This is a genomic window from Arcobacter sp. F155, assembly GCF_004116455.1.
In the GTDB taxonomy this organism is placed as follows: domain Bacteria; phylum Campylobacterota; class Campylobacteria; order Campylobacterales; family Arcobacteraceae; genus Halarcobacter.
In genome coordinates this window covers 1-57,671 of record NZ_PDJU01000002.1, presented here as the reverse complement: position 1 = coordinate 57,671, position 57,671 = coordinate 1, and the positions used below count along the sequence as shown (strand labels likewise).

The following is a 57,671-nucleotide window of genomic DNA, read 5'->3' as shown; positions in this document are numbered from 1 at the left end:
CAGTAAAAGAGCAAGTAGTAAACGCAAGAAAAGCTGCAAGTTTAAACAAAGCAAAAGCAAAGAAAAAAGCTAAAATGGCAAAGGCTTCTAGAAAAAAAGCTAGATAGCAAACTTTGCTAAAGCTTTTTAGCCTAAATCAAGAGGCATAAAATTTTTTTGAAGCTCTATACTTGTATAAAGTTCATTTTCTTCTTCTAAAACTTTTTTTACCTTCTCTTCAATAGCATCTAAAAACTCTTCTTTTGTATTGCAGTTTGAAGTATTGGCTTCTATAGAACTTGCTTTATCTTTTATGGTTTTCAAGTTTTCATTTTCCAAATCAGTTCTAACTTTTAGGGCTAAAACATCTTTTATACAATCTTTATCATAGCCACAATCTTCAATATTAGCTCCAATTTTCTTAGCTTTTTCTTGTAATATTTCAAAATAAGCATCCATAATAGTCCTTTAGAAAGAAGTAATTATAAAACAATAGTATAAAGAGTTTGTAAATAGCAATATAAGTGAATTTTTTAATAAAATTAATAAAGCTTTTATTAAATTAGAAAACTCGCTATAATGCTAAAATACAAGGACATATATGCCAAAAGGTAAAAAAACAGTTATTAAAGAAATTAAATTATTAGGGGACAATGAAATCCTAATAAATGGAAGAGAATACATTATTCTTGAGACTACAGAAAACATTGAAACTGCAAAGACTATGAAAGTATCTTCAAATGGAAATAGAATTCTAAGATTTGAAGATGAAACTAAAAAAGCTAGAATTGATTTAAAAAGGTCAATTGATATTATCAAAATAATTTTCAAAGATGAACAAAGAGCGAAAAAGTTCTTTAAAACAAAAGATAAAAAACTAATCTTACCTGTAGATACAAAAAAAATTATCGCAACAGCAAATTCATTTATTCAAGCACGTTCTATTGTTTCTGATTATCAAGATAAAAAGAGTAAAAATTATGATAGTCAAATAGGTGTTAGTACTTTCTATTTATTTGAAGAATAGGTTTAATCTAAATTCAAATTGCAGTTTGTAATATTTTTAAGTATTCACTTTTTTTTCTTATATACTTCATAAAATAAAATAGAGGTTTTACCTTATGAAGGAAAAAATAGTGAATGGAAATATAGAAGTTACATACAAAATAGTAAATGACAAAGATTTAAATCTAACTCTTAGTTTGCAAGAGCTTTTAAAAAATGAGAAGATAGTAAAAACTATCAAATCAGAGTTTGCAAAAGGCTACAGAAATATTGATATTAAAACTGACCAAGAGTTAAGTGATAAGTTTAAATTAGAGACTATAAAAGAGCACCATAGTTTAGTTGTATCAAAAGATGATTTTGCAGATATTGTAACCTTTGCAGAAGATGATGCTACTACAAAAAAACTTCTAAAAAAAGACTCTTTTGTAGAACTTGTAGATATAAAGACTATAGAGTAATTAGGAGCATATTGATGTCTTATTTTGTATATATCTTAGAGTGTAGTGATAAGAGCTTATACACAGGTATTACAACTGATGTAAAAAAGCGTTTAGATGAACATAACACTTCAGAAAAAGGTGCAAAATATACAAAAGCTAGACGTCCAGTAACACTTATATATTTTGAAAAATCTGAAAATAGAAGTAGTGCTTCAAAAAGAGAATATGAAATAAAAAAACTATCACGAACAAGAAAGCTACAACTAGTAGAGAAATTTAAAGTAAACAATTAGGAAATCATTAGTGAATAATACAGATAATAACTCTACTAAACTATTAGCCTTAAATAAGCCAAAAGGTTATGTCGTAACAAGGTCAGATGAACGTGGAAGAAAAACTGTTTATGATTTACTTCCTTCTTGGGTATTTGAAAATGAGTGGATGCCAATAGGTCGTCTTGATTTAGAGTCTAAAGGTTTACTTCTATTTACCCAAGATGGAAAAGTTGGAAATGCTCTAACTAAACCTGGAAATTGCAATAAAATATACGAAATCTGGGTAAGAGGTCATGTAACAGATGAGCATATTTTAACTGCTAAAAAGGGTGTTGATAATAAATATGGTTTACTAAAAGCCTTAAAAGTAGAGAAAATAGGCTCAGGTGGAGCAAAAACAAAATTAAGAGTTCAGATAGATGAGGGTAAAAATCGTCACATAAGACGTCTTTTTGGAAGTTTAAAAGACCCAAAGTTTGGAACACCTCTTAAAGTACTAAACCTAACTAGAGTATCAATTGGAAGTTTTAATCTAGATTTAGAGAGTGGAAAGTGGCGTTATCTAAGTCTTGAGGAAGAAAAGAACCTATTGGATAAACTCTCGTATTAGCTGTTCTTAACGACTTTTTTTATACAATCACAACAACGAAACACACTAAGGAAATTGACTATGAATTTAATGGTATTTGGTGCACCTGGTGCAGGAAAAGGTACACAAGCTAAATTTTTAATTGAAAAGTATGATATCCCACAAATCTCTACAGGTGATATTTTAAGAGCAGCAATCGCTGATAAAACTGAAATGGGTATGGAAGCTAAGAAGTTTATGGATGAGGGAAAATTAGTTCCTGATTCAACAATTATTGGTATTATCAAAGATAGACTTGCAGAAGAAGACTGTAAAAAAGGTTTCATTCTTGATGGTTTCCCAAGAACTTTAGCTCAAGCAGAAGCTTTAAAAGAGTTAATGGCAAACATGAATATCTCTTTAGATAAAGTTATTTCATTAAACGTTCCAGATGAACTAATTGTAGGAAGAATCACAGGAAGAAGAGTTTGTCCTGATTGTGGTGCTTCATTCCACGTTGACTTTAACCCATCAAAAGAAGAGGGTAAATGTGACTACTGTGGTGGAGAATTAGTTATCAGAAAAGATGACAATGCTGAAACTGTAAAAAGTAGACTTGGTGCATACCATGAGCAAACTGCACCACTAATCAAATTCTATACTGACATGGGTGTTATGGTAGAACTTGATGGTACAAAAGATGTATCAGAAGTAACTGCTGATATGTTTACTGCTATCGAAGGATAATCTTTCATATAAAAGAAGTTGATATTCAACTTCTTTTATAAATCTCACTTAACTCAAAGTTAGTTTTTTTCTCTAACTCTTCTATTTTTTTGATAAGCTCTTCTTGAGTCTCGAATTCACCTTTTTGACAAATAGCTTCTATCAAAGCATATTTTGTTTGTGGTGTCTCATCTAGTTTTAGTTTTGATTTTTCTTGTTCTTTTTGTATCTCATTTCTTTTAGTAATAACTTTTTTAAGATACAAGTCAACTGCTTTTAAATCAAGTATTCCATCAACCATAAACATATCTACACCATTTAATATCAATGCAACTTTTTGTTTTAAAGTATCAAAGTTATAAAGTGTCTTATCTTTTATTAACTCATCTATTTTTTTATCAATTACTACAATATCATCGGTGTACATATATTTCCTTGTATTTATTTTTAGTCGTCATATCCTCTTTTGTACTCTCTTTGTTCTTTCATTCTTTCTTTATTTTGTTTTTTTAACTCTTTATCTCTTTGTTTATTTAGTTTACGCTCTTCTTTTTGCATCTGTTTTTGATACTTTTTTTCTTCTTTCATTCTTTCTTTTTTATATTTTCTTTCTTCCTTATCTTTTTCTCTTTGGAACTTTCTTTCTTCTTTTTCCATCTTCTTATTGTATTTGTACTCTCTCATCTGCTCATCAGATGGTTTTCCTTTTTCAGCCCAAGATGGTTTGCCTGCCCAAGATGGTTTTTCTGCACTTGCTATTTGAGGAAGTGAAACTAATAATGCTGTAATCCCAACTGTTGTAAGTAGTTTTCTTAACATAATTAACTCCTTTTCTTTTATTATATTATAAAAAGAAGAAAATACAGATTTATAAAATAATTAGCTTTTCTTAAGAATGTTCATTTATAATAAGTCAATTTCATTTTAGGGAAAGACAATGAAAAATATTTTGATTATAGGTATGATTGTAGTTGCTATTGCTTATATGTTTGTTATTATGAAAGATAAGTATGACAATATACAAGAGACAAATGCTAAAATAGCTCAACAAAAGAGTTAAAAACTAGGATTAAAAGAGAGTTTCCTCTCTTTTGATTTTATATATTTATTTTGAAGCTTTATAGTTTTGAATTGCATAATAGATATTTGCAATAAGTGTAATAATCCATCCAACAACTGGAATAAAAAATAAAACACTACATACAAAGTGAATTAAAGTTGGTGTTAGTTTTCCAAACTCTTCTTCTTTTTCTTCTTCCATTAATGCAAACCTTGTTACAGCTGTTCCAATAAAACCAAAAAATAATGTTATAAGAAGAGCTATTATTGCTTTAGGAGTATTGTCTTGAGTTTGTTCAAGAACAGGTTTTGTTATGTTAAATACTTCAATTGCTTTATTGTCTTCAGAGATATTAAAATCTATAGATTGTCCTACATATGGAGTTCCTTCACTTTGCCATTCACTTTTAACAAATGTGTATCTTTCACCATTTTGGGCTCTTATGGTAAACAAATTACCATTTTTATCAACACCAAGAATTTTACCTTCCATTTAAGACCTTTATAATAAAATAGGACATTATATAAAAAATAACATTATTAAGGTATAAAATAAACTTATAAAAGGTATATATGTGTTAAGTAATATTTTCAAAGATATAAAAATTGATAATGAAAATGAACAATTCATTGATTTACTAAAGCATGAAAATGTCAGAATAGAAAGAATAGTTTCAAATGGACAATGTTCACCTATAGATTTTTGGTATGAACAAGAAGAAAATGAGTTTGTTCTTTTATTAAAAGGACAAGCTATTTTGGAGTTTGAAAATAAAGAAGTTATTCTAAAAGAAGGGGATTTTATAAATATTCCCTCAAAACAAAAACATAGAGTAAAGTATACTTCAAAAAAGATTCCTACTATTTGGTTAGCTATTTTTTATAATAATTAAACCATAGAAGAATCTTTAAAACTTATACTGGTATAGGAGTGAAAAATGAATGAAAGAAAAGTGTTATGGAAAGCATTCACTGCAAATAGAGATTTCAATAAAGACCCTAAGATATTTGTAAAGTCAGATGGTATGTATTACACAAAGGAAGATGGAAAAGAGGTTTTAGATGGTCTTGCTGGTCTTTGGTGTTGTAATTTAGGGAATAATCATAGAAAAGTTGTTGATGCAATAGTCAATCAAGCTCAGCAGATGTATTTTTGCCCACCTTTTCAGCTAGGAAATGACTTAGAGTTAGAGTTAGCCAATGAGATTAAATCCCTTGCTCCAAAAGGTTTAAATCATATTTTCTTCACAAATTCAGGCTCTGAATCAGTAGAGAGTGCACTTAAAATGGCTCTTGCATATCAAAAATCAAGGGGCAAAGGAAATAAAAATATTATCATAGGTCGAGAACACTCTTATCATGGTGTAAACTTTGGTGGGATATCAGTTGGTGGACTTGTAAACAATAAAAGAGATTATAACAATCAAATAAAAACTACCCATATTCCTACAATACTTGATATAGAAAAAAATGCTTTTTCAAAAGGTATCCCAAAACATGGAAAAGAAAAAGCAGAGTTTTTACTTCATCAAATAAACTTACATGGTGCAGAAAATATTGCAGCAGTCATTATGGAACCAATAGCAGGAGCTGCAGGGGTACATATTCCTCCAAAGGGATATTTAAAAAGAGTAGAAAAAATATGTAAACAAAATGATATCTTACTTATTTTTGATGAAGTGATTACAGGCTTTGGAAGATTAGGAACTGCTTTTGCTGCTCAAAAGTTTGGTATAAAACCAGATATTATTACAACAGCAAAAGGTCTTACAAGTGGTTCTGTTCCAATGGGTGCAGTAATAGCAAGTAAAAAAATCTATAAGCAAATAGTTAAAAATAGTAAAACACCAATAGAGTTCTTTCATGGATATACCTACTCAGGTCATCCTTTAGCTTGTGCTGCTGCACTTGCAACTATTAAAGCTTATAAGGAAGAGAGTTTATTTGAAAGAGTAGCTTCTTTAGAAGAGTTTTTCCAAGAGCAAATTCATTCACTAAAAAAATGTAAAAATGTAATTGATATTAGAAACCTAGGTTTAGTTGGAGCCATTCAACTAAAATCTGATAAGAAAAGTATTGGAAAAAGAGGAAAAGAAGTATTTGAAAAATGCTATAAAAAGGGAGTCTTAGTTAGACCAATAGCAGATACTATAGCTTTATCTCCTGCATTTATTATCTCTAAAAAACAGATAACTGAGATTATTGAAGTATTAAGAGAGGTTATAAATAAAGTAGAATAAATATTCCCATGAAAGGGAATATTTTATTGATTTGCTTTTACAACACCATAAAAGATTTTTAAAAACTTTTCTGGTGGTAAAAATCCTCCACCTAGTTTTTTATCATAATCAGCAAAAGGTTTTAACGCAACTATCTCTTCTAAAGTTTTACCCTCAGAAATTAACTTTTTCATCCTTTTGTTTAATTCTACAAGTGTATCTTTGTAGTAAGTTAACTCTTTTTTGTTTGAAAGTTTACCATGTCCTGGAATAACTTTTGTATTGTCATCAATTCTACTTAATATATATTCAGCAGCTTTTATAACACCATCAACATCACCTTTACTTGATTCATCAATAAAAGGATAAAAACCATTAAAATATATATCTCCTGTATGAACTACATTTGCATTTTTGAAGAAGATAATACTATCTCCATCTGTATGTGCATTGTTTTGGTAGATTACTTCAATATTTTCATTATTCATTGAAAACTCTATTTTGTCATTAAAAGTAACTGTTGGTAGACCAACTTTAGATAAAGCAGGAACAGTTTTATTAAAGGCTTTTATAAAACTATCTTCACTAAGTCTTTTTTTTACATTTTCATGGGCAACAATAGTTACATTGTCTTTTCCTATGTTTTCATTTCCATTTGTATGGTCATAATGCCAGTGAGTATTAACTAGATATTTTATATCTTTTTGAGATAGTTTAGAAATTGCACCTTTTATTTTTTTTGTTAAAGGAGCAAACTGACTATCTATCATTAGAACACCATCTTCACCTACACTCAATCCTATATTTCCACCTTGACCTTGTAACATATAAACACCATTTGCTACTTTTGTTGTAGTAATTACAACTTCTTTTTTATCATGATTATGGGCAAATGAGATTGTTGTAAAAAAGGCTAGGGCAAAGAATACTTTTAAAAGTTTCATCTTTTATCCTTTGTAAGATTTTATAATACTAAATAATATTAACTAAAATAGAAAAGATAAACTTTAAAATATAAAATTAGTGTGAAAGAAAGAAAACCTCCTTGAAAAGGAGGTTTATAAATTATAGTACTGAGTGAATAGTTACTTTAAAGTCTAAATCACAACCTGCAAGAGGATGGTTATAATCAATTGTAACTTCATCTTTAGTTACTTCTGTAACAGTTGCTTTGATGATTTCACCTTTTTCTCCATCAGCTTCAAGAACTAATCCTATTTCTAAATCAATTCCTTCAAAATCAGCTATCGGTAAAGTCTCTGTTAATTTTGGGTCATGCTCACCATAAGCATCAATTGCTGCAACTTTAATATCTTTTGTTTCTCCTGCTTCCATTCCTACAATACCTTTTTCAAGTCCTGCAATGATTTCACCAGTTCCATGGATAAATTTAATAGGCTCATTATCTTTATTACTATCAATTACTTCGTCATTTAATCTTACTTCATAAGACATAGATACAACACTATTTTTACTTATTCCCATAATAATCCTTGTAAGAGTTTTCTAAAAACTAACTATACCCTAATAGACTAATTATAAGGTAAAATAAAAAGTGACTATAAAACGTTTATTACATTTTAAACTACTTTATATATAATCAGTGTTTATATCTTTTGAAGGACAAAATAATATGAAAGTTGCAGTATATTGTGGCTCAAGTAGTGGTGAATGTTCTATGTACGTAGAAGAGACTAAAGCCCTAGGTGAATTTTTAGCACAAAATAACATTGATGTTGTTTATGGTGGTGGAAAAGTTGGATTAATGGGAATCATAGCAGATACTATTATGTTAAATGGTGGAAATGTATATGGTGTTATTCCTGAGAAACTAAAGGAAAAAGAGTTAGCTCATACAGGAATTACAGAGTTAACAATTGTAAAAGATATGCATGAAAGAAAAGCCAAGATGGCTGAAATGGCAGATGCTTTTATAACACTTCCTGGTGGAGCAGGGACTTTAGAAGAGATTTTTGAAGCATGGACATGGGCACAACTTGGTTATCACAATAAGCCTTGTGCTTTTTATAACATAGGTGGTTTCTATGATGATTTATTTAATATGATAGAAAAGATGACAAAAACAGGGTTTTTAAAAGAAGAGTATTTAGATATGCTTATTAATACTTCAGATTTAAAAAGCTTAATAGAGTCAATTAAAAACTACGAAGCCCCTAATGAAAAATGGGATTAAATAAGAAGGTTCAATTAAAAAGAACCTTCAATATCTTTTACCCAAGCTTCAATTCTCTCATCTGTTAACTCATCTTGGTTAACATCATCAATTGCTAAACCAACAAACTCGCCATCAATTACAGATTCACTCTCATCATAATGATATCCATCTGTTGAAGTTTTCCCTACTACATTACCAGCTTTTACATGAGCATATAGATGTGATAATGAGTTACAAAAAGTGTCTGAATAACTCTCTTGGTCTCCAAGTCCTACTAAAGCAATAGTCTTAGAAGAGAAATCTATCTCTTGTAGATTGTTCTCAAAGTCTTCCCAATCTGCTTGTAAATCACCACTTCCCCAAGTAGGTGAAGCTAGAATTAACTTATCGTATTTTTCAATATCTTCTTTTGATGAATCAGCAATATTATGTACTTCTATCTCTTTTGAAAAAGCATTTTTAATTTTTTCAACAATATCTTCAGTGGTCCCAGTGTCACTACCATAAAATAATCCAATTGTTTCCATGATAATATCCTTGTTAATTTATTTATACTAAAAATATAACATGATTATATTAAAATAGTATAAAATTGTTTTATTATTTCCAATGAATTAGAGACTCTTTATTTGTATTTCTTTCTACTTCAATGCAAAGTTCTGGGAAAAACTCTAAGAAGTCTTTTTCTATTTTATCTATATTCTCACAAACTCTTTCATAGTAGAATGAAGCCTTATCTCTAGTGGCTAACCTTGGTGATAATCTTTTATCTACTCTTAGAAAAGCTTCATTTAGCTGCTCTAAACTTTGGTACTTATTTAGTAAATCAAAATCAATCATTCTTTTTAAAGGTGTTGCTGCATGAGTTGGCAAAGATGGAAGTATTTTATGTGAATTTATATAGAATTCATTTAAAAACTCATCTAATGGGATTTTAGAAAAACTATTCCAATTTTTAGTAAGTAAATAATCATATGTTAGGTCAATAACAACTGCTTTTAAAAGCCCTTTTTTCCCAAGTCTATTTTTACTTGTTTTAAAAAGTATATGAGCATCTGTGTATGAGTCTATAAGTTTGTGGATTTTCATTCCATTTTTAATATGAATACTTGAATTGTCCCAAACTTTACCCTTAAGTGGGTCTGCAAGATAGTTTGCCACTTGAAACTCTATATTGTATTCTGATAAAAAAATATGTGCTAACCAATTCATTGTTTATTTTACCATATTTGATATAATAGTAGTAGCAAAGGAATAGTTATGAAAATAGATATCTATTATGATAAAGAGTGTCCTTTTTGTAATAAATATACTCAGATACTAAATCTTCGTAAAGAGCATGATGTAAGTATAAATAATGCTAGGGATGACTTAGAAAAGCTTAGATATTTTTACTCTTATGGTTATGATATAAATAATGGAATAATCGTACAAATAGATGAAAAAATATATCAAGGTAGTGATGCAATAATAGCTATTGATAACTTAAGTGAAAATAGTTCATTTTTTTATAAAACAAAGATATTTCAGAACTTTTTATATCCAGTTTTAAAGATTATAAGAAAGATTGTTTTATTTATTTTAGGTAGAAATTCAAATATAAAGTTTGAAGAGTAAACCTAAGCTAAAAGCTTAGGTTTTAAATTAGATAATACTATTAATAGTAATTGAGAAGTTTAATTCTTTTCCTGCTAATGGGTGGTTGAAATCTACTTCAACAGAACCATCTTCTTTAATATCAGTTACGATTACTTGGATAGGTTGACCATTTTCACCTTGACCTTGTAAAGGCATACCAACTTGAAGTTCTAAATCTCCAAATTGCTCTTTTGGTAAAACTTGTTTTGCTTCTTCATTGTACTCACCATAAGCTTCTGCTGCTGGTACAGTAATATCTTTTGAGTCACCTTCGTTTAATTCTACGATTCTTGACTCTAAACCTGGAATAATTTGTCCAGTTCCATATGTGAACTCTAAAGGATCTTTGCCAATATTGCTATCAACTACCTCTCCATCTACTTTTAATTCATACATCATTGCTACAACTTGATTGCTTTCTATAGCCATATTGACGCTCCTTTATTTGTTTTTTAAAGTAAAACTCTATCGAAATAAAATAACACAGAGGTAAAATATGACTATATCAGAAATAAATCTTAAAATTTAGATTTGATAGTCTAAATTTGAACCCTTAGAGTCTTTGTCATTCCACTCAAAGATGAAACACATTGGTAATTCATTTCTTTTATTTAAGTAGATTGCAGACACTAGTCCACCTACGAAAATAGAACTAATGGCTACAGCTGAACCAAAGGCTAAAGTAGAAAGTCCAGTTAAACCTTGTCCTACTGTACAACCAATTGATAAAACACCACCTGTTCCCATAAGTGCTCCACCAATCATATTATTTCTAACTCTATTTTCACCCTTTGCAGCAGTACAACCAAAGCTATATCTTCTATTGAACTTAGACATTGTAAATGCTCCAATAAGAACACCAAGAATAAGAGAAATAGAGAATGTTAATTCATTTACTTGATAAAGCATAAATAGTTCTATTGTTTTTCCAGTTGGATATACAAAACTAATACCTTCAAAGCTTATTAGTCTTTCAATACTCTCTTCACCTAAAACTCCTGTTACAGTCCAAGCAGCAGCTACAAGAAGACCAACTAATACCCCATCCCAAAGTGAAAATACTCTTTTTATCTTTTTTGTTAATGCAAATAAAATCACAAGTAAAATACCTACAACAACATAGATATTCATAGTTTTTTCTTCAATAAAAGCTGACCACTCGATTAAAGTAGGGTTATTTGTAATAGGATTTAAATATCCACTTAGAAAACCTCTTGCAGTAGCAAAGGCAAAAATTCCAATAAATACAATACTAATTAAAGAGTTTTTATCCCCTTGTGCAAACTTGATAAGATGTCTATTGCTACATCCATCTGCAAGCATCATTCCTACACCAAACATTAAACCACCAAGAATGATTACAAAATAGTTAATATTTTCTTTATAATATGGTGTATCTGAAAAATCTAGCTCATAGTGTGAAGAGATAAGTGCTGTTGAAACAATAGCAACAATCATTGCCATTACAACAGATGCGCCTCTCATTGTGGATTTTGTTAACATATAATCTTTAATTGACCCACTAAAACAAAATTGTCTTTTTTGAGCAATCATCCCAAAAATAGCACCTATAGCAAAGCCTAGAATATTTACTATTTGAAAGATTTCTAAATCCATTTAAATCCTTAGTTAATTAATATAGTTTAAATTAATCAAATATTATCTATAAATATTTAAATACTATATTAATGAGACTTCTTAAAAAAATAATTAAGGAAAAATAAATCTTTACTAAAAAAGTAAAGATTATACTTCTTGGTTTTCAGCTCTCATATCTTCAAGACCTTCGATAATATCTAAAGCCTCTTCTTGAGAGATTGTATTGTTTGCAATGTCAGCTAATACTTCATCAAAGTATTGTTTAATTTGTTTCATATACTCTAACTCTTCTTTTAAGTCATTTGTACTTTTTTTAGATAATTCAGCTCTAATTTCTCTAATGTTTTCATTTACTTCAACTAAAACATCTTCTTTTACTAACTCTTCTAATTGTTTAATATAATCCATAATTTACCTTTGTTGTCTTGATTAATTCTAATATTATATCTAGTTGATTTAAAGAATTAGATATAATGGCTTTAAAATACAGATATTTAGGTTTATTATGAAAGATATTAAAGAGTTTATAAAAAAGCTTCCTAAAGCAGAATTACACTTACATATAGAAGGTTCGCTTGAACCAGAGCTAATGTTTAAATTAGCAAAAAGAAATGGTATTAAAATTCCATATAAAACAGTTGAAGAAGTAAAAGAAGCATATAATTTTACAAATCTACAAAGTTTTTTAGATATTTATTATGCTGGAGCAAAGGTACTTATAACAAAACAAGATTTCTATGATATGACTTGGGATTATATTTTAAAATGTAAAGAAGACAATATCTTACATACAGAGATATTTTTTGACCCACAAACTCATACTCAAAGAGGAATCTCTTTTGAAACAGTTATCTTTGGAATAAAAGAAGCCTTAGATGATGCACAAAAAAAGTTAGGAATAAGTTCAAAGATAATCATGTGTTTTTTAAGACATTTAAGTGAAGAAAAGGCTTTTGAAACACTAGAGCAATCTTTACCTTATAAAGATTATATTATAGGAGTGGGATTAGACTCTTCAGAGTTAGGAAATCCACCTAAAAAATTTGAAAAGGTATTTAATGAAGCAAAAGAGCATGGATATAAATTAGTTGCTCACGCAGGAGAAGAGGGTGATATTTCTTATATTGAAGATGCTTTAGATTTACTTCATATAGAAAGAATAGACCACGGAGTTCAAGCTATAAATTCAGAAGCTTTGATGCAAAGATTAAAAGAAGAACAAATACCACTTACAGTTTGTCCAAACTCAAATATAGAGTTAAAAGTATTTGAAAACTACAAACAACACAATATAAAACAACTTTTAGATTATGGATTAAATGTTACAGTAAACTCAGATGACCCAGCATACTTCAAAGGATATATGAATCAAAACTTTTTTAATCTAGTTGATAATATACCTCTAACAAAAGAAGATATTGTTAAACTAGTAAAAAACTCTTTTAACTCATCTTTTATTGAGGAAAAGTTAAAACAAGAGTATATAAAAAGAGTTGATGAGGTTGTAGAAAAGTATGAATAGTATTTTAAACTATATAAAAATAAATGAAAATATCTCAACAGCAGGGCAACCTAGTGTTGAGCAATTTCAACAAATCAAAAATGAAAACTTTGATGTAGTTATAAACTTAGCTTTAAGTAGTGCAACAAATGCTTTAGAGAATGAAGACAAAGTAGTAAGTGAACTTGGAATGACTTATATTCATCTTCCTGTTGATTTTGAAGAACCAAAACTAAGTGATTTGAACTTATTTTTGCGAATAATGAGTGGTATTAAAGATAAAAAAATATTTATTCATTGTGCTAAAAACTATAGAGTAACAGCTTTTATGTATATATATCATAAGCATGTATTAAATACTCCTTTTGAAAGTATTGATGTCTCTATATTTGAAGAGTGGTCACCTTCTCAAAACTGGCAAAATATTATGAAAACAGATTTCCAAAAGTTAGAATTGTTTTAAGAAAGTACCCATTAAATCATCTTCTTAGATATTTTTTGTTAGTATAAAGCGATATTATAATAAATGGATTAAGTTTGAAAATAGAAACAAAAGTTGCAAAATTTGATGAACCATTATATTTAGAGAGTGGTAGGATTTTAGAGTCTTATGAACTTATATATGAAACTTATGGTGAACTAAATGAAGATAAATCAAATGTTATAGTAGTTTGCCATGCTCTAGCAGGAAGTCATCATGCTGCTGGAAGATATGCCGATGAAGCAAAGCCTGGTTGGTGGGATAAGCTTATTGGTGATGGAAAAGCAATTGATACTACAAAATACTTTGTGATTTGCTCTAACAATATAGGAAGTACTTTTGGTTCAACAAATGCTTTAAGTATAGACCCAAGTACAAATAAAGAGTATAGATTAAAATTTCCTATCCTTACAATTTCTGATATTGTAAAAGCACAAATGAAACTTTATAAAAGTCTAGGAATCGAAAAAGCTAAAGCTGTAGTTGGTGGAAGTATGGGAGGAATGCAAGCCCTTTGTTACTCTATAGAGTTTCCAGATTTTGCTGAACATGTATTTGCACTAGCAACTACAGCATATACAAGACCATGGGCAATAGCAATAAACAAAATTGCAATAGAATCAATAAGACATGACCCAGTTTTTAAAGATGGATTTTATGATAAAGATGATTTAGAAACACAAGGTTTACCCGGACTTGCTATTGGAAGAATGGCAGGATTAATTGCGTACTTAAGTCCAAATTTGTTTAATAAAAAGTTTGGAAGAGACTATGCTAGAACTGATGGTTTATATGAACTTTTTGGAAGATTTGAGGTTGAGAGATATTTAGAGTATAATGCTTACTCTTTTCCAAAAATATTTGACCCACTTTCTTATCTTTATATTTGTAAAACAATGAATATTTTTGATGCAGGAAGAAATGAAGATACTTTAGAAAACTCTTTCCAAAAGATTAAGTGTAAACTACACCTAATCTCTTTTTCTGATGATATGCTATTTTTTCCTGAAGAGATGGAAGAGATAAGAGATATCATGGAAAAGATTGGAAAAGGTGACCAAGTAACATATAAAATGATTGAGAGTGAATCTGGACATGATTCATTTTTAGTTGAAGTAGAAAAATTTGATGAATATATTATAGATTTATTGGAGAATAAATAATGAGTGAAATAGAAGAAAAAGAAGAATTAGTTTTTGAAAAGAAGATTGAGAAGGCAAAAGAGCTTTTAGAAAAACTTTCAAACCCAGATATAACACTAAGTGATTCACTTGATGTTTATAAAAATGGAATAAAAGAGCTAGAAGAAGCTCAAAAGCTTTTAGATGAAGCAAAGCTTGTATTTACACAAGAAGAAAAAACTAACAAAGAAGAACCTTTTTAAAATATAAATACTGCAAGAAAATATTGCAAACTGACATATAAATAACAAAAAATAAAAATTTATTGATAAACTTCTTCTACTATTTAGGAGAAGTTTATGCAAACTACAATTAAAAAGTTAGAATCTATAGATAAGCCACGAGAAAAGCTAGAAAAACAAGGTTTAAGTGCATTAAAAAACTATGAACTTATGGCTATTATTTTAGGAAGTGGTGTAAAAGGAAAAGATGTTATTTCTTTATCAAGGGAGTTAGTAAAACTCCTTGAAAAAGAGTTTGATAATATCAGTCTAGAAAAGCTACTTAAAATACATGGCTTAGGTAAAGCAAAAGCTTGTCAGATAATAAGTGCCATAGAACTAAGTCGTCGATACTTAATACAAAATCAAAATATAAAAATAACTTCAAGCCAAGATGTCTATCAAGAGTTAAAACCATATAAAAACAAACAACAAGAATATTTTTTGGCACTATATTTAGATGGAGCAAACAATCTACTTGAAACAAAAGTAATCACAATAGGAACTCTAAATCAAAGTCTAGTTCACCCAAGAGAGGTTTTCTCTTATGCCATAGAAAAAAGATGTGCCAGCATAATAGTAGCACACAATCACCCAAGTGCAATTCTAAAACCAAGTAGTGAGGATATAGAAGTAACAAAAAGGCTAAAAGAATCAGGAAAAATCTTAGGTATAGAACTACTTGACCATGTGATATTTACAAAAGATGATTTTGTAAGTTTGAAAGAAGATGGTGTTTTATGATTGAAAATATGAAGAAAAAATTTATGGAACTAATAAAGTAACCTCACCTAAAAAGGTGAGTCGTCCCGAAGGATATTTGTAAAAGTATTATATCTAAGAATATTTATTTTATCAATTTTTGTTTATGCTCCAAATTCCTAATTAAATCAACTATATCTTTAAATTTTTTCTGTTTTAGCCCTTTGACTACAAGCTTTTGATAAAATAATATTTCAAAATATACAAATAAATTTTAGGATAAAAATAATAGATGTTTGAACAAACTTTTAAAAATATAGATGATATTTTATGGAAAGACTCAGGGGCTGACAGTGAGCTTGACTATATAGGTCAAACTTCATGGGTTATGTTCTTAAGATACTTAGATGACTTGGAGAAAGAGAAAAAAGATATAAAAGAGCTTTCAGGTGAAGAGTACACTTACATCCTAGATGAAAAATATAGATGGAACTCATGGGCTATGCCAAGAAATGAAAAAGGTGAGTTAGAGCATCAAGAAGTAAAGACTGGAAAAGATTTAGTTGATTTTGTTGACTTAGAACTTTTTCCTTATCTTGCTAAATTTAAAGAAAAAACTGACAATGCTCAAACAATAGAGTACAAAATAGGTGAGATATTTTCAGAACTTAAAAACAAAATTCAAAGTGGATATAACTTAAGAGAGATAGTTGAACTTGCTGATGAACTTCCTTTTAAGTCAAGTAAAGACAAGCATGAACTAAGTCACTTATACGAAACAAAAATCAAAAATATGGGAAATGCAGGAAGAAATGGAGGTCAATACTATACACCAAGACCTCTTATTCGAGCTATGATAAATATAATCAATCCTCAAATAGGTGAGAAGGTTTATGATGGAGCAGTAGGAAGTGCAGGATTTTTATGTGAAACATATGATTATATGTATGAACGTATGAATAAAAATGTAGACAATCTAAAAATTCTACAAGAAAAGACTTTTTACGGAAAAGAGAAGAAAAATCTAGCTTATGTTATAGGTATTATGAATATGATACTTCATGGTATAGAAGCTCCAAATATCAAACATGTAAATACTTTAGCTGAACCTATTCGAGATATACAAGAAAAAGATAGATACCATGTGATTTTAGCAAACCCACCATTTGGCGGAAAAGAAAGAAAAGAAGTACAACAAAACTTTGATATAAAGACAGGTGAAACAGCCTTTTTATTTATGCAACATTTTATCAAATCACTAAAAGCAGGAGGAAGAGCAGCAGTTGTGATAAAAAACACAATTTTAAGTAACAGTGACAATGCTTCAATAGCTTTACGAAAACATCTTTTAGAATCTTGTAATCTTCATACTATTTTAGACATGCCAAGTGGGACTTTCACAGGTGCTGGTGTAAAAACTGTAGTACTATTTTTCACAAAGGGTGAGCCTACAAAAAAGACTTGGTATTATCAACTAAATCCTGGTCGAAATATGGGGAAAACAAATCCTTTAAATGATAAGGATATGGAAGAGTTTATATCTCTTCAAAAAGATTTCCAAGATAGTGAAAACTCTTGGAGTATAAATATAAATGATATAGATGAAAGTACTTATGATTTAAGTGTTGATAACCCAAATAAAGAAGATGAAGTTAAGTTAAGGACTCCTAAAGAGATATTTGAAGAGATGGAAACTTTGGATGGTGAGACAAATAAACTTATAGCTTCTATTAAAGAGTTGGTATGAGTAAAGACATAACTTTATTAAAAGATTTATGTGAGAATTTTAAAAAGGATATTGTTGATGGTCCTTTTGGTTCTAATTTAAAAAGGGAACATTTTGTAGATGAAGGTATTCCTGTTTTAAAAATACAAAATATTAAACCTTTTCTGATAATACCAAAGAATTTAAATTTTGTTACACCTGAAAAATATGAAGAGTTAAAGAGACATTCATATAAACAAGGTGATATTGTGATGACAAAGCTTGGTAATCCTTTAGGTGCATCTGCAATAGTTGAAAATATTGATGATGGACTTATTGTTGCTGATACAGTTAGGATTAGAGCTGAAAAAATTGATACTAAATATTTATGTTATCATTTAAATTCACCAATTACACAAGATTTAATTAATTCACAACAAAAAGGAGCAACAAGACCAAGGGTAAAGATTGCAAATGTAAGAGAGCTCCCAATTTATGCGCCAAAGAAAGAAAAACAAAAACAAATCGTGAAGATTTTAGATAAAGCTTTTGAAGCTATTGATAAAGCAAAAGAGAATATTGAAAAAAATATTCAAAACTCAAAAGAGCTTTTTCAAAGTAGACTTAATGAAATATTTTCACAAAAAGGTGGAGATTGGGAAGAAAAAACATTAGGTGAATTTTATGATGTTCGTGATGGAACACACGAATCACCTAAATATCAAGAGTCAGGATATCCATTAATTACATCAAAAAACCTTAAATTTGGTAAATTAAATTATGATAAAATAAGATATATTTCAGAGAAAGATTATGTAAATATTAATAAAAGAAGTAAAGTTAATATTGGAGATATACTTTTTGCTATGATAGGAACTATAGGTAATCCAATTGTTATAACTGACGAACCTAATTATGCTATTAAAAATGTTGCATTATTTAGAGTGGATAATACGATTGATAGTAGTTTATTTTTGAAATATTATTTAGATTCAAGTTTTGTAATAAATAAAATGCAAAAAGAAGCAAAAGGTTCAACTCAAAAATTTGTTGGACTTGGCTATTTACGAAGTTTTCCCATAAATAAACCAAAATTAAATATACAAAAAGAAATAGTAAATGAGTTAAGTGTTTTAGAACAAGAAACAAAAAAACTAGAAGAAAAATACCAACAAAAACTAGAAAACCTAGAAGAACTAAAAAAATCAATCTTACAAAAAGCATTTAGTGGAGAACTAGTCTAAAAAGGTGTAAATGATGGCAGATAATTCACAAGGTATTGAAGAGATTGCAAAAAAGCTTAGTAATTTATCAAAATTAGCAATAGAAGAGTATGAACCTTTAGTGAATAAGATTATTATAAGTAAAGTTAAAGATGAAAGGCATATTGAAAAAATACTTGATGGTTTATTGGATTTCTGTTTTGATGAAGAGATATTATATTTGTATAAAAAACTTTGTAGATATTACTATGAACTAAATCCTCATGCAACAGTTGATTATATAAATTACTATAGAAAACAGTATGAAACAGAAATTGAAGATAAGTAGAGTCTAAAATATTGTAAGGGTTAATATGAATGAAGCACAAACAAAACACGATTTAATAGACCCAGCACTTAAAAAAGCAGGCTGGGGAGTAGTTGAGAATAGTAGAATACATTTAGAATATCCTATAAGTAAAGGAAGACTTATAGGAAATGGAAGACGTTCTCGTGCTTTAAGTGCTGATTATGTACTTATTTATAAAAATCGTCGTTTAGCAGTCATAGAAGCCAAAAAAAGAGACCTACACTATAGTGAGGGTGTAGCACAAGCAAAAGAGTATGCCCAAAGACTTCAAATAAGATTTGCATACTCAACAAATGGACTTGGAATATACTCTATTGATATGGATGAAGCAAAAGAAAAAGATATAAAATCTTTTCCAACACCACAAGAACTGTGGAATATGACATACCCAGAATTAAGAAGTATAGAAGATAGATTATTTTCAATTCCTTATGAAACCCAAGGTGGAAAATGGGAGCTTCGATACTACCAAACAAACGCTATTTCAAATGTATTAAAAGCTATATCAAATGATAAAAAAAGAATCCTTCTAACTCTAGCAACAGGTACAGGAAAAACAGCTATTGCTTTTCAGTTAGCATGGATACTTTTTCATTCACGATGGAATATTCAAAAAGATTTTAAAAGAACACCTAGAATACTCTTTTTAGCAGATAGAAATATACTAGCAGACCAAGCATTTAACTCATTTGGTGCTTTTGAAGAAGATGCACTTGTACGAATAGACCCAGAAGAGATTAGAAAGAAAAAAAGAGTTCCTAAAAATGGCTCTATATTTTTCACTATATTTCAAACCTTTATGACAGGAGTAAATGACACTCCAAACTTTGGAGAGTATCCAAGGGATTATTTTGATTTTATTATGATTGATGAGTGTCATAGGGGTGGAGCAAATGATGAAAGTACATGGAGAGCTATCTTAGAGTATTTTAATCCAGCTTATCAGTTAGGACTAACAGCAACACCAAAAAGAGATGTAAATGGCGACACCTATGCTTACTTTGGAAAACCAGTATATGAGTACTCTTTAAAAGAGGGAATAAACGATGGTTTCTTAACACCTTTTAAAGTAAAAGATATTTCAACTACAGGAGATACTTATATCTACACAAGTGAAGATGAAATCATAGAAGGTGAGATAGAAGAGGGGAAAGAGTACACAAAAGAGGAACAAAATAGAGTTATTGAGCTTATGGATATTGAGAAATATAGAGTAAAAACCTTTATGAAAATGATAGACCAAAGTCAAAAAACTTTAGTATTTTGTGAAACACAAGCTCATGCAGCAGCTATAAGAAATCTTATAAATCAAATGGCAGAAAATAGAAGTATTGATTATTGTCATAGAGTTGGAGCTAATGATGGAGCTAGAGGTGAGAAGTTTTTAAGAGATTTTCAAGACAATGAAAAAACATTGCCAACAATACTTACAACATCAAGAAAACTTAGCACTGGAGTTGATGCTCCAGAGGTTAGAAATATTGTACTTTTAAGAACTGTAAACTCTATGGTCGAATTTAAGCAAATTATTGGGCGAGGTACAAGACTTTTTGAAGGGAAAGATTACTTTACTATTTATGATTTTTATGATGCTTATAAACATTTTCATGATAAGGAATGGGATGGTGAACCAGCAGACCCAGAGCCACCAACACCAAAAGAACCTTGTAAAGTATGTGGAGTAAGGCCTTGTATATGCCCACCACCAGAAGTAGAGCCATGTAAACTGTGTAATAATACTCCTTGTGTATGCGAAAAGCCACCTAGAAAGATGGTAAAAGTTAAATTATCAGATGGAAACTATCGTAATCTAGACTCCATGGTTCGTACACTATTTTATTCACCTGAAGGAGCTCCCATGTCAGCAGGTGAATTTGTGAAAAAACTTTTTGATGATATTCCAAACTTCTTTCAAAGTGAAGAAGAGCTTAGAAGAATTTGGAGTATTCCTGATACTAGAAAAAGACTATTAGAAGAGCTTAGTGAAGCAGGGTATACCCTAGAGCAACTGGAAGATTTGAAAAAGGTAATAGATGCACAAGATAGTGATTTGTATGATGTTCTATCTTATATCTCTTATCATAAAGAGTTAGTGCCAAGATTACATAGAGCACAAAAGGCAAAAATAAAAATAAGCCACTATGATGAAGCGAAACAAGAGTTTTTGAATTTTGTTTTAGAACAATATATTCATGGTGGAGTAAAAGAATTAGATGATAAAAGGTTAGCTGATTTACTTGTTACTAAGTATCATGCTATAAATGATGCTAGAGAAGCACTTGGAGAAATATCAGAAATAAGGGACTCATTTATAGGATTTCAAAAATATCTATATGAGGATATTATAAATGAAGAGTTCATCCAAGAAGAGTTATTAGTAGCCCAACCCAAACCAGAGTATAATTTTTAAATACTCCTATTAAACTCTTTTATCTCTTTTAGTTTAATTTTTAGGTTTTCAAGTAGTGGTTTAGGTGCATAAGGTAGTAGTTCTATAATCTCTTTTAATTCACTACTATCTTTGTATCTATCTGATGATTCTTTTTCAAGTGGAGTTTCAGGCTCAATTAGCTCTATTCTATTTTTTATAATTTTAAGTTCATCTTGACTTATATTTCTCATTATATTTTGTAGATATTTTTTTCTACTTTTTTTATCATAGGTAAATAGTTCTTGTTCTGTTACTTGTAGAGCCTCAGCAATATAAGGGAGAAGTTCAACTTTAATCGAACTATTTCCATCAAGATATTTGTATATAGTTTTTTCAGTTGGAGTCTCCCCTGTAGTTTTCAACTTAGGTTCTAGGTCTCTAAGTCTTTTAGCAAACTCTCTTTTTGTTAAGTTTTTTTCTTTTATTAAACTATTGATTCTCTCAACTATATCCAATAAATTCCCTTTTTTCGATAATTGTATTTAAAATAATTATTAATTTAATAGAACTTTAATTCTCTAAAATGTAGAATTAGTTAAGTTTTTAGTTATTTTAAAAGAATTAAAGGTTCTTCCCTTATGGAAAAAAAATACGTGAATTCTATTCTAATTCTTATATTTTGTAGTTTAAATTATTTTCTATATATAGAGATGATACAAGATAGCTTTACTCATTTGTTTAATGATAAAAATAAATTATTTTTTATTTTGATTATTTTTTCAAATTCATTTATTTTACTTACTTATTTACTCTTTTCTCAAATGACAAAAAGAATATATCTTCTTTCAAGAATAAGAAAATATAGAAGTGAAATAAGAAGATATAAAAAAGAGTACAGAAATAGATTATCTGAGTTAGCAAAGAAAAATAGTATGAAAGATGAAATAATATTTGAACAATCAAAACAAAATACAATAAATACTGAGGTTTCATATATCGCTCAGAATTGGAGACAACCACTTTCTGTAATAACTCTATTATCTACTTCAATGCAGTTTTATGCAAAAGAGGATTTAATTTTAAAAAATGTGATAAAAAACTGTGAAATGATTAATGAAAATGCACAATATCTCTCTTGCGTTATTGATAACTTTACAAATGCACAAAGAACAAAAACTATTATGAAGAAAGAAGTTTTTAGATTAGATTTAATGCTAAATGAGTTTGTGGTAAACAATGAGTATTATGATATACAAATAAAGGTAGATATGTTAGATAACTACTTAATCTATACATGTAAACAGGAACTATTTAAATCTATAAATAATATTCTTAATAATTCAAAAGAGAACTTGAATGAAAGATTAAAAAAAGACAAAAAGATATTAATTTCTGTAAGTCAAAAAGCAAAAGAGTTTATTATTGAAATAAAAGACAATGCAGGAGGAATAAAAGAAGATATCTTAAATAGTATATTTGAACCATACTCAACTACAAAGTTTAAAACAAAAGATGTAGGACTTGGATTGTATTTAACTTACATGAGCATTACCCATCAGCTAGAAGGTTCAATAGAGGCTAAAAATATAGTTTATATTGATTCTCAATCAAATAAAGAATTTAAAGGTGCTCAATTTACAATTAAAATACCAAGAGTGAACTCTCATAGTCAATAGAAATAGTCAAGAATAATATTGATAAAAGTCAATCTAATTTAAACTATTTGTGCTATCATTATATTTAATATTAAAAATAAACCATACTTAAATACTTAGGATTAACAATGAGTGAGATTCATGAATATTTTAACAGACAAATAAAACTTTGGGGTGAAGAGGTACAAGATTCACTACAAGATAAAAAAGTAGCTATCATCGGAAGTGGTGGTTTAGGTTGTACTTTAGGTATTGCTCTTGGAGCTTCAGGAATTGGAGAGTTTGCTCTTGTAGATTTCGATGAGGTTGGAGTTCACAATATTCACAGACAAATTGGATTTAAAGTTGGTGATGATGGGAAATACAAAGCTGAGGTTCTAAAAGAGCTTATGGAATCAAGATGTCCATATACTAAAGCAACTGCATATGTAGAGAGTTTTGATGAGTTTGCAAAAAGAGATTTAGAGTTTGACTTAATCATTGATGCAACTGATAACTTACCTAGTCGTGCAGCTATAAATAAATATTGTATAGAAAAAAAACAACCTTGGATTTATGGTACAGTTGAAGAGTTCCATGGACAAGTATGTTTCTTCGAAGAAGCATCATATGAAGCAGTATTTAAAATAAATGATAGAAAGCCAAATGGAATTGCTTGTCCAATTGTTATGCATATTGGTTCACTTCAAGCAAATTTAGCAATTAGATATTTAACAGGATTCCCTGTACAAAAAGATGTATTATACTATTTATCATTTGATGAAAATGGTGTTTTACAAAACCAAAAATTCAATCTTCCTAAAAACTAAAATCTAGTACCTATGAAGGTACTAGGTCGCCTAACAAAATTTTAAGCACTTCTTAGATATACTATCCAAATTTTTAACTACACTACGGGGAACTTTATGCCAAAAAGAGAAGATATTAAATCTATTTTACTTATAGGTTCTGGACCTATTATTATTGGACAAGCGTGTGAGTTTGATTACTCAGGAACTCAAGCTACGAAAACGTTGAAAGAATTAGGATATAGAGTTGTACTGATTAACTCAAACCCAGCCACAATTATGACTGATCCTGAATTCGCTGATAAAACATACATTGAACCTATTACAGAAGAAGTTGTTGCAAAGATAATTGAAAAAGAGAATATTGATGCTATTTTACCAACTATGGGTGGTCAAACTGCATTAAACGTAGCAACTACTATGTATGAGAAAGGTATGTTAGAGGGAGTAAAATTCCTTGGAGCTCATCCAGATGCAATTAAAAAAGGTGAAGATAGACACTTGTTCAACGAAGCAATGATTAAAATTGGTATGGATTTACCAAAATCAGCAAATGCATATTCTGTTGAAGAGGCTATCAAAGTTGCAAAAGAGATTGGATTCCCAGTTATTTCAAGGGCTTCATTTACTCTTGCAGGTGGTGGTTCAGGTGTTGCTTATAACATGGAAGAGTTTAAAGCTCTTGCTGAAGCTGGTATTGAAGCATCTCCAATCAATGAGATTGAGATTATGGAATCAATGCTTGGTTGGAAAGAGTACGAAATGGAAGTTATCAGAGACAAAAAAGATAACTGTATTATCGTATGTTCTATTGAGAACTTAGACCCAATGGGTGTACATACAGGTGACTCAACTACTATTGCTCCTGCGTTAACTCTTACAGATAAAGAGTACCAAGATATGAGAAATGCATCTTTTGCAATTCTTAGAGAAATCGGTGTAGATACAGGTGGTTCAAACGTTCAGTTCTCAATTTGTCCAAAAACTGGAAGAATGATTGTTATTGAGATGAACCCAAGAGTTTCAAGATCTTCTGCACTTGCTTCTAAAGCTACTGGTTATCCTATTGCTAAAGTTGCAACACTACTTGCAGTTGGATTTACTCTTGATGAAATTACAAATGACATTACAGGAACTGCTGCATCATTTGAACCAGTTATTGATTATGTTGTTACAAAGATTCCAAGATTTACTTTTGAAAAATTCCCTAAAGCTAACTCAACACTTACAACTGGTATGAAATCAGTTGGTGAAGTTATGGCTATTGGTAGAACATTTAATGAATCTATTCAAAAAGCACTTTGTTCTATGGAGACTGGAATCCACGGATTCGACCCAATTTGTGATGATTTAGAAAAAATCAAAGCAGAAATTAGAAGACCAAACGCAGATAGATTAAGATACTTAATGGACGGATATAGACAAGGTCTTACAAATGAAGAACTTTTTGAGCTATGTAATATCGACCCATGGTTCTTATCTAAATTTAGAGAAATCTATAATATTGAAACTTCAATGAGCCAAGCTATTTTAACAAATGAAGAGGCTATGAGAGAAGCAAAAACAAATGGATTCTCTGACAAGATGATTGGACTTCTAATTGGAAAATCAGAAGAAGAAGTTTATCTTGCAAGAAAAGCTTTAGATATCGATTTTGAATACAATGAAGTAGATACTTGTGCTGCAGAGTTTAAAGCATTAACTCCGTACCTTTACTCAACTACAAATATCACAAAACTACCAAAAGTAGAAAAAACTTCTGATGAGAAGAAGGTTTTAATTATTGGTGGTGGACCAAACAGAATTGGTCAAGGTATTGAGTTTGATTATTGTTGTGTTCATGCATCATTTGCATTAAATGAAATTGGTGTAAAAACTATCATGTATAACTGTAACCCAGAAACTGTATCAACTGACTATGATACTTCTGATATTTTATACTTTGAACCAATTGACTTTGAACATGTAAGATCTGTAATTGAACAAGAAAAGCCAGATGGTATTATCGTACACTTTGGTGGACAAACTCCATTAAAACTTGCAAATGCTATTACTGAAGCTGGTGGAAAAATCATTGGTACAACTGCTGAAGTTATTGACTTAGCAGAAGATAGAGAAAAGTTCTCAACTTTTGTTGAAAAAGTAGGGTTATTACAACCAGATAATGGAACTGCTGTATTAGTTGAAGAAGCAATTGAGATTGCTGAAAGAATTGGATATCCAGTACTTGTTAGACCATCATTTGTACTTGGTGGTAGAGGTATGAGAATTGTTTACTCTACTGAAGAGTTAAAACAATATATGGATGAAGCAGTTTCAGTATCAAATGATGCCCCAGTACTTATTGACAAATTCTTAGACCGTGCAATTGAGCTAGATGTTGATTGTATTTGTGATGGAAAAGAAGTATATATTGGTGGAATCATGCAACACATCGAAGAAGCAGGTGTTCACTCTGGAGATTCAGCTTGTTCATTACCTCCTGTTTCAATTCCAGAAGAGCTAATCAAAGAATTAGAAGAGAAAACAAAAGCTATGGCACTAGGACTTGGTGTTGTAGGTCTTATGAATACACAATATGCTATTCATAAAGGTAAAATTTTCTTAATCGAAGTTAACCCAAGAGCATCTAGAACAGTTCCATTTGTATCTAAAGCTACTGGTATGCCTTTAGCAAAAGTTGCTACAAGAGTTATGTGGGGTGAATCTTTAAGATCTGCACTTGATACTTATAATTCTGAGATTGTTTATGAAGATAATGGTGTATTAAAACCAATCTTAAAAGGTCATATTGCAGTTAAAGAAGCAGTATTCCCATTCAATAAACTATCTGGTTCTGACCCAATCTTAACACCTGAGATGAAATCAACTGGTGAAGTTATGGGTATTGCTGATAACTTTGGTGAAGCATATGCAAAAGCACAAAGTGCAGCTAAAAATGGACTTCCAACAGAAGGTAAAGTATTTATCTCTTTATGTGATTTGGATAAAGAGTTTGCACCTAAAATTGCACAAGGACTAGTTGACAATGGATTTACAGTAGTTGCAACTGGTGGAACACACAAAGCTATCACAGAAGCTGGAATTGAGTGTGAAAAAGTACTTAAGATTTCAGAAGGAAGACCAAATATTACAGATGCTATTACAAATGGTGAAATTGCACTAGCATTTAATACAAGTGATGGTAAAGAGTCATCAAAATCTGATGGTCAAGATATCAGAAGAGCAGTTCTAAAAGAGAATGTTCCATATGGTACAACAGCAGCAACAGCACTTGCTTGTATTGAAGCCATGAAAGCTTTAAGAAAGAAAGATGGATTAGGTATTAAATCTATCCAAGAATTTTTAAATGACTAATGGATACTAATTTAATATATTTAGTACAAACTGACACTACAGTAGGTTTTTCATCCGGAAATGATGAAAAACTTGCTACTGTAAAAAGAAGACCAAAATCACAAAAAATACTACAAACACTTGACTCTTTTACTACTTTAAAAAAGTTTACAAGAGTTCCTAAAAATCATAGAAAAAGAGTTAGAAACTCTAAAAAATCTACTTTTATTTATCCTAATATGAATTCATATAGAGTTGTTGATAGAAATGATAAGTTTTACTCTTTTATTAAGAAGTTTAAAGCTCATTATTCTACATCTGCAAATCACACAAAAAAGAGTTTTGAAAAGGATTTTGCATTAGCAAATAGTGATGTAATAGTTTCCTCAAAAGAAGGCTTTAGTGAAAAAGTATCTTCTTCTATTTATCTTTTAAAGAAAAGTAAAATAAAGAAAATAAGATAATTAATAGTTGTTTTTAAAGTATAAAGCTAAAGATAATCTATCTTTTTTATGTAATTTCTTTAAAAGAGAACTAACATACTTTTTAATTGTAACCTCTGCTAAATCAAGAGTTTTTGATATTTCACTATTGCTTAAACCTTGAGATACAAGCTCTAAAACTTCAAGTTCTTTTACTGTGATTTGTTTTAATAGTGCATCCTTTTTAGACTCTTTTAACGGTATTGAAGAGATTAAAAATTGCATAAGTTCTGGATATACCCAAATATTGTCATTAAGAACAGTTTTTATTATATCTTCTAAAATCAAGATATTTGATAGTGAATGAGCATAGGCTTTAAATCCTTGCTTTAAAAGACTACATCCTTCAATATTGTTAGTATTGTCTCTAAGTGCAATAAATCTACTAGATATTGAAAGCTCTTTTACTATCTCTAAAATTTCATGATAGTCTTCATATGTATTTAGATGATATATGAATACTAAATTACTAATAGCATCTAAATCATATAACTCACTTTTGTCTTTAATAATTTTGATTTCATTAAAAGTTGAAGATTTATTAATCTCTTTTATTAAGAAATCTTTATCTGAGAATAAAACTAAAGTACTCATATGTCTAAACTTCTTACAATAGGTTTTAATATATATTCTAAGATTGATTTTTTACCTTTAATGATATCAGCATCAACTGTCATTCCTGGTTTTATTTCAAGTCTTTTATTATCATTCACATATTTTGTTTCTGATTTTATATGAATAATATATGACTCTTTTTCTTTATCTTCTGGATCTTTCAATGTATCTGCAGAGATATAAGAAATCTCACCATCAACTGCTCCATATAAAGAGAAGTCATATGCTCTAAGTTTAAGTCTAACCTTTTGTCCTACATATAAAAAGCCAATATCAGCTGGGTCAATTTTTACTTCAGCTAATAGATGTTTTGTATTTGGAATAATCTCAGCAATTACGGCACCAGAAGATATAGCTTCACCTCTTGTTTTTATATTAATTTTATTAATAACACCACTATTTGGTGCTTTAATACTTGTTTCTACTAGTTTCTCTTTTAAGAAATCTAACTCTTGACTTACTTGGCTTAGGTCATTTTTAGCCAAAATTAACTCATCTTTAGCCGAAGAATAATAAGTTTCTGTTGTTTCTTCAATACTTTTTTGAATCTCATTTATAGACGACTTCAAAGTAGGGATAGAACCTCTAATCTTTTTTATTTCTGATTTTATATCATTCTCTTTTCTTTGTAAATCAAGTAGTTCTACTTTTGAGATAACTCTTTCTTTAACTAAAGGTATTTTTATACTCATTTCATTTTGTATTAGTTCGTAGTTTTCTTCAGTTATTTCAAGATTTTTATATGCATCATTTAAGTCATTTCTTCTTTGTTGTAATTGCTCTTTTAAGATATTTATAGAAGCTTCAAGTCTTTTTTTATTTATATTGAAAAGTTCAATCTCATTTCTCATAATATCTTTATCAAATTTTACTACATCCATATTTTCTACGATATTCTTATTTTGAGATTGTGCTTTTAGTCTTTCTATTTTTGCAAGTAGAGACATCTTGTTACTTAAATTTTTATCAAACTCACTTTGATATTTTAAATCAGAGAGTTTAAATAAAACTTTATCTTTATTAACGTTATCACCTTCTTTTACAAATATCTCTTTTAGTGTACCACCTTCTAAAGATGAAATAGTCTGTTTATTTGTCGTAGTTATAACTTTTCCATTTGTTCTTACAATATCATCTATCTCAGAGAAGTATGACCAAGTCAGCAAGAAAAGAACTGTGAATGTAATTAACCAAAGAACTTTATGTAAACCACTTGATGTTCTAAGAAGTACTGCTGAAGATAATGATGGCATGAAGTCTAAAACTGTTTTATCATATTTTTTCTTTAATAGATTGTCTTCATTTAATCTTTTAAGTTTCTTTTCTTTTGTTATATCAGAACTAGCAAGAATGAAACCTACATTTTCTCCCTCATCGTTAAATAAAGGTGTAATAATTGTATCTGTCCAAATGTTTTCATCAGAGAAACCTGCATGTTTAATTTCACCTTTCCAATTAGTTTTTAGTTTTCTTGTTTCATTGAATTGATTTTCAAAATTTATTATAGAATCTTTCTTAATTAAAAAAGTATAGGGTTTATTAATTAAATCAGAAGGCTTATATTTAAAAACATTACATAAGTTAGTACTTACGTGTTTTATTATTCCATTAGTGTCAGTTACTGCAAGAATCACATAATTATCAAGAAGCTCTCTATTTTGAAAGGTAAAACTACGTTTTAGATCTTTATCTAATGCTTGCGCTTGTTCCACTTTAATCCTTAAGTTTAGTTTATTTAAATAAATTAATTAATTTTATTCTAATTTTATACAAAACTTCATAAAGATTTGTTAATATTATAATAATTTTTTTTATTGATGTAACAATTACGGAGGCTAGTAGCAATTAAATGACTAAAAAAATAATATTATTTCTTTCTTTGTCCGTTTTTTCTTATTCTTTTACTTTGAGTGATGGTTTTAAAACTGCATTAGAAAATGATATGGAAATAAAAATCAATGAAAACAATATAAAAAATATTAAACTAGATAAAGAGATAGCTAACTCTTTAATGAAACCTTCAATTGATTTTAGTGCAACAGTTCAGTCTTCTAAATCTACAGAAAATAGTAGAACTCCAGACAAAGAGAAGTCTCATACAAAAACAGATGAGTATAAAATCACTGTTACTCAGCCTATTTTTGATGGTTTTGAATCAAGTAATGAAAAACAATTACAAGATTATAAATATAAATCAGCATTATACTTTTATAAAGAGAGTCAAAATAGTTTAGCTTTTGACTATACTCAAAACTATATTAATGTTCTTAAAGAGAAAGATTTACTTACTTTAGGAAAAGAAGCAATATTTATTAGTGAGAAAATACTAAAGAAAGTAGATAGAAAGTTAGAAAGTGGATATGGTACACAGTTAGAATATAATGAGGCTAAAGTTCAACTAGCAGAAAGTAAAGTTAACTATCAAACTCAAAAAATAAACTTTAAAGACTCTATTGAAGGCTTAAAGTTTTATGTACAAATTGAATTTGATTCAAATGAATTAATTAAGCCAGTTTTTAATCACAAATTACCAAAAAATTTAAATGAAGCTATTGCTAAATCTTTTGAAGAAAACCCTTCATTAAAAGTTTCAAAACTTAATTTAGATGCAGCTAAGTATGAAGTTCAAAAAACAACAAAAAACTTTTATCCAAATTTAGATTTTGTAAGTTCATACCAAATAAATGATACTTTTCACAATAGTAATATAGAATCAAATGAGTATAGCGTAGGACTTCAGTTAAATTATAATCTTTATAATGGAGGAAAAGACTCTTTAGAGAAAAGAAAAGCACTTCAATCTGTAAGAGAAAAACAGTTCCTTATAAAGAAAACTGAAAATGAAATTAGAAATGAAATTAGATTAGCTTGGAATAGTTATAAGCTAAATAAAGAAAAAAATGATGCTTTAAAAGAGTATTTAGTTGTAAAAAAAGATGTTTTAGATTCAACAATAAAAGAGTTTGATCTTGGTTTAAAAAGTTTAAACAACTTATTAACAATGCATACTGAATATATTGAAGTTAAACAAGATTATATTCGAAATACTTATGACTTAATGCTATCAAAATATCGAATTCTATCAAGTATTGGAAATTTAAATGAAGTTTTAATTAATGAGATATCAATTCCAAAAAATGAAGATGAACTACCAGACTTATTTAAAAATATTGAGTATAGTTTTGATGAAGTTGAATATACAGAAAATGAGATTGTTCTTCCTGTAGAAGATAAAATATTTGAAGAAAATGCTGTATTAGAAGAGTCTTTTAAGAATAAGTTTTTAAGTGCAGATAAAAACAAATATACAATAAATTTAGCTCTTTCTTTTAGTGAAGAAGATGCTAAAAAGTTTATAGAAAAGAATAAACTAGAAGAAAAGGCTTTTTTCTTTAGTTTTAGATATAAAAATCCACTTCAGAAAATTATGATGGGAGTTTATAATTCAAAAAAAGAAGCATATACTGAAATGAATAAACTATCAAAAAGTTTATTGTCAAATAAACCAAGAGTTGAGAAAATAAAAATTAAACAGAATCTTTTTAAGAAGTATCACTTTACAGAATATACTGAGATAACAAATAAAATATTATTAAAAAAGAGTGAAAAAGAACAAACACTCTCTTCAAAAGATAACAAAAAAGATATAGAAAGAATTTAAGTATGATAAATCAAAATGATAATATAGATTTTAATTCATTAAAAGAGTATGATAAACAAAACTCATTATTAGATTGTCTATCAATTTTTTGTAAAATGAATGGTAGACCTTTTTCTAGAGAATCTCTAATATCAGGGCTTCCTATTGAGAAAGATAGAAATACTCCTATTCTTTTTTCAAAAAGAAATTCAAAAGCACTTTTTTCAAGGGCTGCAAGTAAAGCTGGCTTTAAAACAAGAGTAATGAGAAGTAAACTAAAAGATATTAATTCTTTATTATTACCTTGTATTTTACTTATTGATAATACTCCTGAAGATGATAGATTAGAAGGGTGTATTCTTTTAGGTTTTGATGATGAGTTTAAAAATGCAAGAATCACGCTACCTGAAGCTCCAGATGTAGAGACTACAATCTCTATTGAAGAGTTAGAAAAAAGTTACTTTGGCTTTGCAATACTATTAAAAAAAGAGTTGTCTTTTCAAGAGAATGAATCCGCTTTATCAAGTGTAAAAGAGAGCCACTGGTTATGGGGAAGTGTGAATATTGTTAGAGATGTTTATAGAGATGTAATTATTGCTTCACTTTTAATAAACCTTTTTGTTCTTTCTACTCCACTATTTACTATGAATGTTTATGACAGAGTAATTCCAAATGATGCAAAAGATACTTTATGGTTACTTGCTATTGGTGTTGTTGTTATTTATGGAATAGATATTGTATTGAAGTTTTTAAGGTCTTACTTCTTAGAAACAGCTGCTAAGAAAACAGATGTAATTGCATCATCAATTATATTTGAGAAAGTTTTAGATTTAAAAATGTCTTCTTTACCAAACTCAGTTGGTTCTTTAGCAAATATCTTAAAAGAGTTTGAGAGTATTAGAGGATTTTTAACTTCATCCACTATTGCATTATTAATTGATATTCCTTTTATTTTTATTTTTTTAATAGCAATATATTTTATTGGGGGAGTATTAGTATTAGTTCCAATCTCAATTATTATAATAATACTTATTTATACTTACTACTCAAAAATTAAATTAGCAAATAGTATTAAAGAGTCATATGATGCTGGTTCAGATAAAAATGGTGTACTAATTGAAAGTTTGTCTTCTATTGAAACAATTAAATCTTTAGGAGCAACAGGTTATTCACAATGGAGATGGGAAGAAGCAACTTCAAAGATTGCAGATAAAAGTATTAATACTAAGATGATATCTTCTTCAATTACTACTGTAACATCATTTTTAGTACAACTAAATACAGTAGCTTTAGTAATTTTAGGTACATATTTGATTTCTGATAATAATCTTACAATGGGTGGACTTATTGCAACTATTATTATCTCTTCAAGAACTATTTCTCCAATGGGACAAGTATCTTCTTTATTGTCAACTTTCCAGCATACAAAAACTACTTACGAAGCATTAAATGAAATAATGAACTTACCAGAAGAACACCCTCAAGGGAAAAAATTTGTTGCTAGGCCTGAGTATAAAGGAAAAATTGACTTTAAAAATGTAACCTTTACTTATCCTAACTCAGATAAAGAGACTTTGAGTGATGTCTCTTTTAGCGTAGAACCAGGCGAAAAAATTGGAATAATTGGTAAAATAGGGTCTGGAAAAACTACAGTTCAAAAGTTACTTGTATCTTTATATCATCCAGAAGAAGGTTCTATTTTAATAGATAATATAGATATAAAACAATTAGATCCTTCAGAGCTTAGAAAAAATATAGCATATGTATCTCAAGATATTTTATTATTTAATGGTACCGTTAAAGAGAATATTGTTTATAGAACTCCTCATATTGATGATGACAAGATTTTAGAAGCGGCTGAAATAAGTGGTGTTTTAGATTTTGTTAATAAGCATCCAAAAGGTTTTGATATGCCAGTTGGGGAAAGGGGATCTTTCCTTTCAGGTGGGCAAAAACAAAGTATAGCAATTGCTAGGTCAATTTTATTAGCTTACCCAATTGTTTTATTTGATGAACCAACAAGTTCAATGGATAGTTCAACAGAAACTAAATTCATTAATAACATAAAAAAATATCAAGATGACAAAACTGTTATCCTTGTAACACATAAAACTTCTCTTTTAAGACTTGTAGATAGAATAATAGTACTAGAAGATGGAAAAATTGTCCTTGATGGTAAGAAAGAGGATGTTATAAAGAAACTTTCAAAAGCTTAATATTTAATACTACTTTTTATTAATATATACCAAAGTATACTTTACTAAAAAGCCATAATAATATAATATATTCTTTACAATAAGAATAAAAGGAATTATTATGGCTATTGCAAGAATATCTGACATTAGAGGTTTAGTTACAATTGGTGGAGAAGGTGAAGAAATCTTAAAAAATAGAGATTTGATTTCTGACCATGGTGGTATCTTAACTATTTCAGAGTTTGCAAAGATAATCTTTGAGGATGGAAGAGAAGTAGAAGTTACAGGACCTGTCTCTTTTAACCTAGATAGCTCTTTTTTTAATGAAGGAACTTTTGAAGACTCAATAACACAAATAAGTGACTTAGCTAGCTTAGAATACGTAAATAATATTATTGATGAAACAAATATTGAAGACATAATTATTCCATCGGAATTAGAACAAGTTGAAACTAATAATGAAATTCAAAGTGAACAATTAGATACAACTGTTGAAAATAATAATGATAATGATCCTTTAGAGACTCAAACTAATAATATAGAAAATGAGCCTATTGATATTACTAATGAACTTACTGAAGAAGAAACAGAAACTGAAAATCCGCAAGTTCCAGAAGTTGAAACTCCTGTTGAACCTGAACCAGAAATCCCAGTAGAACCTGAAGGACCAGCAGATACAAGTGTACTAGCACCAACAATCACAGTAGAAAGTACAGGAGAAGATTCAGTATATAATTCTGAAGAGCTAGGAGCAGATGGAACAGTAACAGCAACTATTTCATTACCAAGTGATGCAGCAGCAGGAGATATCTTAACAATTAATGGAGAAAACCAAACATTAACACAAGATGATATCGATGCAGGTTCAGTAACAAAAGAAGTAAACCCAGATACAACAGTAACAGCAAGCATAACAGATGCAGCAGGGAACACTTCAAGCCAAGCAAGCCAAACAGTAGCGCCAGCAGATACAAGTGTACTAGCACCAACAATCACAGTAGAAAGTACAGGAGAAGATTCAGTATATAATTCTGAAGAGCTAGGAGCAGATGGAACAGTAACAGCAACTATTTCATTACCAAGTGATGCAGCAGCAGGAGATATCTTAACAATTAATGGAGAAAACCAAACATTAACACAAGATGATATCGATGCAGGTTCAGTAACAAAAGAAGTAAACCCAGATACAACAGTAACAGCAAGCATAACAGATGCAGCAGGGAACACTTCAAGCCAAGCAAGCCAAACAGTAGCGCCAGCAGATACAAGTGTACTAGCACCAACAATCACAGTAGAAAGTACAGGAGAAGATTCAGTATATAATTCTGAAGAGCTAGGAGCAGATGGAACAGTAACAGCAACTATTTCATTACCAAGTGATGCAGCAGCAGGAGATATCTTAACAATTAATGGAGAAAACCAAACATTAACACAAGATGATATCGATGCAGGTTCAGTAACAAAAGAAGTAAACCCAGATACAACAGTAACAGCAAGCATAACAGATGCAGCAGGGAACACTTCAAGCCAAGCAAGCCAAACAGTAGCGCCAGCAGATACAGAAGCAACAATTACTGTTGATACAGAATTTGTTGAAGGTGGAGATGGCTTTACTTATGATGTCGGTAATGGTGGTAGAAATGCAAATAATATTAATGCTAACAGTACAGAGGAAGCTCTTAATGTTGCAAATGGAAATAATGGCGAAATAGGTGATTTAGTATTTGGGAATGTTAATAATTCATCATTTAATTTGGATAATACAGATGATGTGTTTGTTGTTCAAGGTAATGCAAATAATGTAAATTTAAACCTTAATGGCGGAGATAATACAGTAATATTTGAGAAAAACCCTGGAGCAATAAATATTAATGCATCATATGGAGATGATGTTCTTGTTTTACCTGGAAATCAAAATGATTACGACTTCTCTAATTTAAATGATAATAATGGAATATTAAGTGGTCAGATTTTAGGACCAAATAATACTGTTATTACTATTAATAATTTTGATGCTATTTCATTTGGAGATGGAACAAGTTTAGGAGATAGCTCAATTATACCGACAGATGGAAATGATGTTCTAGAAATTAACGGAACAACTAATGATGTTGAACCAGGACAAACTGTAAAGATAGTAGTTACTGATGAAAATAACAATAGTATTGAAACTACAGCTATCGTACAAGAAGATGGAACATACTCAACAGAAGTTGATACTGATGGTCTAGGTGGTGAGCTTTCAACTTCTGTAGAAGTTTTTGATAAGGCAGGTAATAAAGCAGAGAATAGTGATGCTATTTCTATTGATATTGAAGCAGGGGAACCTACTGTATCAATAGAAGTTGGAGATGCAATACCTACAGTAATAGAAACTGAAGTTGTAGATTCAGATGCAAATTCAGAAGCTGGAATTTATGAAAAAGATGGAAAGTTTTATCAAGAACAAGAAACAAGTGTTGTAGATGTAGAGGCTTTAAGAGAGCTTGGTTACACAATGGATAGTGATGGAAAATTCTTTAAAATAAATGAAGATGATGCAAAAGTTTTAATAGAACAAGAAAAGACTAGAGAAGTAACTAAGATAGTTGATACAGACCCAATAATGAAAGAGGCTACAGAAACAACAACTTTTGAAACAGTAGGACAAGCACATGTTGATGAAGGGGCTATAGTATACAAAAAGTCAGGAGTAAATTTTGATTTTGAACAACCTACATCAAATGTAGAGTTAAGTTTTTCAAACTTTGATACAGGAACTGCAAAAGTTAGTTTCTATGATGAAAATGGAAACCAAGTTGGTAGTTCAATAAATACTAATCATACAAATGATACTCAAGGCTATAGTGTTCCTGATGGAGCTGTGGGAGTTAGAGTATACAATAATACAGGAAGTGGTAATTTTGAAGTAGATACTATTTCATATAGAGGTGAATCAGGAGAAGTTACAGTAGAAGCTGGAGGTTTAATTCCTGATTATGAAGCAATGGCAGAAGAGGGTATTTTCTGGTCAAATACTGAGTCTAAAAATTTAGAACAGACACAAGATATCAAAAATATTGGAAATGTGGGTAATGGAAATGTAAGAGGGTTTAATCCTGAAGACCATGAACAAAGTCAAGTGTTTGACTTTGGTACTGATATGGCAAATAGAAAAGTAACTATTACTGTTGATATGCAAGTAAAAGGTAGCTGGGATAATAACTCTTCTAGTACAAATGATTACTTTAGTGTAAGTGCAAATGGACAAGAAATAGATGTAAATCATTATTCAAATAGATCATGGGGACATGAAAGTGATGATGTAGAGTATATAGGTTGGGATAATAAAGAAAACTTTACTTATGAATATGAAGTTTATTTAGATGAAAATGGTCAAGTTCAATTAGATTTTATGGTTGCATCAACTGCAAGTAATGAAGTAGTTAACATAAAAAATATTGAAGTGGATTATGAAGGTGAAACTGGATGGCAAAAAGAAGTAACAGAAACTGAAACATATACAGAAAGTGTTCTTGTAGATGCGCCAGCAGAAGAGGTTGACCCTTCTGAAATTCCTGGTGGGATACCTTATATCTCAGATGAAGTAGAAGTTGATCCAATAATGACTACAGAACAAGAAGTTGTTGAGTATACATATTCTGTAGATATTTCTTCTGCATTAAGTGATGTAGATGGAAGTGAATCATTAAGTGTAATGATTACAAATGTGCCAGAAGGTGGAGAGCTAAGTTTAGGAACAAATAACGGTGATGGTACTTGGACAATTGAAGTGCCAGAAGGGAATACTTCAATTTCAGAATCACTTACTCTTACTGTTCCTGATGAAATGGAAGATTTTGAATTAGGTGTTACTGCAACATCTTATGAAACAGTAAGTGATGATATTAATAGTGTAACTGATAGTGATCTTGTTGATATCCCTGCTGATGATGAACTTGAACTTGATTTTAATTTATTAAGTAGCTTAAATGAAGATACTCAAGATGAAGAAGAGTCTATATCTGAAGTAACTCAATTAAATCTGCAAGATATGCTTTCAAGTAATGGTGCAGATGAAAGTCTATCTTCTCTTTTAGGGGATGAAAGTTCAGAATCTAAAAGTGATAGTAATAGTTTAGAAAATAATGAAAAAAATGAATCTTCTGAAGATCAAAGTCAAGTACAAAGTGCATTTGATAAATTACAAGAGGCTAGTTCAAACTTAATGGCACAAAGTGAAAATGAAATTACAATAAGTGATGATGAACATTAATATTAAAAAAGGTCTTTTTAAAGACCTTTTTTATATAATCATTTTTCTTTTTTGACCCCGTCGTCTAGTGGCCAAGGACGTCAGGATTTCCTCCTGAAGACGGATGTTCGAATCATCCTGGGGTCGCCAACTATTTTATGGGCTTTATAGCTAATTTAAGTTTTACTAGAATTTAATCTTTCCAACCTATTTCCAACTTTGTATAGATAATTATTTAAAATAAAAATAACTTTAAATATAAAAATTAATTTTTTAAAATTATATAATATATCCTATTATTTACTTTAACTCACTTAATAAAAATGAACTTTTTTTTATTAAATGAACTTCTCTTAAACTATATTTAAGTCTCCAAAGGCCCTTAAATTGGGCATCTATTTTTTTAGACATCCTCAAAAAATAATTGTAAAATTTTCAAATAAGAACTTAAAAATCAAATAAAGGTTAATTATTATGAATAATTTAAATAATAGAAAATATGAAAGTGTTCTTCGATCAATAAATAGTAATGAACAGTATAAATATATGATTACATTCAACCAAAGAACAACTGCAAAAATAATTGGAGTAAGCGATAGCACTTTAGAAAATTGGAGACGTGAAGGTATTGGTCCTAATTTCAAGAAAATTGATAGTGGTAGAAGAGGACGAGTATTATATTTAAAAACAGATATAGCTTTGTGGTTATCACAAACAATTGAGACTCTGTAAAGGTCATATCAGTATGGAAAAAGAAAAGCTAAATAATATTGCAGATTTTACAGTTATTAAACACTTACCTCGGGTTAAGTTTAATTTATCTAATAACGACTATTGCATAGCAAGTGCAATTTATACACTAAGTCATAATCCAAGCTCAAAATTCGTTGGTTGGTACTATGGAAAAATTGAAACATTGGGAAAGAAATTTAATTTAGGAAGAAGTACTTCATACAACTGTGTTAATAAATTAATAAGTTCAGGGTTAGTAGAAAAAAATGAAGAAACAAATTTTCTCAAGACTACGAAACTTTGGTGGGATGAGTTTGAATCTATCAAATTAGTAAGAAGTAAATAGTAGTCCATTATTTGGACAAGTGTTTAAATAGTAGAAATGATAGTCCAAAAAGTGGACACATATAACTATAATTAATAAGGAAGAAGATGAAGACTACTTATGAAGATAAAATAGAGCTATTTGATAGCTTTTATGCATGGTTAAAAGAAGATGGTTTAAAGCCTTATAAAAGTGAAAGGCTTCATAGAAAAGCTATTTTCTCAAATTTGATTAATGATGAAAAATTGACATTAGAAAATTTTAAAGACTTTCTTGATTACAAGAAAATAAATGACATGATAGATAAAAGAATTATCTATAAACAAATAGACTCAATTATCATTAATATTGAGATAAAACAAAATTATTATATTATCTTAACTAAAGAGAGTAAAATTAAAGTATTGAAGAAGAATATTGATGAATTAATTGGTAAATGTATAAGAGATGAACATGGCTGATTATGTTCAAGTTCGTTTTGAAACATGTTCTTCTTCAATCGCTCAAATTAATCATGATTTTCGTTTATCAAAAGTTAGTTATTTAAGAGATAATATGTTTCATAACAAATACAAAAACTCTTACATGAAATATGATTCAAATATTGTAAAACAAAAAGTAAAAAAATCTTATAAAGAATATAATAAGATATTCAGAGAAAATCATAAAAAGAAGCATGGTAATTATAGAAATCTAACAAAGGGAAAACAATCTGATTTCCTTTCAGGGGTAATTACATTAAGCCCATCCATTAATGAAAAACTAAAAAATAAAGAACTTACTAAAACTCAACTAGAAAAATATTTTAGACAGGCAGTAAAAAACATTCAATTAGAAATTAAAAAAGCTGTAAGAGAAGATATTGAGCTTTTTTATTTTGTTATTCACTATGATGAAAAAACACCTCACCTACATTTTTCATTTGCAAATCATACAAGTCAGGGACAAAGTGTTCATATGAAACTGAAAGAGTATGGTAGAAGTAAGTTTCAAGATGCAGTAGGTGAAGCATTTAAAGAAATTAATTTTGTTCGAGGTAAACGTAAATCAACTACAAGACATTTGAAAGTAGTAGAAATGCATAAAGCAGAGTTAAATGATTTAGAAAACCAAATAAAAAAACAAATTAAAGAACTTCAATCGAAGAAAAAAGAATTAAAAAAATCATCAATAAACATAACAAAACTAAAAGTAGAGTTAGATTCCATTGATAAAGCTATCAAAACTGCTCGTATAAGCTTAAAAGATAAAGAAACTGATGTAAATAAGCTCACAGAACAAAAAGCTTTTTTAGAAGAAAAGATAAAAGATTTAGAGCCCATTGGTGATGACTATAATGTTTACAGTATTCAAGCTATTTTAGATTATGTATCACAAGTAAAAGAAATTGAAGTTAAAAAAGGATTGTTAAAAACGGAACAACAAACTCTTACTCTATTGGATAAGGATAAATTAGTAAAGATATTAAAGCCTTATAATGAGAAGCTTTTAGAAGTTAAAAATGCACCACTTATTAACAAAAAAGCTCTTGATGAAGTTAAAGAATTGAAAAAGCAACTTAGTTTATCTGAATCAAAGAAGAACTCATATCTTGGACTGAATACAAAATTAAATAATGAAGTTCAAGAGTTAACGTTAAAAATACAAGAATTAGAAGATAAGTATAGTGATTATGAAGATTATAAATCTGGTTATGAAAAAATGGATGCATTCTTAACTAAAATATCTGATATTTTAGAATGTGAAGATGAATATGAAGATATAGAAAATAGTGTACTTAAGTTAATGAATAAAGAGAATATTCATGTAAGAAAACAAAATTCCATTAGGTATCATTGATGGGGTTTCAAAAGGGGGCGACGTACCCCTTTGCTTGCTAACCTATTACTATAAGTGAGAGGTTAGTAAGTTTTATTTTCATAAAAGATAAAAAGGATTAATATGCAAATAGAAGATATAAATAGATATTTAGAAGTTAACAAAGATAATTTGAATATAAATGAGGATTCAAATTTATCTTATGTAGAAAAAGTACAATTAAAAGTTTATTTGGCAAGTTTAGAAATGAAAAAACATTTTACTAAAAAGATTGATGTTGAGTTGGAACCTATTCCTAATGAAGTTGAAGAAAATAAATCTTCTAAAAAACCAATTGGTATAAATAAAAAACATAGACTTTTATAATAAAGAGTACCTTATTATCTATATAAAAACAATATAAAGATATAATAAGAAATCTTATATATGGAACTCTCTTATGACAGAAGCACAAACAAGATTTGATTTAATAGACATAGAACTAAATAATAGTGGTTGGAATATAAATGATACTCTAAAAGTAATTCAAGAGTATGAAATAGAATTAGATGACAACTTACCTGCATTTTTTGATAAAACAAAAAGATATGTTGATTATGTATTATTAAATAAAACTGGACATATAATTGCTGTTGTTGAAGCTAAAAGAGATAATAAAGCTGTCCAAAGTGCTAAAACACAAGCTGAATATTATGCAAGAAGAATTAAAAATAAACAAGGTTTTACTCCATTTATTTATATTACAAATGGAAATGAAATAGAGTTTTGGGATAGTGAAAATGGAGTTCCAAGAAAAGTATTATCTTACCATTCATTAGAAGATTTAGAAACTTACAGAAAAAGAAATGAAAATAATATAGTTTTATCACCTGAATTACTAAATAAAAATATTGCAGGGAGACATTATCAAGTTGAAGCTATTACAAGAACACTTGAAAAATTAAATGATAAACATAGAAGTATTTTATGGGTTATGGCAACTGGAACTGGTAAAACAAGAACTATTATATCTTTGGTAGATATTTTATTAAGAGAAGGTTTTGTAAAAAGAGTTTTATTTTTAGCAGATAGAAGAGAATTAGCAAGACAAGCTATGGATAATTTCAAAGAACATTTACCAAACCAATCAAGACAAAGAATTGAAACAGAAACTTTTGAAAAAGATAAAAGGTTATATGTATCAACTTATCAAACTATGATGTCATTACTTAAAAAAACAGATATTAGTCAAGGTTTCTTTGATTTAGTAGTTGCAGATGAAAGTCATAGAAGTATTTATAATTACTATGGACAACTATTTTTAAAATTTGATGCTTTAAAATTAGGACTTACTGCAACACCTGTTGATTTTATAGATAGAGATACTTTTAAGTTTTTTGGAACTGATAGAGGTAATCCAACTTTTGCATATACATATGAACAAGCTATTGAAGATAACTATTTATGTCCTTATGAAGTTATGAATATAAAAACAAAATTTCAAGACAAGGGAATTAAATTTGATTTACTTTCAAAAGAGGAACAAGAAAAATTAAAAAACAGTGGTTTTAGTGAAGAAGATATAGATTTTGAAGGTAGTTCTATTGAGAAAATGGTTATCAATGATGACACAAATAGAAAAATACTAACCACTTTTATGGATAACTGCTATAAACACCCAATTACAAACTTACCTGCAAAAACAATTATATTTGCTGTAAGTAAGCCTCATGCATATAGATTAGAGAAACTATTTAATGAACTTTTTCCACAATACCACTCAAAAGTAGCAAAGGTTATTGTATCTGAACTAAACAATACAGAAGAACTAATTAAAGAGTTTAGGGATGTAGATAGTGGTTTTAATATTGCTATTTCTGTTGATATGTTAGATACTGGTATTGATGTTCCTTCTATTATGAATTTAGTGTTTGCAAAACCTGTATTTAGTAGAGCTAAATTTTGGCAAATGATAGGAAGAGGAACAAGACTATATGATGAAGTTTTCACAAAAGAAAAATTTGTAATATTTGATTTTTGGGGTAATTTTGAATACTTTAATGATAAGCCAGAAGGTTTTGAACCAAAAGAACAAATCTCTTTAAACAGAAAAATATTTAATGAAAATATACAACTACTTAAAAACTTAGATAATGAAGAGTTTGAATATGTAAAAGAAGAGATAAGAGAACAAATAAACTCTTTACCCAAAGAAGACTTCTTTATAAAATCAAAAGCAACACTTTTATCAAATGTAAATGAAGACTTTTACAATAACCTTAAATCAAACCTTTTAGCACTTGGAAATATATCTGAACTAATTGATAGAATAGAAGTAAAAGAACCACAAGAATTACAATTTAGAGTGAAAGTTAAAAAACTTCAAAATGTAAAAATCAAAAATGATACAAAACTAATAGAGAAATATATCAACTCTATTTTAAATGATATAGAAAGAGTTAGAATTAATAAATCACTAACAATAGTAAAAGATAATTTAGAACTATTAGATAAATGTAGTGATGGAAAGTATTGGTTTGAAATAGATTTTAACACTACAAATGAAATAACTGATAAATTAGCTCCTTTAATGAAATATAAATCAAAAAATGAAGTTCAAGTTGTTCATTTTGATTTAGAAGATGCAATTTCAACTATTACAGATATTGAAATAAATCACCCATCAGTAAATATAAAAGAGTATGAAAAAAGTTTATTAGAAACTTTACAAAAGATAATAAACCAATCTGAAACTTTACAAAAACTATTTATTGGTGCTCCACTTGATAATGAAGATATAGAAAACCTAAAAAATGATTTAATAAAACAAGGTTTAGATACTGAACAACTATGTAAGATATTTGATTGTAAATCAAATGATATGGTTGAGATTTTAAGCAATATCATCAATAAAAAAGAGTATAAACTTCCTTTTTTACTTGATAAATTTATAGAAACACATACATTAAACTCAAATCAAATTGAGTTTATAAAAGCTATAAAACACTATATAAAAGAAAAACATAATATTACAAGAAAAGATTTAATGCAAAACCCATTTACAAAATATCATAAAATGGGAATATTAGGAATGTTTAAAGGTAGCCTAATGAATGAACTAGTTGAGATAATAGATGACAAGGAAACTGCTGTATGATAGATACAATAAGTAATCATATTTTTAATCCTATTAGTGGAGAATGGGGTAAAGATATTGATGATGCTGATAAAAATAAAAGATATGTATTAAGAACTACAAACTTTACAAATATTGGAAAATTAAAACTTGATGATATAGCAGAAAGATATATTGAACCGAAAGTATTTGATAAAAAAAGATTAGAATATGGAGATATAATAATTGAAAAATCAGGTGGAAGTGATACAATTCCAGTTGGAAGAGTTGTGTATTTTAATATAAAAGATAATAATTATACTTGTAATAATTTTACAAGTATTATAAGATGTAAAGATAGTTTGAATTCAAAATATTTATTCTATTCACTATATTTTAATCATAAAAAAGGAATTACTTCTTATTATCAAAATAAAACAACAGGTATTAGAAATCTTCAACTAAAAAGATATATTGACACAACAATTTTAATCCCACCACTTCAACAACAAGAAAAAATAGTAAAAGTTCTTGATTTAACTTCAAATCTAATAGAAAAACAAAAAGAACTTTTAGAAAAATATGATTTATTTTTAAAATCAAAGTTTATTGAAATGTTTGGAGACCCAATTAAAAACCCTATGGAGTGGGAAACTGAAAAATTAGGTAAATTAGCTGATTGGAAAGGTGGAGGAACACCTTCAAGAAAAAAACCTGAATATTTTGATGGAGATATTCCTTGGATTACTACAATTTCATTAGGAAAAATTTACATAAATGAAGAAGATGCAGTTGAATTTATTACAAATGAAGCAGTAAATAATAGTGCTACTAAAATTATTCCTAAAAATTCTATTATAATTGGAACAAGAGTAGGAGTAGGAAAAGTATCAATAAATAAATCAGAACTTTGCACTAATCAAGATATTATGTCAATGACAAATATATCAACTAACTTATCAAACATATTTTTATATTTCTTTATAAATTATTACAATGATTTTCTAAAATCACAACAAAGAGGTGCTACAATTCAAGGTATTACTGGACCAGTATTAAAAGACTTAGATACTATTTTACCACCAATAGAACTACAAAATAAATTTGCTTCAATAGTTGAAAAATGTGAGACAATAAAAGAAAAAGAAAATCAAAAACTAAAACAACTTGAAGATTTACATAACTCTTTAATGCAAAAAGCTTTCAAAGGGGAAATAGTTTGAATATTGATAAAATTATTGAAATTATCAAACTATTTAAACCAAGTTTTTACAATAAAATAACTTGGACTATTGTGATTGCAGGACTTGCTTTACTTGGAACACCACTATTTGAAAAAATATTAAATGCTATTTTAGAAAAAGAATATAGCATTACAATTACTGATGACAAAGATAGTTTAATTGGAGTTTTATTAGTTGTTATTGCATTGATTTACAGTTTAATCACTTCATATTTTGAAAAATACCTATTACATAAACAAGCTAGCTTAGAAAAAAAATCAATTATTGAAAAAGATAATATTCTTTTTAATAAATTTTTAAAAGAACTTCCATCAAATGGAAGTATTGAATTTTTGAAAACTCATTCTTTTGGAGATAGTTTTCAACTTGAAGAATTAAGACAAATTATGGATTTTCAATGTGAATGGAATAATGCTGAATATGAATTTATAAATGAAGATTTAGAAATAATTAGAAAAGAACTATATGAAAATATTAGTAAATTTATTTATAAAAATAGTATGGGCAGTTATTCTCAAAGAAATGGCTGGTTTTCAACTATTCCAGATAATTGTCAGGGTGAATGGGATTTACCAAAACAAGTTATTGAAAAAATTGAAGAAATGAATGATTTAGCTAATAAAGTTGTTGAATCACATCAAGAATTAGTTAGATTAGGAAGAAGAATCTTAAATATTAGTAATTTAAATAATCAAAATAATATAAGTAAAGAAAAATATATAAAAAAAGATAAAGAATTATTTGAAAAATTTTTATTATGTTTGCCAACAGAAGGAACAATAGAATTTATCAGACATAATGATTTTTATAATATGTTTAGAGATTCAAAAATAGAACCTTTACATAAAATTGTTAGATTTTGGAATAGTGCTGAATATAAATTTCTGAATGAAAACATTGAAATTTATAAGTTAAATCTTATAGAAAAAATAAAGCTTTTTTTAGAAGAAATTAGTGATAAAACTTTTTATATAAATGATGAATTTGAATTTAGACAATTAAATAAAAAATACAATTCATATGAGCAGAATATGAATAATGCAAAAGTTTTAAATAATTTAGCAGATGATGTGTATAAGGCACATCAAGAATTTATTATAGAATGTAATAAAGAACTTAATAAGTAAAAGGTAAAAAATGTTCGTAAGAAGTGAAGTAAAAAGTAAAATTGATAGTATTTGGAATAAATTTTGGAGTGGTGGAATTGCTAATCCACTTGATGCAATACAACAAATAACAGCACTAATATTTTTAAAACTTTTAAATGAAAATGATAATAAAGCTATTTTACAAAGTTCATTTACTGGTGAAAAATATGTATCGCTTTTTGAAAATGACAAAATGGCTAAGTGGGATAACTTTAAAGAGTTAGATAGTGAAACTATGCTTGAAACAATTAGAGATGAAGCATTTCCTTTTATCAAAAAATACAATGAAGGAAGTGAGTTTAATAAATCACTTAAAGATTTAGCATTTATTATTACAAAACCATCATTATTAAGTGAAACGGTTGATGGAATTGACCAAATATTTGATATATTAGAAGAAGATGAAGAGGGGTTTATGGATAGCTTAGGAGATATGTATGAATATCTTTTAAGTGAAATATCTTCAAGTGGTAAAAATGGACAATTTAGAACTCCTAGACATATTATTCAAATGATAACTTCTCTTGTAAATCCTCAAATTGGTGAAAAAGTATTTGACCCAAGTTGTGGAACAGCAGGATTTTTAGTAAGTGCTTATTCTCATATGCTTCAACCATATACTGAAAAAGGTGGAAAATTAGGAGCTAATTTAACAGATACTAACTTATGGGAAAAACTATCAAATGAAACATTCTATGGAAATGACAGTGATATTTCAATGATTAGAATATCAATGATGAATATGATGTTGCATGATATTTCTAACCCTCATATAAAACAAGCTGATACACTTTCAAAAGGTTATAATGAAAAAGATATGTATCAAGTAGTTTTAGCTAATCCACCATTTAAAGGAAGTATTGATAAAGAAGACCAAAATGAGAACTTCTCTATTACTTCAACTAAAACAGAACTTCTATTTTTAGATTTAATTGAAAGGGTTTTAGATATTGGTGGTAGATGTGGGGTTATTATCCCTGATGGTGTTTTATTTGGAAGTAGTAAAGCACATAAGACATTAAGAAAAAATCTTTTAGAAAAAAATGAATTAAAAGCAGTGATTAAAATGCCAAGTGGTGTATTTAAACCTTATGCAGGAGTATCAACAGCTGTTTTAGTTTTTGTAAAAGGTGGAACTACTTCAAAAGTTTGGTTCTATGATATGGAAGCAGATGGATATAGTTTAGATGACAAAAGAAATAAAATTGAACAAAATGACATACCTGATATTTTAGAACAATATACTAAAAAAGATACTGAAGATTATAAAGAAACTAAAAAACATTTCTTTGTTGATATAAAAGATATTAAAGATAATGATTTTGATTTATCAATCAATAGATATAAAGAGATTGAATATGAAGAAGTTGAATATGCTCCAACAGAAGATATTTTGTCTGAAATTGAGAGTTTATCAAGTGATATAAATAAAGATTTAGGTGAGTTAAAAAGTCTTATTTAATACTTGTGAAAAATAACTATTTTTGGTATAATATATTTATGCTTCATTAAAGAAACTTATGTTTCAGTGCTTAATAAGCCAAGGTTTTTAACCTAACTTGTTATTGGGGAACAAATTGATTTATAGATAATGTTATAGTTATCCTTAAAATCTTAAAGTAATCTTCCAATAAACCTTAATGTGTCCCATAGATAACCTATAAATTCTTGGAGCACTTAAAGGTCATTATGGTATCTATTGTAATTTATAAAATTTAGGAGCACACTGCATTTGCAGGAGATTTTATGAAAGGAGATAGATATGAAAGATTTTTTTAAAACTATTTTGAAAAAACTAATTGCTCACTATTTAGTTGAGACAATTCAAGCTGTAATGGCTTTACTTTATATGAAAAAGAGGATTATAAAATTAAGTATCAATGTTCTCTTTACAACTGTAAATCAGAGAGGAAACTCTCTGCTTACTTACTAATTAGTGATTTTAACTATTATAAAAAACTAAGAAAAGATTTTAAAAATAATCCTTGTTCAGGTTATAAATACTTTGATAAAATTGAAGAAACTAATAGAGAATATTTTAAATGTCTTCCAAAAACAGAATATATTCATAAAAGATTAAAAAAACTTTTTGATAATTTACCAAAAGAAGAATATTTAAAATCAGGTATAAAAAAACAATCATATATTACAAATGCAAAATCTCATATAGAAAGTAATCATTTTTTTCTTATTGATATAACAAGATTTTTCCCTTCAATTACAAAGAAATATATTAAAAAAGAATTGATTTTAACTTATAAACAATCAAGTGATGTTGCAGAATTTATTTCAAATGCCATAACAGCACCACAAAAAAAATCAAATGGAATGAGAGCACTAATTACTGGTAGTCCATTAAGTCAATATTTTTCATATGTTATAAATAAAAGAATGTTTGATGAACTTTATGATTTAGCAAAAAGTCAAGGAGTTAAGTTTTCTGTTTATGTTGATGACATTTCTTTTTCTTCAAATAATATTATAAGTCATAATTTTTTGAGAAAAGCCTTTTATATAATAAAGAGTAATGGTTTTGATATCAGTAAAAACAAGCCTGATAAGAAGAAATTTTATAGGGGTAAAATTGGTATAAATTCTATTATTACTGGTGTTGTAATGACAAAAGATGGAATGTATATTCCAAAATCAAGAGAGAATAAAATTAAAATTCAATTAGAAGAACTTCAAAGAATTAAAAAATCTACTATTGAATTTAAAAAACTTTATGAAAAAACAATATCTTCTATACACCAAGCTATACAAGTAAATTCTTTATATGAAAAATATTTGATAGAAATTCAACAATTAAAAAATAATTTTACAAATTAAAAAAAATGATATATCATTTTAAACACTTGAAGCAATACATTTTCTCGATTAAATACTACATTTTATAAAAGGATGTTTTTCTTTTTATAATAAATTAAGGAAGTGTAAAATAGTTTTAAAAAAGAAGGAGACTGTTTAGAGTTTTGTGTCAAATCCTGATAGTTGAATAAAACTATATCATATTCATAATTATTTGTAAATTTAATTCCACAAATAATAAATCAACTTGACAAACATATTTTATTATATTAGAATATTCTAATATAATTATATTGGAGTTTATATGAGTGAAGAATGTTATAGAGAGTCAAGTAATATCAGTGAAGTTGAAAAAGCTAAGAGTTTTATTTCTGATAATCATTTAGAGATAGAAAAAGAATCAGAAAAATTAGCACTACTGTCAAATAGTGTTAGACTAAAAATTGTATTACTACTTAAAAACTTCAATAAACTTTGTGTATGTGACATTGGTGAAATATTAGAAGTTAATCAATCTGCAATTTCACAACACCTTAGAAAATTAAAAGATGGTGGAATATTGAATAAATCAAGAGAAGGTTTAACTATTTACTATTTTATTGATGAAGTGAATAACCCTGATTTAATAGGTTTATTAGAAAAAATATTTTTATTCAAGGAATAAGTATGGAATTTATATTAAATTTTTTGCAAAGCTTTTGGGAACTATCAGTAATGATAGGTCTATATGTTTTAATTGGATTAATTTTTGTAGGAATAATCCACCTATATATTTCAGAAGATTGGATTAAAAAACATTTAGGTGAAGATAATAAATATAGTGCTTTAAAAGGGGCATTATATGGTATTCCTCTTCCTCTTTGTTCTTGTGGTGTAATACCTTTGGCTACAAGTTTAAGACAAAAAGGTGCTTCTAAAAAAGCTGTGACAAGTTTTTATATTACTACTCCAATGACTGGAATTGATTCAATTATAGCTACATATGGAGTATTTGGTCTTCCAGTGGCAATAATTAGAGTTATTTCAAGTTTCATTAGTGGAGTTGTCGCTGGTAGTTTTGTAAAAGAATCATATGATGACATTCAAGAAGAAGAGAAAAAGTCTTGTTGTAGTTCTTCTTGTTGTGGTTCTTCTTCTAATGAAGTAGTAAAAGAGAGTCAATTTAAAAAAGCATATGATTATGCAATGAATGAAGTTTTTAGTGATTTAGCCAAACCAATGTTTTATGGGCTAATATTAGCAACTTTATTTTTACTTTTAATTCCAAATAATGGGGTTGAATTTTTAAATGATAATTTGTTTATCGCTTATGCATTAGTTTTTTTAGTTGCATTACCTTTATATGTATGCTCTATTTCAGCCATTCCTATTGCTTTATCAATGTTAGCAGTTGGAGTAAGTCCTGGAGTAGCTTTTATTTTTTTAGCAGCAGCTCCTGCTACAAATATCATTACAGCAGGGATTATAAAGAAAATTCTTGGAAATGATGTCTTAATAATATATCTTATCTCAATTATTGTAGTCACTGTTTCATTTGCATTAATGATTGATTTTGCATTTCCAAAAGAATGGTTTGTTTATACATTAGATAGTTTAGAAAGTGAATCAAAATCAATACTTGATATAGGTGGTGCTATTATATTTTTAGTCACTATGTTTTATTTTGTTGGTAAGCAATGGATTAAGTCTATATCTTCAAAAAAGAATTAAAGTAGCCATCTAAAAAAGATGGCTATTATACTTATAGTTTTAAATACTCAATTGATTATCTAACCTACCTTCAAAAAATATTGTAAGTTGAGAGATTGTAAGAGACCAATTCCTAACTGGCATAGTCCATTTTTTATTTGCATTCTGAATTCCCATATACAATAGTTTTAAAAGTGAATTTTCATTTGGAAAAGCTCCTTTAGTTTTAGTAAGCTTTCTAAATTGCCTATGTATTGATTCAATAATATTTGTAGTATAGATAATTCTTCTAATATCTTCAGGATATTTAAAATAGGCAGATAAGTTTTCCCACTTGTTTTTCCAAGATTGAATTACAATAGGGTATTTTTTACCCCACTTATTTTCAAGTTGAACTAATGCTTCTTCTGCTGATTCTTTTGAAATAGCTTGATAAATAAGTTTTAAATCTTTCATAAACTCTTTTTGGTTTTTTGAAGCAACATATCTAATTGAATTTCTAATTTGATGAACAATACATAGTTGTATTTCAGTATTAGGAAATATAGCATTTATAGCTTCTGGAAATCCTTTTAAACTATCTATTGAAGCAATAAGTATATCTTCTACTCCTCTATTATTTAAATCAGTTAAAACCTGTAACCAAAAATTAGCTCCTTCATTTTCTGACAGATATAATCCTAATATCTCCTTTTTACCATTTAATCCAACTCCTAAAACAGTATAAACAGCTTTAGATATATATCTTCCATTATCTTTAATCTTATAGTGTATTGCATCAAGCCACACAAAGGGGTAGATTGATTCAAGTGGTCTTTGTTGCCATTCTTTTAATAATGGTATAACTTTATCAGTAACAGCACTTATTGTAGCTTTAGAAAAACTCATTCCATACATTTCTTCAATATGTTCAGATATTTGACTATAACTATTTCCTAAAGCATACAAAGATAGAATTTTTTGTTCTATATTATCTGACATATGAGTTTGATGTTTTTTAACTATTTGAGGCTCATAAGAACCATTTCTATCTCTTGGAACATCAAGTTCAAATTCACCAACACTACTTTTCATAGTTTTAATAGATTTACCATTTTTTCTATTTTTATTTATCTCAGAAGTTAAATGAGACTCAAGTTCAGCTTTTAATACAGCTTCTGTAAGTTGTTTAATAAGAGGAGCTAAGACTCCATCTTTACCATCTATTTTTGAACCTGCTTTTATTTGTTCAAGTGCTTCATTTAAATCAAATGTTTGATTCATTGTTCAATCCTTTAGAATTATAAATTCTATCAGACTGACACAAAATTTCTAACACTCCCAAAAGAAGATATATAAATCATATCTATACTTTTTAAATTTATTGATAATACAATATCAGTTTATCATCTTCTGTTTCATTATCTATAACTCCAATTATAGGATTGTAATCCCGAAAAGTATTTTCAGTTAGTACTTTTATATAGTTATTTAAATCTAAAAGTGATTTCTTTTTTTGAATATTAAATACCATTATTATATTCTTTGATTTTGTATCTAAAGCCTTTTTATTGAAATCATTAATATTTACAATTAATTTTTTTATTGGATTCATTTTCCCAAATAGAAAAGTTAAATCATATTCATCAGGGTTTAGCTCTGATGATTCTTTTATAAGCTTGAAATCTCTATCTAACTTGATTAAAGTATCATAGTTTCTAAATTCTTCCTTTAAGTAAATACTATGATCAATATAATCATTAATTTCTTTAAATCCACATTCAGAACATGTAAAATCAAAGTTATTTTTTAATACGATAGCTTTAATATTACAATGTGGACAAACCCAATTCATGTAAATAGTCTCATTTATAGTACTTGAATTTTCATTATAGTTCATGATTTACCTTTTAGTATAAATTTTTAATTGCTTCTCTTCCACTATCAGGAGATAGTTTTGCATATCTTAAAGTCATTTTTATATCTTTATGATTCATAAGTTTCTGAATTGTAAAAATAGGTGTTCCATTTATTGCTAAGTGACTTGCAAATGTATGTCTAAGTGTATGAAATACTATTTTATTTTTTCTATCATTCTCTTCAATATCATTATTAAACAAATTATCTAATAATGCTCTTAATCTCCGCTCAGGATTTGAAATAAAGAGTTTATTCCTAATATCATGGTTTATAATGTAGTTCTCTAGTAATTGACTTAATTCCTTTGTTAAAAAAGCTTTATAGGTACTTTTATTTTTAAAGTCTTTAAGTGTTAGCAGCTCATGGGTAAAATCAATATCATTCTTTTGTATGTTTAATATTGATGATAGTCTTGCTCCAGTATTCAATGCAATTTTATATATTAGGTATAAAACATCATCATCTTTAGAACTTTCAAATAAAGTATTTATTTCTTCTTTTGATAAAAACCTTTCCCTTGCATTATCTATTGAAAAAAGTTTTACATACTTTGATACATCATTTTTAACAAAGTCATTTTTTACTCCATATTTGATAATTGTTTTAAATAGGTTTAGAATATTGTTAATTGTCTTCTCTGCAAGTTTTTTATTGTTTTTGGAATAGGTTACACTTTGTAGATACTTTGAAAAGCTATCAATATTTGTTTTATTTAAATTATCAATATCTATATTATTGAAAAAGACTTTAATATATTTGTTGTAGTTTGATTTATCTGTCAATGTACTTCTAGTGTCATTTCTTTGCTCAAAATAAGACTCTGCAATTTTTTCTATAGTTTGTATAGATTTCTTTTTTTTCTTTGATATAGCAGGTGGTTCTTCTCCTATTCGTTGCTTAGTAATTATTTCATTTCTTATTTGATTGCAATAGTTTTCTCTAAAACCTTCTGAGTATTTTCCAATCTTTTTTTCAACAGTTTTATTTTGTTCATTCTTATATGTTATATAATATGTTTTGTCAGGTTTACCATTTGTTTTTGACTCTCGATAATAAATACCAGTAAGTCTAGTTTTTATTCTTGACATTTTCCAACCTATTTCCAACTCAATTTTAATATTTATTGAATTATATAAGTTTTATTGGAAAAAGTCAAACTCTTTAAAGACCTATATAATAAGGTATGTTGAGTAGTATTTTAATATTTAAGGATTATTGAAAAATATACTAGATAAGGATTTCCTCCTGAAGACGGATGTTCGAATCATCCTGGGGTCGCCAACTATCTAATCTTAATTTTTTTAATCTATATTTATATTAAGTAAACATTATTTAGGTTAATATATTCAAATGAAAAAGAAATATATAAAACTAAATCCTTTGATTACGAGTATTGTCTCAATATTTGTTGTTATGGTACTATCTATTACAAGTTATAAATTTTTTATTAAAAGTTTTGAAGAGTTAGAAAGTGAACAAAATATAAAAAATCTATCTTCTTCTTTAGACATTATAAACAAAAAACTTTCTTATATTGATTCCATTATCAATGACTATGCAAAATGGGATGACACTTATGATTTTATTCAAAACAAAGACCAGTCTTATATTTATGAAAACTTCAGAGAAGGAACAAACACCCTTGAAGAGTTAGAAATAGATTTTATAATATTTACAAATTTAAAAGATGAGATACAATTTACTTCAACTGTCCTAAATAAATATTATAAAGATAACAGACATTTAGTAGAAAATATTTTAGCTGAGTTTTCTGAAAGAAAAGAGTTTGTTACTATATATAAAGATAAAATCAAAGATGATAAAGACTTAAGTAAAAACAAGTTTTATTTAGTAAAAAGAGCTATTTCAAATAGTGATAGTACTGCAAAAGTAAATGGATATATTTATGCAGGAAAGTTAATTTCAAATTCAACACTTGATAGTATAAAAAAAGTTTTTAATGAAGTGAAAATCAATGAAGATACTTATTTAGATAATGACATTACATTACAGTCAGAATACCTAAAGAATGTAAAAGTAAAAGTAGCTGCAAATGATAGTTGTTCATGTCTAGAAAATACTATACAAATATACGATGATAAAAATAATTATTCTATGTCATTAATAACTCAAAATAAAAGAGCTTTAATTGAAAAGGGAGAAAATACAATATTTTACTACAATCTTATTATTTCTCTTTTTGTATTTATTGTTTTATTCTTGATTTTTAGAAATCAAAGGTTTTTAGAAAACTATAATAAAGAGCTTGAAAATGAAGTAAGTGAAGCTATAAATAGTCTTCGAGATAAAGATCAGCTTCTTTTCCAGCAATCTAAACTTGCTTCTATGGGAGAGATGATTGGAAATATTGCCCATCAATGGAGACAACCTTTAAATACTTTAGGTCTTTTAATTCAAAAGATTGAAATAAAGTACCAAACAAATAGTTTAGATGAAAAAGCATTAAGTGATATAGTTGAAAAGAGTAAACTGCTTACAAATAATATGTCTGAAACTATTGAAGACTTTATGAGTTTTTTCAATCCAAAAGTAAATAATGAACTTTTTCATATAGATGATATTTTAAGTAAAACATTAACTCTTTTTTCTGCAAGAAACAACTTATGCAAAATAAATCTTGAGAATAAATTAACTTCAAAAAAGAGTATAAAAGGCTCTAAAAATGGTCTTATTCAAGTTTTATTAAATCTTTTATCAAATGCTTCTGATAGTATGAAAGATAAAGAAGAGTGTGTTATTGATTTAACTTTGGAAGAGGATGATAATCATCTTTATATCTTTGTTAAAGATTATGGTTCAGGGATTGATAAAGAACTTATTGAAAGAATTTTTGAACCTTATTTTACAACAAAATTTAAATCACAAGGAATAGGTATAGGACTTTACATGTGTAAGATGGTTATAGAAGAGAATATGAAAGGTTCTTTAATAGCTCAAAATGATAAAGATGGAGCTATTTTTAAAATAACTTTATCATATAGCTAAAGTATTTAAAAGTAATAAGAATATATAATATAAATAATATCTTTTTAGGAAGTAGTTATGATAACAAAAGTATTGTATGTTGAAGACAACTATGATGTTTCTGAAATAATGAAAGATATGTTAGGTGCTTTTTTTGAAGAAGTTTATGTTGCTAAAGATGGGGTAGAGGGCTTAGAACTTTACAAAAAATATGAACCTGAACTGGTTATTAGTGATGTATTAATGCCTAGAATCAATGGAATTGAATTAATAAAAGAGATTCGTAAAGCTAATGAAAATACTAAAATAATACTAATAACAGCAGATAATGATGAAGAATATTATCTAGAAGCTAAAAAACTTAATGTAATAGGGTATTTTAAAAAACCTTTTGATTTTTCTGAACTTCAAAACCTTTTTAATAAACTATAGTTAAATCTCTTATTTTCTACTTTTAAATCTAATAGTTTATCCCATAATCCTAATTTTATAATATAAATAAAAATTTTATATACCACTAAGTTGACACTATTTAAAAATATAATCCTTTCAATAAAGGAGAAATATGAAAAGTTATACAAAAATCGAGTATGATTACTCTATTGTAAAACTATTTACAATGACAACGATTTTGTTTGGTATCATAGGTATGACTATTGGTGTTATACTAGCGTTTCAACTTGCATTCCCAGGTTTAAATAACCTAGCAGGTGAATATGGTACTTTCAGTAGATTAAGACCTTTACACACAAATGGTGTTGCGTTTGGTTTTACTCTTAGTGGTATCTTTGCGTGTTGGTATTATATCGGGCAAAGAGTATTAAAAGTATCTTTAAAAGAATCACCATTCTTAATGGGTGTAGCTAAATTACACTTTGTACTTTACTTCATTACTATTCTTTTAGCTGTAGTAACTCTGTTTATGGGTATTACAACATCAAAAGAGTATGCTGAATTAGAATGGCCTTTAGATATTTTAGTTGTTGCATGGTGGGTACTTTGGGGAGTATCAATTTTTGGTTTAATTGGAGTTAGAAGAGAGAGAACTCTATATATTTCAATTTGGTACTTTATAGCAACCTTCCTTGGAATAGCTATGTTATACCTATTTAATAATATGGAAGTTCCAACTTATTTTGTATCTGGATATGGTTCATGGATTCACTCAGTATCAATGTATGCTGGTACAAATGATGCTATTGTTCAGTGGTGGTATGGACATAATGCAGTTGCCTTTGTATTTACAGTTCCAATTATTGCTATGATTTATTATTTCTTACCAAAAGAGTCAGGACAAAATGTTTACTCTTATAAATTATCAATCTTAGCATTCTGGGGTCTATTATTTGTATATTTATGGGCAGGTGGACACCACTTAATTTACTCAACAGTTCCAGATTGGATGCAAACAATGGGATCTGTAATGTCAGTAGTATTAATTTTACCATCATGGGGATCAGCAATTAATATGCTTTTAACAATGAAGGGTGAATGGCAACAATTACAATCAAATACTCTGATTAAGTTCATGGTTTTAGCATCAACATTCTATATGTTATCTAC

At 28.2% G+C, this 57,671-nt stretch carries 60 protein-coding genes and 1 tRNA gene (1 of these 61 running past the window's edge); 44 read left to right on the top strand and 17 right to left on the bottom strand.

Annotated elements, in window-relative coordinates:
* Positions 1-107: the 3' portion of a hypothetical protein gene (locus CRV03_RS02780; RefSeq protein ID WP_129083633.1), read on the top strand. The gene continues 100 nt to the left of window position 1, outside the view; 107 of the gene's 207 nt are visible here — the last part of the coding sequence; its start codon lies off the left edge, out of view; the stop codon is at positions 105-107.
* Between the two features lie 19 nt (positions 108-126).
* On the opposite strand, the gene CRV03_RS02775 is transcribed toward CRV03_RS02780, so the two are convergent.
* Positions 127-438, bottom strand: a complete 312-nt coding sequence (locus CRV03_RS02775; protein WP_129083632.1) for a hypothetical protein — start codon at positions 436-438, stop codon at positions 127-129.
* A gap of 142 nt (positions 439-580) precedes the next feature.
* Here CRV03_RS02775 and CRV03_RS02770 point away from each other — a divergent pair, with 142 nt between their 5' ends.
* The 5 genes from CRV03_RS02770 (at position 581) to CRV03_RS02750 (ending at position 3,017) form a co-directional block, all read left to right on the top strand.
* Positions 581-1,006, top strand: coding sequence for a hypothetical protein (locus CRV03_RS02770; protein WP_129083631.1), 426 nt, complete (start codon positions 581-583; stop codon positions 1,004-1,006).
* Positions 1,007-1,115: 109 nt separating this feature from the next.
* A complete protein-coding gene (locus CRV03_RS02765; RefSeq protein WP_129083630.1) occupies positions 1,116-1,445 on the top strand; it encodes a hypothetical protein in 330 nt (109 codons plus the stop codon).
* 14 nt (positions 1,446-1,459) lie between these two features.
* Complete coding sequence (locus CRV03_RS02760) at positions 1,460-1,720, top strand: GIY-YIG nuclease family protein (RefSeq protein ID WP_129083629.1); 261 nt, start codon at positions 1,460-1,462, stop codon at positions 1,718-1,720.
* Positions 1,721-1,730: 10 nt separating this feature from the next.
* On the top strand, positions 1,731-2,312 hold the full coding sequence (locus tag CRV03_RS02755; RefSeq protein WP_129083628.1) for a pseudouridine synthase: 582 nt from the start codon (positions 1,731-1,733) through the stop codon (positions 2,310-2,312).
* A gap of 60 nt (positions 2,313-2,372) precedes the next feature.
* The gene (locus CRV03_RS02750; protein ID WP_129083627.1) at positions 2,373-3,017 is read left to right on the top strand and encodes an adenylate kinase; all 645 of its coding nucleotides are present in this window, start codon (positions 2,373-2,375) and stop codon (positions 3,015-3,017) included.
* 25 nt (positions 3,018-3,042) lie between these two features.
* Here the strand turns inward: CRV03_RS02750 and CRV03_RS02745 are convergent, their stop codons facing one another.
* Together CRV03_RS02745 and CRV03_RS02740 are read right to left on the bottom strand one after the other, a co-directional pair.
* Positions 3,043-3,423 carry a hypothetical protein gene (locus CRV03_RS02745; protein ID WP_129083626.1) on the bottom strand — a complete coding sequence of 127 codons (381 nt, stop codon included), beginning with the start codon at positions 3,421-3,423 and terminating at the stop codon, positions 3,043-3,045.
* 20 nt (positions 3,424-3,443) lie between these two features.
* Positions 3,444-3,815, bottom strand: a complete 372-nt coding sequence (locus CRV03_RS02740; protein ID WP_129083625.1) for a hypothetical protein — start codon at positions 3,813-3,815, stop codon at positions 3,444-3,446.
* A 118-nt stretch (positions 3,816-3,933) separates the two neighbouring features.
* Between CRV03_RS02740 and CRV03_RS14215 the strand changes: the two genes are divergently transcribed.
* The gene (locus tag CRV03_RS14215) at positions 3,934-4,056 is read left to right on the top strand and encodes a hypothetical protein (RefSeq protein WP_258238987.1); all 123 of its coding nucleotides are present in this window, start codon (positions 3,934-3,936) and stop codon (positions 4,054-4,056) included.
* A 45-nt stretch (positions 4,057-4,101) separates the two neighbouring features.
* Here the strand turns inward: CRV03_RS14215 and CRV03_RS14090 are convergent, their stop codons facing one another.
* Positions 4,102-4,548, bottom strand: coding sequence for a hypothetical protein (locus tag CRV03_RS14090; RefSeq protein WP_164968603.1), 447 nt, complete (start codon positions 4,546-4,548; stop codon positions 4,102-4,104).
* A gap of 82 nt (positions 4,549-4,630) precedes the next feature.
* Between CRV03_RS14090 and CRV03_RS02730 the strand changes: the two genes are divergently transcribed.
* Positions 4,631-4,948, top strand: a complete 318-nt coding sequence (locus tag CRV03_RS02730; RefSeq protein ID WP_258238986.1) for a cupin domain-containing protein — start codon at positions 4,631-4,633, stop codon at positions 4,946-4,948.
* Positions 4,949-4,993: 45 nt separating this feature from the next.
* Complete coding sequence (locus tag CRV03_RS02725) at positions 4,994-6,295, top strand: aminotransferase class III-fold pyridoxal phosphate-dependent enzyme (RefSeq protein WP_129083623.1); 1,302 nt, start codon at positions 4,994-4,996, stop codon at positions 6,293-6,295.
* Between the two features lie 23 nt (positions 6,296-6,318).
* On the opposite strand, the gene CRV03_RS02720 is transcribed toward CRV03_RS02725, so the two are convergent.
* Entirely contained in the window at positions 6,319-7,218 is a 900-nt protein-coding gene (locus CRV03_RS02720; protein ID WP_129083622.1) for an MBL fold metallo-hydrolase, read from the bottom strand.
* A 121-nt stretch (positions 7,219-7,339) separates the two neighbouring features.
* Positions 7,340-7,759 (bottom strand): peptidylprolyl isomerase, encoded by a 420-nt coding sequence (locus CRV03_RS02715; RefSeq protein ID WP_129083621.1) that lies wholly within the window; start codon positions 7,757-7,759, stop codon positions 7,340-7,342.
* A gap of 148 nt (positions 7,760-7,907) precedes the next feature.
* On the opposite strand from CRV03_RS02715, the gene CRV03_RS02710 reads away from it, so the two are divergent.
* Entirely contained in the window at positions 7,908-8,468 is a 561-nt protein-coding gene (locus CRV03_RS02710; protein ID WP_129083620.1) for a TIGR00730 family Rossman fold protein, read from the top strand.
* 14 nt (positions 8,469-8,482) lie between these two features.
* On the opposite strand, the gene CRV03_RS02705 is transcribed toward CRV03_RS02710, so the two are convergent.
* Positions 8,483-8,977, bottom strand: coding sequence for a flavodoxin (locus CRV03_RS02705; RefSeq protein WP_129083619.1), 495 nt, complete (start codon positions 8,975-8,977; stop codon positions 8,483-8,485).
* A 73-nt stretch (positions 8,978-9,050) separates the two neighbouring features.
* Positions 9,051-9,662, bottom strand: coding sequence for an acyl carrier protein phosphodiesterase (locus tag CRV03_RS02700; RefSeq protein WP_129083618.1), 612 nt, complete (start codon positions 9,660-9,662; stop codon positions 9,051-9,053).
* Between the two features lie 48 nt (positions 9,663-9,710).
* On the opposite strand from CRV03_RS02700, the gene CRV03_RS02695 reads away from it, so the two are divergent.
* A complete protein-coding gene (locus CRV03_RS02695) occupies positions 9,711-10,067 on the top strand; it encodes a DCC1-like thiol-disulfide oxidoreductase family protein (protein ID WP_129083617.1) in 357 nt (118 codons plus the stop codon).
* Positions 10,068-10,094: 27 nt separating this feature from the next.
* Here the strand turns inward: CRV03_RS02695 and CRV03_RS02690 are convergent, their stop codons facing one another.
* The 3 genes from CRV03_RS02690 to CRV03_RS02680 all read right to left on the bottom strand — a co-directional run bounded on the left by CRV03_RS02690 (position 10,095) and on the right by CRV03_RS02680 (position 12,095).
* On the bottom strand, positions 10,095-10,517 hold the full coding sequence (locus CRV03_RS02690) for a peptidylprolyl isomerase (RefSeq protein ID WP_129083616.1): 423 nt from the start codon (positions 10,515-10,517) through the stop codon (positions 10,095-10,097).
* A 96-nt stretch (positions 10,518-10,613) separates the two neighbouring features.
* Complete coding sequence (locus CRV03_RS02685) at positions 10,614-11,705, bottom strand: YeeE/YedE family protein (RefSeq protein WP_129083615.1); 1,092 nt, start codon at positions 11,703-11,705, stop codon at positions 10,614-10,616.
* A 129-nt stretch (positions 11,706-11,834) separates the two neighbouring features.
* On the bottom strand, positions 11,835-12,095 hold the full coding sequence (locus CRV03_RS02680) for a hypothetical protein (protein WP_129083614.1): 261 nt from the start codon (positions 12,093-12,095) through the stop codon (positions 11,835-11,837).
* A 97-nt stretch (positions 12,096-12,192) separates the two neighbouring features.
* Between CRV03_RS02680 and CRV03_RS02675 the strand changes: the two genes are divergently transcribed.
* The 9 genes from CRV03_RS02675 (at position 12,193) to hsdR (ending at position 21,460) form a co-directional block, all read left to right on the top strand.
* Positions 12,193-13,209: an adenosine deaminase gene (locus CRV03_RS02675; RefSeq protein ID WP_129083613.1), complete on the top strand. Its 1,017-nt coding sequence runs from the start codon at positions 12,193-12,195 to the stop codon at positions 13,207-13,209.
* Positions 13,202-13,651, top strand: a complete 450-nt coding sequence (locus tag CRV03_RS02670; protein WP_129083612.1) for a protein tyrosine phosphatase family protein — start codon at positions 13,202-13,204, stop codon at positions 13,649-13,651. The genes CRV03_RS02675 and CRV03_RS02670 overlap by 8 nt, the downstream gene beginning before the upstream one ends.
* 74 nt (positions 13,652-13,725) lie before the next feature.
* Positions 13,726-14,832, top strand: a complete 1,107-nt coding sequence (locus CRV03_RS02665; protein ID WP_129083611.1) for a homoserine O-acetyltransferase — start codon at positions 13,726-13,728, stop codon at positions 14,830-14,832.
* On the top strand, positions 14,832-15,053 hold the full coding sequence (gene xseB, locus CRV03_RS02660) for an exodeoxyribonuclease VII small subunit (protein ID WP_129083610.1): 222 nt from the start codon (positions 14,832-14,834) through the stop codon (positions 15,051-15,053). Before CRV03_RS02665 ends, xseB begins: the two co-directional genes overlap by 1 nt.
* Positions 15,054-15,149: 96 nt before the next feature.
* Entirely contained in the window at positions 15,150-15,815 is a 666-nt protein-coding gene (gene radC, locus CRV03_RS02655) for a DNA repair protein RadC (RefSeq protein WP_129083609.1), read from the top strand.
* A gap of 250 nt (positions 15,816-16,065) precedes the next feature.
* Positions 16,066-17,520: an N-6 DNA methylase gene (locus tag CRV03_RS02650; RefSeq protein ID WP_129083608.1), complete on the top strand. Its 1,455-nt coding sequence runs from the start codon at positions 16,066-16,068 to the stop codon at positions 17,518-17,520.
* Positions 17,517-18,722 carry a restriction endonuclease subunit S gene (locus CRV03_RS02645; RefSeq protein ID WP_129083607.1) on the top strand — a complete coding sequence of 402 codons (1,206 nt, stop codon included), beginning with the start codon at positions 17,517-17,519 and terminating at the stop codon, positions 18,720-18,722. Before CRV03_RS02650 ends, CRV03_RS02645 begins: the two co-directional genes overlap by 4 nt.
* 13 nt (positions 18,723-18,735) lie before the next feature.
* Entirely contained in the window at positions 18,736-19,029 is a 294-nt protein-coding gene (locus CRV03_RS02640; RefSeq protein ID WP_129083606.1) for a hypothetical protein, read from the top strand.
* A 25-nt stretch (positions 19,030-19,054) separates the two neighbouring features.
* Positions 19,055-21,460: an EcoAI/FtnUII family type I restriction enzme subunit R gene (hsdR, locus tag CRV03_RS02635; RefSeq protein WP_129083605.1), complete on the top strand. Its 2,406-nt coding sequence runs from the start codon at positions 19,055-19,057 to the stop codon at positions 21,458-21,460.
* Here hsdR and CRV03_RS02630 read toward each other — a convergent pair.
* Positions 21,457-21,936, bottom strand: coding sequence for a helix-turn-helix transcriptional regulator (locus tag CRV03_RS02630; RefSeq protein ID WP_164968602.1), 480 nt, complete (start codon positions 21,934-21,936; stop codon positions 21,457-21,459). The two genes, hsdR and CRV03_RS02630, sit on opposite strands and share 4 nt — an antisense overlap.
* A gap of 306 nt (positions 21,937-22,242) precedes the next feature.
* Between CRV03_RS02630 and CRV03_RS02625 the strand changes: the two genes are divergently transcribed.
* The 4 genes from CRV03_RS02625 to CRV03_RS02610 all read left to right on the top strand — a co-directional run bounded on the left by CRV03_RS02625 (position 22,243) and on the right by CRV03_RS02610 (position 27,664).
* A complete protein-coding gene (locus CRV03_RS02625; protein ID WP_164968601.1) occupies positions 22,243-23,097 on the top strand; it encodes a sensor histidine kinase in 855 nt (284 codons plus the stop codon).
* A gap of 107 nt (positions 23,098-23,204) precedes the next feature.
* Positions 23,205-23,885 (top strand): ThiF family adenylyltransferase, encoded by a 681-nt coding sequence (locus tag CRV03_RS02620; RefSeq protein ID WP_258238985.1) that lies wholly within the window; start codon positions 23,205-23,207, stop codon positions 23,883-23,885.
* Positions 23,886-23,981: 96 nt separating this feature from the next.
* A complete protein-coding gene (carB, locus tag CRV03_RS02615; protein ID WP_129083602.1) occupies positions 23,982-27,221 on the top strand; it encodes a carbamoyl-phosphate synthase large subunit in 3,240 nt (1,079 codons plus the stop codon).
* Positions 27,221-27,664 (top strand): Sua5 YciO YrdC YwlC family protein, encoded by a 444-nt coding sequence (locus tag CRV03_RS02610; RefSeq protein WP_129083601.1) that lies wholly within the window; start codon positions 27,221-27,223, stop codon positions 27,662-27,664. The genes carB and CRV03_RS02610 overlap by 1 nt, the downstream gene beginning before the upstream one ends.
* Here CRV03_RS02610 and CRV03_RS02605 read toward each other — a convergent pair whose 3' ends face one another.
* Positions 27,665-28,276 (bottom strand): LuxR C-terminal-related transcriptional regulator, encoded by a 612-nt coding sequence (locus CRV03_RS02605; protein WP_129083600.1) that lies wholly within the window; start codon positions 28,274-28,276, stop codon positions 27,665-27,667.
* On the bottom strand, positions 28,273-30,009 hold the full coding sequence (locus tag CRV03_RS02600; RefSeq protein ID WP_129083599.1) for an HlyD family type I secretion periplasmic adaptor subunit: 1,737 nt from the start codon (positions 30,007-30,009) through the stop codon (positions 28,273-28,275). The genes CRV03_RS02605 and CRV03_RS02600 overlap by 4 nt, the downstream gene beginning before the upstream one ends.
* A gap of 137 nt (positions 30,010-30,146) precedes the next feature.
* Here CRV03_RS02600 and CRV03_RS02595 point away from each other — a divergent pair, with 137 nt between their 5' ends.
* The 17 genes from CRV03_RS02595 (at position 30,147) to CRV03_RS02525 (ending at position 51,245) form a co-directional block, all read left to right on the top strand.
* On the top strand, positions 30,147-31,958 hold the full coding sequence (locus CRV03_RS02595) for a TolC family protein (RefSeq protein ID WP_129083598.1): 1,812 nt from the start codon (positions 30,147-30,149) through the stop codon (positions 31,956-31,958).
* A gap of 2 nt (positions 31,959-31,960) precedes the next feature.
* Positions 31,961-34,153, top strand: a complete 2,193-nt coding sequence (locus CRV03_RS02590; protein WP_129083597.1) for a type I secretion system permease/ATPase — start codon at positions 31,961-31,963, stop codon at positions 34,151-34,153.
* Between the two features lie 100 nt (positions 34,154-34,253).
* The gene (locus CRV03_RS02585; RefSeq protein WP_129083596.1) at positions 34,254-38,387 is read left to right on the top strand and encodes a hypothetical protein; all 4,134 of its coding nucleotides are present in this window, start codon (positions 34,254-34,256) and stop codon (positions 38,385-38,387) included.
* A gap of 53 nt (positions 38,388-38,440) precedes the next feature.
* Positions 38,441-38,516 (top strand) — tRNA-Glu (locus tag CRV03_RS14085).
* A 396-nt stretch (positions 38,517-38,912) separates the two neighbouring features.
* Positions 38,913-39,098, top strand: a complete 186-nt coding sequence (locus CRV03_RS02580; protein ID WP_129083595.1) for an AlpA family transcriptional regulator — start codon at positions 38,913-38,915, stop codon at positions 39,096-39,098.
* A gap of 13 nt (positions 39,099-39,111) precedes the next feature.
* The gene (locus tag CRV03_RS02575; protein WP_129083594.1) at positions 39,112-39,444 is read left to right on the top strand and encodes a hypothetical protein; all 333 of its coding nucleotides are present in this window, start codon (positions 39,112-39,114) and stop codon (positions 39,442-39,444) included.
* A gap of 86 nt (positions 39,445-39,530) precedes the next feature.
* Positions 39,531-39,884, top strand: coding sequence for a hypothetical protein (locus tag CRV03_RS02570; RefSeq protein WP_129083593.1), 354 nt, complete (start codon positions 39,531-39,533; stop codon positions 39,882-39,884).
* Positions 39,877-41,262: a hypothetical protein gene (locus CRV03_RS02565; protein WP_129083592.1), complete on the top strand. Its 1,386-nt coding sequence runs from the start codon at positions 39,877-39,879 to the stop codon at positions 41,260-41,262. The genes CRV03_RS02570 and CRV03_RS02565 overlap by 8 nt, the downstream gene beginning before the upstream one ends.
* Positions 41,263-41,364: 102 nt before the next feature.
* The gene (locus CRV03_RS02560; RefSeq protein WP_129083591.1) at positions 41,365-41,607 is read left to right on the top strand and encodes a hypothetical protein; all 243 of its coding nucleotides are present in this window, start codon (positions 41,365-41,367) and stop codon (positions 41,605-41,607) included.
* Between the two features lie 73 nt (positions 41,608-41,680).
* Positions 41,681-44,377 (top strand): DEAD/DEAH box helicase family protein, encoded by a 2,697-nt coding sequence (locus CRV03_RS02555; protein WP_129083590.1) that lies wholly within the window; start codon positions 41,681-41,683, stop codon positions 44,375-44,377.
* Positions 44,374-45,558 carry a restriction endonuclease subunit S gene (locus CRV03_RS02550; RefSeq protein WP_129083589.1) on the top strand — a complete coding sequence of 395 codons (1,185 nt, stop codon included), beginning with the start codon at positions 44,374-44,376 and terminating at the stop codon, positions 45,556-45,558. Before CRV03_RS02555 ends, CRV03_RS02550 begins: the two co-directional genes overlap by 4 nt.
* Positions 45,555-46,706, top strand: coding sequence for a hypothetical protein (locus CRV03_RS02545; RefSeq protein ID WP_129083588.1), 1,152 nt, complete (start codon positions 45,555-45,557; stop codon positions 46,704-46,706). The genes CRV03_RS02550 and CRV03_RS02545 overlap by 4 nt, the downstream gene beginning before the upstream one ends.
* Before the next feature lie 10 nt (positions 46,707-46,716).
* On the top strand, positions 46,717-48,189 hold the full coding sequence (locus CRV03_RS02540; RefSeq protein ID WP_129083587.1) for an N-6 DNA methylase: 1,473 nt from the start codon (positions 46,717-46,719) through the stop codon (positions 48,187-48,189).
* A 300-nt stretch (positions 48,190-48,489) separates the two neighbouring features.
* Complete coding sequence (locus tag CRV03_RS14080; RefSeq protein ID WP_164968600.1) at positions 48,490-48,660, top strand: hypothetical protein; 171 nt, start codon at positions 48,490-48,492, stop codon at positions 48,658-48,660.
* Positions 48,597-49,556, top strand: coding sequence for a reverse transcriptase domain-containing protein (locus tag CRV03_RS14355; RefSeq protein WP_375153731.1), 960 nt, complete (start codon positions 48,597-48,599; stop codon positions 49,554-49,556). Before CRV03_RS14080 ends, CRV03_RS14355 begins: the two co-directional genes overlap by 64 nt.
* Before the next feature lie 283 nt (positions 49,557-49,839).
* The gene (locus CRV03_RS02530) at positions 49,840-50,199 is read left to right on the top strand and encodes a metalloregulator ArsR/SmtB family transcription factor (RefSeq protein ID WP_129083585.1); all 360 of its coding nucleotides are present in this window, start codon (positions 49,840-49,842) and stop codon (positions 50,197-50,199) included.
* Positions 50,200-50,201: 2 nt separating this feature from the next.
* Positions 50,202-51,245 carry a permease gene (locus tag CRV03_RS02525; protein ID WP_129083584.1) on the top strand — a complete coding sequence of 348 codons (1,044 nt, stop codon included), beginning with the start codon at positions 50,202-50,204 and terminating at the stop codon, positions 51,243-51,245.
* Between the two features lie 39 nt (positions 51,246-51,284).
* On the opposite strand, the gene CRV03_RS02520 is transcribed toward CRV03_RS02525, so the two are convergent.
* From CRV03_RS02520 to CRV03_RS02510, 3 genes are all read right to left on the bottom strand, one after another.
* The gene (locus tag CRV03_RS02520; RefSeq protein ID WP_129083583.1) at positions 51,285-52,487 is read right to left on the bottom strand and encodes an IS256 family transposase; all 1,203 of its coding nucleotides are present in this window, start codon (positions 52,485-52,487) and stop codon (positions 51,285-51,287) included.
* Between the two features lie 97 nt (positions 52,488-52,584).
* Complete coding sequence (locus CRV03_RS02515) at positions 52,585-53,103, bottom strand: hypothetical protein (protein ID WP_129083582.1); 519 nt, start codon at positions 53,101-53,103, stop codon at positions 52,585-52,587.
* Between the two features lie 10 nt (positions 53,104-53,113).
* Positions 53,114-54,211, bottom strand: coding sequence for a tyrosine-type recombinase/integrase (locus tag CRV03_RS02510; protein WP_129083581.1), 1,098 nt, complete (start codon positions 54,209-54,211; stop codon positions 53,114-53,116).
* A gap of 262 nt (positions 54,212-54,473) precedes the next feature.
* On the opposite strand from CRV03_RS02510, the gene CRV03_RS02505 reads away from it, so the two are divergent.
* The 3 genes from CRV03_RS02505 to CRV03_RS02495 all read left to right on the top strand — a co-directional run.
* Positions 54,474-56,129, top strand: coding sequence for an ATP-binding protein (locus CRV03_RS02505; RefSeq protein ID WP_129083580.1), 1,656 nt, complete (start codon positions 54,474-54,476; stop codon positions 56,127-56,129).
* A gap of 57 nt (positions 56,130-56,186) precedes the next feature.
* The gene (locus tag CRV03_RS02500) at positions 56,187-56,540 is read left to right on the top strand and encodes a response regulator transcription factor (RefSeq protein WP_129083579.1); all 354 of its coding nucleotides are present in this window, start codon (positions 56,187-56,189) and stop codon (positions 56,538-56,540) included.
* Positions 56,541-56,673: 133 nt separating this feature from the next.
* A partial coding sequence (locus tag CRV03_RS02495) for a cbb3-type cytochrome c oxidase subunit I (protein ID WP_129083578.1) occupies positions 56,674-57,671 on the top strand: 998 nt, incomplete at its 3' end.

Excerpts from the sequence above, each read along its gene's own strand:
- CRV03_RS02775 (WP_129083632.1), bottom strand. The coding sequence starts at position 438 with ATGGATGCTTATTTTGAAATATTACAAGAAAAAGCTAAGAAAATTGGA.
- CRV03_RS02770 (WP_129083631.1), top strand. The coding sequence starts at position 581 with ATGCCAAAAGGTAAAAAAACAGTTATTAAAGAAATTAAATTATTAGGG.
- CRV03_RS02760 (WP_129083629.1), top strand. The coding sequence starts at position 1,460 with ATGTCTTATTTTGTATATATCTTAGAGTGTAGTGATAAGAGCTTATAC.
- CRV03_RS02750 (WP_129083627.1), top strand. The coding sequence starts at position 2,373 with ATGAATTTAATGGTATTTGGTGCACCTGGTGCAGGAAAAGGTACACAA.
- CRV03_RS02745 (WP_129083626.1), bottom strand. The coding sequence starts at position 3,423 with ATGTACACCGATGATATTGTAGTAATTGATAAAAAAATAGATGAGTTA.
- CRV03_RS02740 (WP_129083625.1), bottom strand. The coding sequence starts at position 3,815 with ATGTTAAGAAAACTACTTACAACAGTTGGGATTACAGCATTATTAGTT.
- CRV03_RS14215 (WP_258238987.1), top strand. The coding sequence starts at position 3,934 with ATGAAAAATATTTTGATTATAGGTATGATTGTAGTTGCTATTGCTTAT.
- CRV03_RS14090 (WP_164968603.1), bottom strand. The coding sequence starts at position 4,548 with ATGGAAGGTAAAATTCTTGGTGTTGATAAAAATGGTAATTTGTTTACC.
- CRV03_RS02725 (WP_129083623.1), top strand. The coding sequence starts at position 4,994 with ATGAATGAAAGAAAAGTGTTATGGAAAGCATTCACTGCAAATAGAGAT.
- CRV03_RS02720 (WP_129083622.1), bottom strand. The coding sequence starts at position 7,218 with ATGAAACTTTTAAAAGTATTCTTTGCCCTAGCCTTTTTTACAACAATC.
- CRV03_RS02715 (WP_129083621.1), bottom strand. The coding sequence starts at position 7,759 with ATGGGAATAAGTAAAAATAGTGTTGTATCTATGTCTTATGAAGTAAGA.
- CRV03_RS02710 (WP_129083620.1), top strand. The coding sequence starts at position 7,908 with ATGAAAGTTGCAGTATATTGTGGCTCAAGTAGTGGTGAATGTTCTATG.
- CRV03_RS02705 (WP_129083619.1), bottom strand. The coding sequence starts at position 8,977 with ATGGAAACAATTGGATTATTTTATGGTAGTGACACTGGGACCACTGAA.
- CRV03_RS02700 (WP_129083618.1), bottom strand. The coding sequence starts at position 9,662 with ATGAATTGGTTAGCACATATTTTTTTATCAGAATACAATATAGAGTTT.
- CRV03_RS02695 (WP_129083617.1), top strand. The coding sequence starts at position 9,711 with ATGAAAATAGATATCTATTATGATAAAGAGTGTCCTTTTTGTAATAAA.
- CRV03_RS02690 (WP_129083616.1), bottom strand. The coding sequence starts at position 10,517 with ATGGCTATAGAAAGCAATCAAGTTGTAGCAATGATGTATGAATTAAAA.
- CRV03_RS02685 (WP_129083615.1), bottom strand. The coding sequence starts at position 11,705 with ATGGATTTAGAAATCTTTCAAATAGTAAATATTCTAGGCTTTGCTATA.
- CRV03_RS02680 (WP_129083614.1), bottom strand. The coding sequence starts at position 12,095 with ATGGATTATATTAAACAATTAGAAGAGTTAGTAAAAGAAGATGTTTTA.
- CRV03_RS02675 (WP_129083613.1), top strand. The coding sequence starts at position 12,193 with ATGAAAGATATTAAAGAGTTTATAAAAAAGCTTCCTAAAGCAGAATTA.
- CRV03_RS02670 (WP_129083612.1), top strand. The coding sequence starts at position 13,202 with ATGAATAGTATTTTAAACTATATAAAAATAAATGAAAATATCTCAACA.
- xseB (WP_129083610.1), top strand. The coding sequence starts at position 14,832 with ATGAGTGAAATAGAAGAAAAAGAAGAATTAGTTTTTGAAAAGAAGATT.
- radC (WP_129083609.1), top strand. The coding sequence starts at position 15,150 with ATGCAAACTACAATTAAAAAGTTAGAATCTATAGATAAGCCACGAGAA.
- CRV03_RS02650 (WP_129083608.1), top strand. The coding sequence starts at position 16,066 with ATGTTTGAACAAACTTTTAAAAATATAGATGATATTTTATGGAAAGAC.
- CRV03_RS02645 (WP_129083607.1), top strand. The coding sequence starts at position 17,517 with ATGAGTAAAGACATAACTTTATTAAAAGATTTATGTGAGAATTTTAAA.
- CRV03_RS02640 (WP_129083606.1), top strand. The coding sequence starts at position 18,736 with ATGGCAGATAATTCACAAGGTATTGAAGAGATTGCAAAAAAGCTTAGT.
- hsdR (WP_129083605.1), top strand. The coding sequence starts at position 19,055 with ATGAATGAAGCACAAACAAAACACGATTTAATAGACCCAGCACTTAAA.
- CRV03_RS02625 (WP_164968601.1), top strand. The coding sequence starts at position 22,243 with ATGACAAAAAGAATATATCTTCTTTCAAGAATAAGAAAATATAGAAGT.
- CRV03_RS02620 (WP_258238985.1), top strand. The coding sequence starts at position 23,205 with ATGAGTGAGATTCATGAATATTTTAACAGACAAATAAAACTTTGGGGT.
- carB (WP_129083602.1), top strand. The coding sequence starts at position 23,982 with ATGCCAAAAAGAGAAGATATTAAATCTATTTTACTTATAGGTTCTGGA.
- CRV03_RS02610 (WP_129083601.1), top strand. The coding sequence starts at position 27,221 with ATGGATACTAATTTAATATATTTAGTACAAACTGACACTACAGTAGGT.
- CRV03_RS02605 (WP_129083600.1), bottom strand. The coding sequence starts at position 28,276 with ATGAGTACTTTAGTTTTATTCTCAGATAAAGATTTCTTAATAAAAGAG.
- CRV03_RS02595 (WP_129083598.1), top strand. The coding sequence starts at position 30,147 with ATGACTAAAAAAATAATATTATTTCTTTCTTTGTCCGTTTTTTCTTAT.
- CRV03_RS02590 (WP_129083597.1), top strand. The coding sequence starts at position 31,961 with ATGATAAATCAAAATGATAATATAGATTTTAATTCATTAAAAGAGTAT.
- CRV03_RS02585 (WP_129083596.1), top strand. The coding sequence starts at position 34,254 with ATGGCTATTGCAAGAATATCTGACATTAGAGGTTTAGTTACAATTGGT.
- CRV03_RS02580 (WP_129083595.1), top strand. The coding sequence starts at position 38,913 with ATGATTACATTCAACCAAAGAACAACTGCAAAAATAATTGGAGTAAGC.
- CRV03_RS02575 (WP_129083594.1), top strand. The coding sequence starts at position 39,112 with ATGGAAAAAGAAAAGCTAAATAATATTGCAGATTTTACAGTTATTAAA.
- CRV03_RS02570 (WP_129083593.1), top strand. The coding sequence starts at position 39,531 with ATGAAGACTACTTATGAAGATAAAATAGAGCTATTTGATAGCTTTTAT.
- CRV03_RS02565 (WP_129083592.1), top strand. The coding sequence starts at position 39,877 with ATGGCTGATTATGTTCAAGTTCGTTTTGAAACATGTTCTTCTTCAATC.
- CRV03_RS02560 (WP_129083591.1), top strand. The coding sequence starts at position 41,365 with ATGCAAATAGAAGATATAAATAGATATTTAGAAGTTAACAAAGATAAT.
- CRV03_RS02555 (WP_129083590.1), top strand. The coding sequence starts at position 41,681 with ATGACAGAAGCACAAACAAGATTTGATTTAATAGACATAGAACTAAAT.
- CRV03_RS02550 (WP_129083589.1), top strand. The coding sequence starts at position 44,374 with ATGATAGATACAATAAGTAATCATATTTTTAATCCTATTAGTGGAGAA.
- CRV03_RS02540 (WP_129083587.1), top strand. The coding sequence starts at position 46,717 with ATGTTCGTAAGAAGTGAAGTAAAAAGTAAAATTGATAGTATTTGGAAT.
- CRV03_RS14080 (WP_164968600.1), top strand. The coding sequence starts at position 48,490 with ATGAAAGATTTTTTTAAAACTATTTTGAAAAAACTAATTGCTCACTAT.
- CRV03_RS02530 (WP_129083585.1), top strand. The coding sequence starts at position 49,840 with ATGAGTGAAGAATGTTATAGAGAGTCAAGTAATATCAGTGAAGTTGAA.
- CRV03_RS02525 (WP_129083584.1), top strand. The coding sequence starts at position 50,202 with ATGGAATTTATATTAAATTTTTTGCAAAGCTTTTGGGAACTATCAGTA.
- CRV03_RS02520 (WP_129083583.1), bottom strand. The coding sequence starts at position 52,487 with ATGAATCAAACATTTGATTTAAATGAAGCACTTGAACAAATAAAAGCA.
- CRV03_RS02515 (WP_129083582.1), bottom strand. The coding sequence starts at position 53,103 with ATGAACTATAATGAAAATTCAAGTACTATAAATGAGACTATTTACATG.
- CRV03_RS02510 (WP_129083581.1), bottom strand. The coding sequence starts at position 54,211 with ATGTCAAGAATAAAAACTAGACTTACTGGTATTTATTATCGAGAGTCA.
- CRV03_RS02505 (WP_129083580.1), top strand. The coding sequence starts at position 54,474 with ATGAAAAAGAAATATATAAAACTAAATCCTTTGATTACGAGTATTGTC.
- CRV03_RS02500 (WP_129083579.1), top strand. The coding sequence starts at position 56,187 with ATGATAACAAAAGTATTGTATGTTGAAGACAACTATGATGTTTCTGAA.